Source organism: Streptomyces sp. NPDC001443, assembly GCF_053597355.1.
The window spans coordinates 1-42,525 of record NZ_JBSFIA010000056.1; the positions used below are offsets into that span (position 1 = coordinate 1).

Below are 42,525 nucleotides of genomic sequence, written 5' to 3' on the forward strand. Positions count from 1 at the left end.
ACCTCTACACCCCCCCTGTTTGTAAACCTAACCCCCCCCCTTCCTCTGCGGCGCGCGGCCGGGCGTCCGCGCGGACGCCCGGCCGGTGTGCGGGGAGTGGCACCCGTGGAAGCCGCCGAGCCGGGGCGGGAGCCCCGCGCCCGCCCCGGCTCGGCGGGTGGATGAGCCGCTGCCCAGGGCTTAGCGTCGAAGGAGGGGAGTCCTCGGATCCGCCCACAGGGAGGACGATCATGGACATCAAGGGTTCGGTGGCCCTGGTGACGGGTGCCAATCGTGGAATCGGGCAGGCCTTCACACAGGCGCTGCGCGAGCACGGCGCCGCCAAGGTGTACGCCGGGGTCCGGGATCCGGAGACCGTCGGAGACTCGGAGCTGGTCCCGCTGCGTCTGGACGTCACCGACGAGGAACAGGTCGCCGCGGCCGCGGTGACCGCAGGGGACGTCGACATCGTCATCAACAACGCCGGGGTCGCCGGTGGCCCGTCCCTGCTGGAGGGAGCGTTCGACGGGGCGAGGCGCGAGATGGAGGTCAACTACTTCGGCACCTGGGCGGTCTCGCGTGCGTTCGCACCCGTACTGGCCGCCAACGGAGGCGGAGCGCTGGTCACCATGCTGTCCGTGGCCTCGTGGGTGGCCAACCGCAGGCTGCCGAGCTACGCGGCTTCCAAGTCCGCCCAGTGGTCACTGACGAACGCCTTCCGGCTGGCGCTGCGGGAGCAGGGCACGCTGGTGGTCGGCGTGCACGCCGGCTACGTCGACACCGATCTGGCGGCCTCCATCGACGCGCCGAAGATCAGCGCGGCCGACGTGGCCGAGCAGACCATGGCCGCGCTGCTCGACGACGAGGTCGAAGTACTGGTCGACGAGCGCACCCGCCGGGTACGCGCCGCGCTCTCGGGTGATCTGGCGACCCTGTACGCCGATCGGTGACGAGCCGGGACATCATCGTCCGCCGGTTCGAAGTCCTGGGAACCGGAGAAAAGTCGAGGTCAGGCGTTCGGGCATGGTGACGACCCCCCGGGGCGGTGGGGGGACAGCCCCCCAGGAAGTCTGCAACTGACCGGCTTCTGCCGGGGGGACGCCCCTCCCCAGACTCACTGCATGACAACTCTTCCCGATCTCACGGTCGCGACCACGACGTCCACGGTCCGCCGACGCGGGTCCGCCCCGGACGCGGGCAGCGACTTCGCCCGGCTGACGCAGCGCATCACCGAGGCGGGCCTGCTGCGAAGGCGCCCCGGCTACTACACGGTGCGGCTGGGCCTGGTGACCGGGCTGCTGGCGGCGGGCTGGACGACCTTCGTGGTGCTGGGCGACACCTGGTGGCAGTTGGCGGTCGCGGCCGTCATGGCCCTGCTCTTCGGGCAGGTCGCGCTCGTGGCCCACGACCTCGCACACCGGCAGGTGTTCCGACGGCGGCGGCCGAGCGAGATCTGGGGCCGGCTCTACGGCAACCTCGGTATCGGCATGAGTTACGGCTGGTGGATGAACAAGCACACCCGCCACCATGCCAACCCCAACCACGAGGAACTCGACCCCGATGTCGCCCCGGACATCCTGGTGTGGTCCACCGGGCAGGCCCGCAACAGCCGCGGTCTGGCCCGACTCGTCGGCGGTCACCAGGCGCTCCTGTTCTTTCCGCTGCTGACGCTCGAGGGCTTCAACCTGCATGTGTCGAGCATCCGGGCGCTGCGCTCGCCGTCCATGAAGAGCCGTCCGCTGGAGGGGAGTCTGCTGTTCCTGCACCTGGCGGCCTACCTGTCCGCGCTGTTCCTGGTGCTCCCGCCCGGCAAGGCGGTGGCGTTCCTCGCCCTGCACCAGTGCCTCTTCGGTGTGTACCTCGGCTGCACCTTCGCCCCGAACCACAAGGGCATGCCGACCTTCACCGGGGACGAGCGACCCGATTTCCTGCGCCGTCAGGTGCTCACCTCCCGCAACGTCCACGGCGGCCGGCTCACCGATGTGCTGCTCGGCGGGCTCAACTACCAGATCGAGCACCATCTGTTCCCCGCCATGCCTACCCCCCACCTGCGGCGCGCCCAGGTCGTCGTGCGCGCGTACTGCGCGGAGATCGGGGTCCCGTACCACGAGACCGGGCTGATCCAGTCCTACCGCGAGGCACTCACCCATCTGCACCGGGTGGGAGAGCCGATCAGGCGGCAGCGCAAGGCGGCCTGACGGCCGGACGCCCGCGCGGACTTCGCGGTCACCGACGGACGGCCGTGACCAGCCACGCCGCTGTCCGCATACGGACACCGGTCGCGTCTTCGTACGGAGCGAGGGCGGCGCGGAGCGCGGCCCGCACACGCTCGGCCCCGTCACCGTCGCCCGTGGGGCCGAGCAGTTCCACCAGATGCCGACCGGGCCCGGACCCCAGAAGGTGTCCGGCGGCGTCGCGGCCGAAGTCTCCGAGCGCGGTGACGGCTTCGGTGCGTACGTCGTCGAAGCCGGCCTGCCCGAGAACCTGTCGTACGACGTCCGGGTCGGCGAGCGAGAACATGCCCGGGCCGGAGAAGTCACCGAAGGGCCGCGGTGCGGAAGGCAGCGCCGCGCTCACGGCGCCGTACACCTGCGCCCACTCGCAGCGGGCCGGGTCCGCCATGCACACGAAGGCGAGCCGTCCACCGGGGCGCAGGGCGCGGGCGACGTTCCCGAACGCGGCGGCCGGATCCGCGAAGAACATCACCCCGAAGCGACTCACGGCGACATCGAACTCGGCCTCGGGCAAGGGGTGGACCTGGGCGTCGCCCTGCTCGAAGCCGATGTTGCCCAGGCCCTCCCGCGCGGCCAGCAGACGCGCCCGGTCGAGCATGGGCCCGGACAGGTCAAGGCCCAGGACCGATCCCCGGACAGCGGCGCGGGCGGCGAGCCGCGTGGTCTGGCCGGCCCCGCAGCCGACATCGAGCACGCGGTCCCCGGGGCCGATCCCGGCCGCGGTGAGCAGGGGTGCGTCGAACCCTTCGTTGACGGCGTTCCAGCGGTCGTGGTGGTCGCTCCAGTGCCGGCCCTCGTCGCCGTTCCAGGCCCTGGACTGCGCGGTGTTGACGAGCTCGTACATGGGATCGCTCCTGCCGGAGAGCTAGTATGGGCGAACGCTCATACCAAGGTATGAGCGTTCGCCCATACTGGCAAGTGCCGTCCCGGAGGAACCGATGTCACCACGCGGAGTAGCGATCCCCGACGTCCGGGAGCGGCTCTTCGCCGCGGCGGAGCGGGTACTGGCCAGGGAAGGCACGGCGGGCCTGACCAACCGGTCCGTCACGGAGGAGGCGGGCTGCGCGAAGGGGCTGCTCTACAACCACTTCGCGGACCTGGACGACTTCGTGACGCAGCTCGTCCTGGACCGGTTCGCGCGGGTCGCCGCGGAGGTGGGACCGCTGCCCGACCGGGCGGGCAGCGGCAGCGTGCACGACAACCTCACCGCCGCCGCACTTGCGATGCTCGGCACGAGCGGCCCCGCGATCGCCGCGGCCGCGCTCTCCCGCAACCAGGTCGCCCGGCGCGTGGCCCGGTCCTGGGCGGAGGGCACACCGGGACCCGGCGCGGTCGAGGACGCGATGACCCGCTACCTGGAGGCCGAACAGCGGCTGGGCCGAGTGGCCCCGGACGCCGACTGCCCCATGCTGGCCCTCGCCCTGACCGGCACGGTCCACCACCTGCTGATGCACCCGGGCCCGCAGTCGCAGGCCCCCGAACCACTGATCCGGCGGCTGGTCAAGGCCCTGGTGGCCAGTCAGGAGCAGGCGTAGCTGAAGGACGCCTCCGCCTCGATCGGCTCGGGCCGGTGCGCGATCCGCAGCTGTGCGGACCCCCGGAAGCTGCCGGGGCCGCGGACCGTCCAGCGGAGGTGCACGGTGACCCTGCGGTCGCCCCGGCGGGCCATGTGGACCAGCTCGCCGGAGTCCTGGCCGTCGCTGCGCAGCCAGTGGTACGTCACCGGACCGCCGCTGCCGTCCGTGGTCACGACGCCGACCAGATCGGCGGTCTGGCCGCAGTGCAACTGCCCGGCGGGCGCCCGGACTTCGACGGCGGTGACCGTCGGGGCCGGAGCCGGGCGCAGCAACAGCCAGAGCAGGACGGCCGCGGCGGTCAGGAAGGCCGTCGTGGCGATCCAGGCCCGCCGCCTTCGACGGTGGGGGCCGCTGCCCGGCGGTACGGGTGCGGTGTGCCACTGGGCGCGCAGGACGTCCTGGGCCTCCAGGGGGACGCCGGGGCCGAAGCGCAGCAGGATCTCGTCGTCGTCCTCGCCGGTCGAGGACGGAGCCGTCGCCTCGGCGGGCGTCGCCGTCGCCGTCGGGGATCCGGCGGGGGTGCGATTGCGTCTGCCGAGGAGGGTGGCCTGATCGTCCGCGGCGGGGGAGTGGGGCTGGTGCGGGGCGGAACGGGCGCGGCCGGGCATGGTGAGCTGCTCGTCCGCCACGACGTGCCTGGGCCTGACCACTTCCGGGACCACTTCATTGATACCGGCGTCTTCGGGACCTGAGTCTTCGGGACCTGAGTCTTCGGGACCTGAGTCTTCGGGACCTGAGTCTTCGGGACCTGAGACTTCGGGACCTGAGACTTCGGGACCTGAGACTTTGGGACCGGCGTCTTGGGGACCTGCGTCTTCGGTACCGGCCGCTGCGGCGCCGAGGGCTTCGCCTTCCGCTTCCTGAGGGTGTACACGCCGGATGTCCGCCTCCGCCGCGTCCCCCGTCGGAGCCGTGGTGATCTCCGGGGTCGCCGCGGCCACCGCCGCGCGGAGTTCCGTGCGCCGCAGGAAATCCGCCGGGAGCGCGGCGCGCCCGGCGACCAGTGCCGCACGGGCCGCCGCGAGCCCCTGGGAACCGGCGGTGGCGGAACACCGCGCGAACAGGGCGGACGCGGGGGTGCCAGGGGTCACCCAGGCCTCGTCGAGGGTGCGGCACAGGCCGGCCCAGGCCGCGATGTCCGCCTCGCGGCGCGCGGGGCCGGGCGCGTCGCCCAGCACCGTGCCCAGCGCGGCCTCGGCGAGCAGGGCGACCCCGTCCGGGGCGAGGACGACGGTGTCCGCGTCGAGGGCCCCGTGGGCGAGGCCGGCCGCGTGCAGGGCGAGCAGGCTCTGCGCGGTCTCGTTCAGGACACTGGCCGCGCTGCCCGCGTCGAGGCCCGTACCTCCGCGGGCCAGCAGGCCCGCGAGCGTCGGAGTCGGTGGTCGGGAGGTGATCAGCCACACCTCCCCGGCCTCCACGACCAGGTCGACCGTGCCGAGCACTCCGGGCAGCCGGAGCCTGGCGACGGCGAGCACGGCCGCCACGAGCCGTTCGCGCGTGCCCTCCGGCGCGAGCAGGGCACGGTCGATGCGCAGCGCGCCGAGCACCGGCTCGCCGGACCCGGCCGGGAGCAGCGCGTGCCAGGTGCCGTGGCGGGCGTCGCGCGACCGGCCCGACAGGGTTCGCCCGGCGACCGTGGTGGCTGTCGTCATGCCGATCCGTTCTCGCTCTCGTTCTCGCTCCGTACGGTGCTCAGCACGGCGGCGCGTCCAGGGAGGCCGTCTGCGGTCCGTTCGCGGCCGCCGGAGTGCTGGTGAGCGTGACCGTCCAGGTGCCCCGGCACGGGTGGTTGGCGAAGTCGGCCACGAAAGTCACGGGGTAGTGCGTGCCGCCGGACAGTTGCTGTGTCCGGTGGCCGTAGGGATCGGCGGGCGTGTCCACGTAGTAGTCGGCCGTGACGGTCACCGGCCCGGTGCCGGTCGTGTCGACGGTGACGTCGGCGACCAGCGTGCCGGGGGTCTGTCCCCGCTGCCAGGAGCCGATGGAGATGGTGATCGTGCCCGGCGTGGGAACGCGCGTGGGCGTGGCGGGGCCCGCGGTCGTCGGTGTGGGGGAATCCGTCGGCGCGGCGGTGCTCAGCGTGGGGGTGGGCGAGTCCGTCGGGCCGTCCGAGGGGGTCGCGGTCGGGGTGGTGTCGGCCGTGGGGGAGGCGTCGGACGCGGACGAGGAGGGCGAAGAGGGCGAAGAGGGCGACGGCGGCGGCGAGTCGAGCGCCGAGGGTACCGAACTGGCCACCGTCGTCGCCGTGTCGTGCGGGCGGGCCGCCACCGCCGTCGCCCCGCCCGCGACGACCACGAGCGCGGCCGCCCCGGCGGCGGCCTTCCAGCCGCCCCGCCTCAGCCGGTCGAGCAGGGTCAGCGCCCGGGCCGGGGCTTCGAGGGTCGCCGTCACGGTGAAGGGGAACAACAGGGCGAGCAGCGCCGTGAGTTCGGTGAGTCTGCGCCGTCCGCGCTCCTCCCAGCCGGCGCCGTACCCCTCGGTGGCGGATCGCTCCAGGTCGGCGAGGAACGCCTCGATGCCGGGCCGGTCCGCCGGGTCCTTGGCCAGCCCCCGGCGCAGCAGCCCGCGTACGGGGGCGGGTACGTCGTCCAGGGGGACGGGGGCCCGCAGGTGCTGGAGGCGCAGCGCGGTCACGTCGTCGCCGGTGAACGGGCGGCGCCCGGTCAGGCACTCGTGGAACACGGCCGCCGCGGCGTACACGTCGCCTGCCGGTCCCGCCGGTTCGCCCTGCCACTGCTCGGGCGCCATGTAGGCGGGCGTGCCGGCGGCCTCGGCCTCGCGCCCGGTGCGCACGGCGATGCCGAAGTCGGCCAGCGCGCTGGTGCCGTCGGCGCGGACCAGCACGTTCTCGGGCTTGTAGTCGCGGTGGACCACTCCGGCCGTGTGGGCCGCGCCGAGGCCCAGCAGCGAGCCCTTGAGCAGGACCAGGGCGGCCTCGGGACCCGTCGCCCCGTGCCGGCGCAGCAGTCGGCGGAGACTGACGCCGTCCACCGCCTCCATCACGATGGCGGCACCGCCGCGCGCCTCGACGTACTCGTACAGCCGGACCACGCACGGGTGTCGCAACTCGCCGAGCAGCCGGGCCTCCGCGCGGAAGCGGGCCAGGAACTCCCGGTCGGTGCGCAGGTGTTCGCCGAGGTACTTGATCGCCACGGGTATCCCGGTCGCGGTGTGCCGGGCCAGTACGACCCGCCCGCCGCCGCCCTCGCCGAGCGTACGCACCTCCGCGTAACCGGGGACGGCCCAGGGGCCGGGTCTGCGGGTGGCCTCGTTCATGCCGTCCCCTCCACGGCCGCGCCCGTCGCCTGAGCCGGTGCCGTACCCCGCGCGTCACGTCGGCGCCGTACCCGGCGGGCCAGCCACCGCACCGGCGCCGACCACACCGGGAAGGCCACCAGGGCGACCACGACGACCTCGATCGCCGTGGTCCACGCCGGGGACAGCCACCCGTCCAGCAGGTCGCCGATCCGGGAGCGCCAGGCCAGCAGGGCGAGGACGAGGAAGCCGTACGTGCCGACGACGACCGCGAGTCCGTACGCGGCCATGCCCGCCTGCCGCGGCCCGGGCCGGACGCCCGCGCGCAGGTCCTGCCAGAGCCCCTTGCGGAAGTACGCGCTCGCCTCCTCGCGCAGCCGCGGCACCCGCAGCGCGTCGGTGAGGGCCTGGTAACCGTCCAGCGGCATCAGCGGGTTGAAGTTGTAGAGCGTGTTCAGGTACAGCCCGAAGGCCAGTTGGAAGAGGACGGCCGAGGCCGCGCCAGAGGGCAGGAAGGCCGCCCCGGCCGCACACCAGCCGGCCAGCGCCGCCGTCGACAGCGGCCCGGACAGCGCGACGACGACGCGTGACCGGCGGGTGCCGAACCACATGTCGCTGGTGTCCACGAACGCGAACGGCATGCCCATCATGAGCAGGAAGCCGCCGCGCCTGACCTTGCGGCCGTACGACTTCACGGCCAGGGCGTGCGTCAACTCGTGGACGACGAGGGCGGATATGTAGCCGGCGGCGAGCAGCACCGGGCCCCGGACGCCCGCGCCGCCGAAGTCCAGCAGGCGCTGGCGCCCCTGCGCGGCGAAGAACGCGGCAAGCCCGCCGATCACCGACAGCCAGACCAGCGTCACGCCGGTCCGGGTGAAGAACCGCCAGCCGAAGGCCTGGTAGAGGCGGGCGACGGCGCGGTCGAGGCCGGGGACCGAGACCTCCAGCTTCAGCAGCGCCCGGTACACGGCGTGTCCCACGCGCCGCCAGCCGGTCCGCTCCACCTGCTCGGGGCGGCCGGGCAGACCTCGCAGCAGTCCCGCGTCCGCGAACGCGGCGAGCGCGGCCTCGATGCGCGGCAGGGCGAGTTCGCCGAAGCGGTCGGCATACGCGAACAGCAGGTCCCGTACGGTGTTCTCGCCGTCGACGGCGTGCCAGAGGAAGACCTCGCGCTCGTCCAGCTCCAGATACCTGCCGGTGCGGGTGCTGTTGAGCACCCAGCGGGCCTCGCCGCGGTCGGTGGGCAGCTGCTTGAGCGCCCAGCCGGAGCGGCGGCGGGGTCGCGCGGTGAGCGGGCCGTTCGCCTCGGCAGCCGCCTCTTCCTGTGCTGCGATGGGGAGTTGGGTGAGCTGGGTGCCGACGACCTGGGTGCGCTGACCGATGTGGGCGTCGCGGGGCTGCTCGAACACCAGGCGTACGTCGCCGACGGACAGCTCGGTGCCGTCGGCGAGTCGGGCGGTGCCGCCGTGCAGATCGACGCCCGCGACGGCCGTTCCGTTGAACGAGTCCAGGTCCTCGATCCGGAAGCCGGACTCGGTGCGCACGATCCGGGCGTGACGGCGCGAGACGCTGGCGTCGGACAGGACGACGTCGCTGTCCGAGCCCCGGCCCAGCGTGGTGACCGGGCCGGTGAGCGGGACGAGCAGGGCGGGGTCGTCGAGGCCGCGCAGCTGAGGCGCGGCGTACGACGCCGGTGCCGCGCCGCGGCGGAGTGTGCCGCAGTGCAGGCAGTACGGGAAGTCGCGCCGCACATGGACGCGGCAGACGTGGCAGAGCATGCGTCGGCTCAGCCCGCGCCGGATCCGCTGATGAACGTTCCGTCGGTGAAGCCGCCGTCGGTGTCGGGTGCGGAGGGGGAGAGGTGGGTGGAGATGTTGCCGAGACCGGGGGCGCTCACGCCGCCGCGCATGCGCTCGGTGCCGTCGGCCAGGCCCGCGCGGCCACCGCGACCGCCCTCGCCGTCGCCGCCGGGTTCTCCGCCGCTGCCGGGGCGCCGACCGGTGTTCTCCTGGCTGCCGCCGCCGTTGCCGTCGCCGCCGCCGGGTTCTCCGCCGCCGCCGGGGCGCCGACCGGTGTTCTCCTGGTCGCCGCCGCCACTGCCGCCTTCGCCGCCGGGTTCCCCGCCGCCGGAGCCGCCGTCGTGACCGTGACCGCCGCCCTCTTCGCCGCCCCCGCCTTCGCCGCCGGAACCCCCGCCGTCACCGCCACCGTCACCGCCGTGACCGGAGCCACCGTCACCGCTGCCGCCACCGCCCTCACCGCCACCGGAGCCGCCGCCTTCACCGCCGCCGCTGCCGCCGCCTTCACCGCCGCCGGGCCGGCGTCCGGTGTTCTCCTGGTCGCCGCCGCCACCGCCGCTGTCGCCGCCGCCCTCACCGCCGCCGCTGTCCCCACCACCATCGCCGCCGTCACCGCGGTCGTAGATACCGCCGTGTCCGAAGTGACCGACGTCGCCGCCGCCCTCGCCACCGCCGTGACCGCCGAGGCCACCGAACCCGCCGAGGCCGCCTCCGGATCCGGTACCCCCGTCACCGGAGCCACCGCCGAACCCGCCGCCGCCCTCGCCACCGAAGCCACCGCCGAAGCCACCGCCGAACCCGCCGTCGGCACCACCGGCACCGAAGCCACCGTCACCGGACCCGCCGTCGGCACCACCCGTACCGAAGCCCCCGTCACCGAACCCGCCGAAGTCGCCCAAGCCGCCGTCGGGACCCCCACCGGCATGACCTCCGAGCCCGCCGAGGTCCGACCCGGCCTCGTGCCCGAAGCTTCCGAACCCCCCGGCGGCGCCGAACTCACCGGATCCGCCGTTTACGTCGACCGGCGAATTCTGGGCCAGCGCACCGCCGAGCAGGCTCTGGGCGCCGGTGGCGGAGACGTCGAAGCCGTCCGTGCCCGCGTGGCCGTCGGCGGGAAGCGGCAGGTCGGTCGTGTGCTCGACGGAGGTCTGATCCGCCGACACATGGTCGACCGGGACATGCGGAACGTCATGGTGGGCCAGCGCGTGTGCGGCGCTCCCGAAGAACAGGGACGACTTGGACAACCGCGGGTCGAGTGCGGCCGGTCCCTCGACGGAGCCGGACTCGACGCGCAGGGCGCGGAGCTCGCCGACCTGCGCGGGGGTCAGACCGAGTCTTCGGGCCACCTCCTCGGTGTCACCGTCGAGTCCGGCCCTGAAGGCCGGGTCGACGGCAAGACGGGTCATGGCATCGCGAAAGGCGTTGTCGGTCATGTCCTCGGGTCTCCGTGGGTCTGCGTACGCTGCGGTCCGGTCCCGGCGGAGCTGAGGATCCCCCTGGCCGGCGGCAACTGCCTTTTCCAGCCATCCCCACCGATGTTGCAGGGACGGTTATAAGGGCCATGGCATGACCAGCGCAAGGCCAGGAGCAGGGAACTCCGGCGAATATGCCTCCGGAAGAGTCGGTCACCTCGACCGCGCACCGTTCGGATACGGCCATCGGTGAGGTCTACTCGCGGGCGGCGGCGACGCGTACGGGTGCCTCGCGCGTGGCCGACAGCGTCACCATCGCGCTCGTGAAGGCGATGACGAGCAGGGAGCCGAGGGCCACGACGGCGGTCAGCGCGGCCGGTACGGCGACGACGTGCGTGCCGAGGGTGCGGGCGGTGGCGGCGGCGATGCCCGTCACCGTGCCGGTCACGACCAGTCCGCCGAGGAGCAGGCCGACGGCCGTGATCGTGAGGGACTCCAGCAAGGTCATCCGTACCAGCTGCCCTCGGGTCAGACCGGTCAGGCGCAGCGCGGCGAACTCGCGCCGGCGCTCGCTCCCTGCCATGACCACCGCGTTGACGACGGCGATCACCGCGTAGAGGCCGGACAGACCCATCAGGATCGCCAGGAGTCCGACGTCGGTCTGCTGCTGCGCGGCCGACCGGGACGCGGCCCAGTCGGCGATCGTGGTGGCCGTCCCGATGCCGCGTCGCCGGACCGTCGCGGCCACCCGCGCCGGGTCGGTGCCCGGGGTCAGCTTGACGACGACCTGGGCGGGCGCCGAGGCCAGCAGGGAGGCGGGCAGCGCGTCACGGGGCACCAGGAACTGCTCGCTGGTGGAGAGCAGTTCGGGCAGGACGGCGACCAGTCGGAGCCGGATCGTGCGGTTTCCCAGGTCGGCTGTCGCGAAGCGGCCCGGTGCGAAGCGGTGCTGTCCGTCCTCGCTCGCCGCGAAGGTCGCACCCCTGAGCGAGGACAGGCTGCCGTGCACCGGCCGGTAGCGGTGGGTGCGCAGGAACTTCTCCGGGTCCACCGCGACGATGCCCGCGCTCCAGGTGGCCGTCACCGTCTTGCGGCTGCCGGTGTTGGTGGTCACCACCCGCATGGACAGCACGGTCGGCACCGTGATCTCCGGGGACGCCACGGCAACTCCCGGGACCGAGGCGACCTCGTCCGCGTTCGCCCCGGTGGTCTCGACGACCAGGTCGCCGTCGGTGAGCTGCTCCTGCTGGATGCCGGTGGCCCGCGCGACGGCGGACATGGTGCAGGACAGACCGAGCAGCAGGGCGACGAGTACGACGAGCGGTGCGGCGGTGGTGGCGCTGCTCCGGACCGACCGCCGCACGTTGGCCTCGGCGACGGTGCCGAGGGTGCCGCGACGCAATGCCGTCCCGATCAGCAGGCCGACCAGCGGAACCAGCAGCGGGCTCAGCAGGCTCAGCGCCACGCCCCCCACGATCGCGAGTCCCAGCGACAGCGCGAGGGCCGGCCCGAGCCCCGCGAACGGGGTGGCGGCCAGCAGAGCGATCGCACCGGCCAGCAGGACAAGCCCGTAGAACCAGCGGGAGAGGGTCATGACCCGGGTCGCGGAGTCGTCCTCCCGCAGCGCCTCCAGCGGACGCACCCGTGCCGCGCGCCGGGACGCCGAGAGCACCCCCGTCAGCGCGACCAGCAGTCCTGCGCCGACGGCCACGACGACGGTCCAGGGCACCAGCCGGGCGGAGAACCCCGCGGGCAGGAAGTCCACCTCGGCGAGCAGCCCGGTCTGAAGGTCCACCGCGGGCAGACCGAGCGGCACCCCGGCCGCGGAGCCGGCGACCCCGAGCAGTACGGCCTCACCGAGAAGCAGCCGGTACACCTGACCGCGCCGTGCGCCCACCAGTCGGAGCAGGGCCAGTTCACGTCGCCGCTGTGCCACGGTGAAGGCGAACGTGGCACCGACGATGAAGATCGCGAGGAACGCCGAGAGGACGGCGGACATCGCCATCACCGTCGCGGCGGCGTCGTAGCGGTCGCGCAACCGAGCGGTGGCCAGGGCCGACAGGCCGTGGGGCACCGGACCCTCGGCCGCGGCCACCGTGATGGTCAGGGAGGACTCCATCAGCGCCACGCCCATCGCCACACTCACCATGGCGCCGAGGAAGAGCGGCCACCGGTCGCGGAAGGTACGGAGCGACAGGCCGAACAGGACTCAGCCCTCCAGCCGTGCGAGCCGGTCGGCGACGGCACGCGCCGAGGGCCGTACGGCGTGGTCCACGACCTGTCCGTCGGACAGGAAGACGACCCGGTCGGCACGGGCCGCGGCGACCGGGTCGTGGGTGACCATCACGATGCTCTGCCCGGAGTCCGTCATGCCGCGCATGAGGTCGAGGACGGCGCGCGCGGTCCTGGAGTCCAGGGCTCCGGTCGGCTCGTCGGCGAACAGGACCGCCGGGCGGGTCACCATCGCCCGGGCCACGGCGACGCGTTGCTGCTGGCCGCCGGAGAGCTCGGAGGGCCGGTGCCTCGCTCGGTCGCCCAGTCCCACCCCGGTCAGAACACGCCGTACGTCGGGTCGGGAGACCCGCGCGCCGGAGAGCTTCGACGGCAGGGCGACGTTCTGCTCCGCGGTCAGTGACGCGACCATGTTGAAGTTCTGGAAGACGAACCCGATCCGGCCCCGCCGCAGGTCGGTCAGGGCTCTTTCCGACGCGTGGGTGATGTCCTCGCCCTCGAGGAACACCTGCCCCTCGTCCACGCTCTCCAGGCCGGCCGCGCAGTGCAGCAGCGTCGACTTGCCCGATCCCGAGGGGCCCATCACCGCGGTCCAGGATCCGTCGGGGAAACCGAGAGTCACCGAGTCCAAGGCGCGCACCCTGGCGCGCTTTCCGTAGGTCTTCACGACGTTCCTCAACTCGACCGCCGCCGGCCCGGACACAGCCGTGGGCAGGTCGTTCCGCTTCGCCATGTCCGGCAGTGCAGCACGGGGCCGAGGACAGCCTCAAGGGCGCTGGAGCCGGGAGCGGGAAAGACACCAGCCAGGTACCCGAGGCGGGGTGGAGGTAGCTCTACCCGCGGGTGTCCGCCCAGCCCCGTCCGGGTGGCGGCAGCGCCGCGGGGTGCGGCCGCGGCCGCTTGTCGGGCGGGTCGGCTCCCGACGGTTCTCAGGCGGGTCGGCCCCGGTCCAGATACGCCAGCACGGCGAGCACCCGGCGGTTGACGTCGGCCGTCGGTGGCAGGTCGAGCTTGGCGAAGATGCTCCGTACGTGCTTGCTCACGGCTCCCTCCGTCACCACGATGGCCTCGGCGACGGACGCGTTGGAGCGGCCCTCGGCGATCAGCCCCAGGACCTCCAGCTCGCGTGGCGACAGCCGGTCCAGCGGGTCGCCGCGCTGCCGCATCAGCTCGCGCACCACGTCGGGATCGATCACGGTGCCCCCGTCGACCACCCGGCGCAGGACACCGGCGAACTCCGCGACGTCGACGATCCGGTCCTTCAGCAGATAGCCCACCCGGCTGCCGTCACCGGAGCCGAGCAACTGGGCCGCGTACTCCTGGCGCACGTACTGACTGAGCGCGACGACGGGCAGTTCCGGGTGTCGTCGGCGCGCCCTGACGACGGTCCGCAGGCCGTCGTCGGTGAAGTCCGGCGGCATCCGGATGTCGGTCACCACCAGGCCGGGCCGGTGCTCGGACACCGCCCGCGCAAGCGCCGTGGCGTCCCCGACCGCGTCGACGACCTCGAACCGGAACCGGGTGAGGAGATCCCGCAGCCCCTCCCGCAGCAGGACACCGTCCTCGGCCAGGACTACGCGGACGACGGGCGGTAATGCCACGGCAACTCCACTCGTACGACGGTGGGCCCGCCCTCGGGACTGGACAGCCACATTCTGCCGTCCACCGCGGCGATCCGGTCGGCGAGACCGGCAAGACCGCTCCCCGCGGCGGGATCGGCTCCGCCGGTGCCGTCGTCGCGTATCTCCAGACGCAGGGTGTCGCCCTGCCGCTGCACGGTCACGAAGGCCCTGGTGGCCCCACTGTGCCTGTCGACGTTGGTCAGCGCCTCGGACACCGAGAAGTAGGCCGCCGACTCCACCTGGGTCGCGGGCCGGCCGCTCAGCGCACACTCAAGGGCGACGGGCACGCTGCAACGCTGTGCGAGCTCCCGCAGCGCGGCGCGCAGCCCGAGGTCGGTGAGGACGCGCGGGTAGATGCCGCGCACCAGTTCACGCAACTCGGCCATCAGCTGCTTGGCCTGCTCGTGCGCGTCGGCGACGGCGGCGGCGGCCGGCGAGTCGGGCGGCAGGTCGAGGCGGGCGATGCCGAGCCGCAGGGTCAGACCGACCAGGCGCTGCTGCGTCCCGTCGTGCAGGTCGCGTTCGATGCGGCGCCGCTCCGCCTCGAACCCGTCGACCAGCCGGGCACGCGAACGCGTCACCTCGACCAGCTCGGTCCGCCAGCGGTGCTCGGGCCGCTTCGACAGCAGTGCGCGGGCCAGCGATCCCTGGGCCGCCGCCAGGGCGCACAGCAGCCGGGGTGTCCAGGGCACCAGTGCCAGGCCCACCAGGGAGAACGGGATGGCCGGACCGGCGGAGGTGAGGGTGACGACGCCGAGCGAGACGGAGCCGTCGGCGGACCACAGCAGGACCGGACCGACGATCGCGGTCCCGACGAGCAGCATCAGGGTGAACACCGTGCCCAGCACCGCCGGGACCACGGTGAGCAGCAGCAGGCCGTACGACACCTCGAGCCAGGTGGCCGACTCGCCGCAGCGGTCGCGCAACCAGGACAGTGGCCCGCGGCCGGAGAGCGGGCGGTGCCCGGACAACGCGGGACGGGCGTCCACCAGCCGCAGCCGGTGACGTTCCAGGCGTCCCAGCGGTACGGCCACCAGCGGCCCGACGACCACCGTCAGCGCCGCCGTGGCGAGTGCGGTCACGGCCACCGCGGGCAGCCAGGCCGTGACTTCCCCGGACGACCGGTTCTGGAGCCACCCCACCAGGAGCACGGTCGGCACGCCCAGCGCGCCCAGCGGCACCGCGAGCGCCGTCGGTACCACCGTGCCTGCCAGATAGCCCACCGACCGCCCCAGCCGGCGCGACAGCGGAAGGCGCCGGCCCGCCAGGGCCTGCCCCACCGGCCGTGCCGCGCCACGACCACGATCCTCCGGTGCGCTCACGCCGACACCCCCTCAGGGGCGGGTGGCAGTGCCGGGGCGACCCGCGTTCGGGGCCCTGCCGGGCATGACGTCCGACGGGCCGGCACCTGGCACCGGGCCGGGGCGCATGACGCGTCGCCTTCGCGTCTCGACCGAGACGCCGTGTGCGTCGCCTTCCGGCCCGTGGCCGGAGCAGGGGTGAACTCCCGCGCGAGCGAAGCGCGTTCCCGCCGGAAGGGCGCATGGCACGGTGGCCGACGGGTGCGGCTGCCGTCATGAACGGCCGGCGGCACGTGGTCAGCCGGTCGCATCGGTCTCACCCAGCCTGCGCTCGATCTGCCTGCGCGATGTGATGCCGAGCTTGCGGAACACTCTGCTCATATGGAACTCGACGGTCGAGGTGGTGACGAACAGCTGACCGGCGATCTCCGCGTTGGTCAGCCCCGACGCGGCCAGTAACGCCACATGACGTTCCTGCGGGGTGAGGTCGAACCGGGTGTCGGCCGTTCGTCTGCGTGCCGTCTCCCCGGTGGCCAGCAGTTCCGCCTTGGCCCGCTCGGCGAACGGCACGGCTCCCCAGGACTCGAAGGACTCGAACGCCGACCGGAGTTGGACCCTGGCGTCGGCACGACGCCTGCGACGGCGCAGCCACTCGCCGAACAGCAGGCGCGACCACGCCAGGTCCACCGCCACCGGGACCTTCTCCAGCCGCGCGATCGACTCCTGGTACAGCCGCTCGGCCTCGTCGCCCTCGGCCATCAGTGCTCGGCAGCGGGCGAGCAGTCCCAGCGCCCACGGGGTCGCGGCCAACGAAGCGCGCTCCTCCATGCGTTCCATGGCCATGACGGCGGCCTCGGGAGCACCGGCCCGCAGTGCGGCCTCGACCATTCCGGCGAGATTGATGTCGCCCAGGGTCACGGGGTGGTCGGCGAACATGGCGAGCTGGACGTCGAGTGCTTCCCGGTAGTGCCGGCGACCGATCTCGAAGATGCTCAGGGCCTGGCCGGCCCACCGGTACGTCACCCCCGTCCCGTGACTGTCGGACATCGCGCGCATCGCTGCGACCGCTGCCCGCAGTTCCGCTTCCCGGCCGGTCCAGGCGTACAGCAGGGCCTTGTGGAAGTCTCCCGACCCGAAGTACCCCGTCGCGTTCATGTAGTCGTCCGACTCGATGAAGCAGCTTTCGGCGGCGGCGAACCGGCCGTTCCAGATCTCCACCTTGGCGAGGGCGAGCAGGGCCAGACTGAGCCCGTACAGCGCCCCGCGGGCGCGGCCCGCCGCCACCAGCTTCTCCAGGATCTCCCGCTTGGCCTCGATGTCCCACACCTCGTCGCCCGCGATGCTGACCATGACGCTGAACGCGTCCTGTTCGTGCAACTCGTCGGCGGCGCGCAAGCGCGCAAGGGCCTCGACCAGGGCCGGGGCTCCCGCCGCGTAGCCATGGGCGATCGAGCGCGCCAGCGCCGCCATCAGCGGATCGGGGCTCCCGGCCGGCAGCTCCGCTTCGTGCCAGGCGTCGGCAGCGGCCTTCGCCACTTCGTGGGGCGTCGTCCCGGTGATCATCCGACCGCCGATGATCGCGGCCTGCATCGCCTCGCGCAGCAGGTCCCAGCGGGCCGCCGGATCGGTGGTGGTGAGTTCGGCCACCGCGTCCAGCAGCATCGCGGGCACATCGCGCGGGCGCGCGCGGAGCATCTCGACGGACGCCCGCAGCCGAGTGGCCCGAACCCGGGCCGCCGGTCCGCTCAGGCGCGGAGTGGCGAGTTCGAGCAGCGCCTGGACCGCCGCCAGATTGCCGGACGTCAGGTGTGCCGCTGCCGCGTCGAGATACCGCTCGGCCCGCTTGCCGGGGTGCGCGGTCAGCTCCGCCGCCCGCGTGAGGACCAGGGCCTGTTCGGAGTATCCGCCACGGGCCTGGGCCAGTTCCGAGGCGGCTTCGAGCTCCTCGGCCACGCTGTCGTCAGGGCCGTCGGACGCTTCCGCCAGATGCCAGGCCCGGCGCTCGGGGGCGCTCGTGGCGGCGAGTGCCGCCTGGACCCTGCGCAGTTCGTCGGCGGCCGCGGCCGAGTGGACCGCGGAACGGATCAGCGGATGGCGGAATTCGGCGGTGGTGCCGCGGTGGAGTATCCCCGCGGCGACGGCGGGTGCGGCGGACCGGATCGACAGCCCCAGAGCGCCCGCGGCGCGCCACAGCGCCGCCAGGTCGTCCGTCGGCGTCATGGCCATGAGCAGCAGCAGGGTCTGGGTGTCGGCGGGCAGCAGCGCCGCCGTGCGCCGGAAGTGTTCCTCCAGCTGCCGGTTGACCGGCAGCGGCTCCGGCAGCGGGGCGACCCCGGCCAGCTGTTCCGCGCCCAGGTTCACCGCCAGTTCCAGGAGCGCGAGCGGGTTGCCTCCGGTGCCGGCGACGAGCTGCTCGGCGACCGCCCGGTTCAGGTGCCCGGTCACCCCGGCGCTCAGCAGGGCCCTGGCCTCGTGGCCGGCGAGCCCCTCCAGCCGGAGCGTGGGCAGGTCGCCGAAGACATCGGGGTCGCCGGTGCCCTCACGCCCGGCGAACAGCAGCCCGAGGCAGTCCGCGTACAGGCGCCGGCCCACGAACGCCAGGGTCTCCGCCGACTCGCGGTCCAGCCACTGCACATCGTCGACCAGGCAGAGCATCGGCGCCGCCGTGGCCGCGTCCGAGAGCAGCGTCAGCGCGGCCAGCCCGACCAGATGGCGGTCGGACGGGGGAGCGTCGGTGAGCCCGAACGCCGCGTTCAGGGCGTCGCATTGGCGCTGCGGCAGGGTCGGCAGCCGGCCCAGGTAGGGGCGCAGGAGCCGGTGCAGGGCTCCGTGGCTCAGCCGGGTCTCGGTCTCCACACCGACCAGCCTGACGACCGTCAGGTCCTGGGCGGACTCGGCCGCGTAGCGCAGCAGCCGGGATTTGCCGACGCCCGCGTCGCCGTTGAGCACCAGGACGGCGCTGAAGCCGTCACGGACCGATGCGAGCAGCCTTCCGATCGCCTCACGCTCCGCGAGCCGGCCGACCATCGGCGGCCCGGGCGCAGGGGGAACGTCGGACCACACCATGGGAAACCCTTTCGTGGCGTTGTGACCGGCTCAGGCGCGGGCGCGCCCGAGGACCGGGCGGGCGTCACGTGGGGGTCGTGGCGGCAGGGTCGGGGCGGTCGGTGGCGAACGGCCGGGTCGCGACGGTCGGTTCTGCCGCTCGCACGCGGTGCGTCGCGGGCTGTTCCGCCTTGCGGGACCGCTCGGGACCGCTCCCATGGGGCCTTGCCGTGCGATGCGGCGTACGACGACACGGGCGACCCTCCCGGATCGGGGCCTGTTTGTCGGCCTGTGACAGCTTGCACCCTGGGCAGTCGGGCGGCGGCTGTCTTTCCCCAATGCGCACCGGCGTCGTCCTGATCGTGCACTCGCCCTGGACCTCGGGCCGGAGTCCTCGTGCCCGCACGTCACGTGCGCCGATACCTCAGGACAGCGCGTGGCATCTTCGGATCTACCTCTTGGCTTCAATCCAAGGATCGACACCTTGGGTTCATGCCAAGCAATGAGAAGCCTCGCCTCATCCCGACCGGCAAGTGCTGGTGCGGCTGCGGGAAGGACGTCGGCCTGGGCAAGTTCTTCGCCGCCGGCCACGACAAGATCGCCGAAGCGGCGCTCATGGCCCTCAAGTACGACGGGTCTGTCGCTCAGCTGCTCCACGCCCACGGCTTCGGCTCGCACCATTCCGTCCGCCACGCCGCCGTCACCGATCCGGACTGCTCGTGGGAGAAGTGCGCCGACTGCAACTACAGCGGCGCCCCTGCCGGCATCGCCAACCACCGCAAGAAGGATCACCTCGACCGGCATGTCCTCGCCCAGGCGATTCGCGCCCTCGGCGGCACCTGGGATCCGCGGCGTGCCATCAAGGCTCTGGGGGACCACGGCCACACGTGGGAGGACCGACGGGCAGCGGAGAAACGGGTCCGGGAGATCCTGCGCGACCTGTGCGCGGACGGGCTCATCGTCAAGACCGACCCTCAACGGGCCGTCTACGCCCTCGTCCAGGAGTAGAGCCGGGGACGCGACGGCACCCGACAGGCACAGATCGCCCGGCAGGGAGGCATGGCCCGCGGCTCTGGGGCGTCGACGGGCCATGCCTCGATCAGCGGTCGTACGGCTGGTCAGCCGGGGTTCGGGAGGGCGTGGAGCCGGTCCAGGGCGGTGCGGACGCGGGCCTCGGCCCGGGCCCGCCGGCGGCGGCGCAGTCCGAGGGCGGCCATCGCCTCGCCCGCCGTCGTTCCGACGGCCCGGGGCGGCCGGGAGCTCAGCGACCGGGCTCCAGATTCTGCTGCCGCAGCCAGGTGAGTACGGTGTCGGCGACCTCGCGCCAGCCTCCGTCGATCGTCAGGGAGTGCCCCCGGTCGGGGAAGCCGATGATGTCGGTGACGGCCTCGGAGTGCCGGTACTGCTTGAGGGTGGCCCGGGTGACCGTCTCGGGCACCGTGTGGTCCTTGCCGCCGGAGACGAGCAGCAGCGGACCCCGTCCACTGTTGTCCGTGGCGACCTTCGCCGGCGAGTGAGGGTCGAAGTTGGCGGAGGCGGCCTCGTACAGCGGCTTGCCCGGCGCCGGGATGGTCCAGCGCTCGTACAGCGCCGTCGATTCCTCCTCCTCGACGGCATTGCCGAACGCGAACCGGAACTGCTCCGCGGTCAGGGAGACCGACCGGTGCTTGTTGGCCGGGTTCCTGAAGACCGGGAACGTCGCCCGCAGCGCGGACAGCGGCAGCGGCAGTACGCCCTTGATCTGCGCGGCGTCGATCGCGACCGCCGCGGCGGCGCGGTCCTGGCCGAGCAGCTTCTGCGCGATCATCCCGCCGAACGAGTGGCCGATCAGGACGGGTCGCTCGGGCAGGTCCGCGATCAGGGCCGCGTAGTGCTCGACCACGTCGTCGATGCCGTGGCCGGCGATGCTCTCGGGGTTCTGGCGAGCCTCCTCGACGGTGTCGGGGTCGCCGGGCCATCCGGGGGCGGACGGGCTGTAGCCCTGCTCGGCGAACAGGTCGATCCACGGCTGCCAGGAGCTGCTGTGCAGCCAGAGTCCGTGGATGAAGACCACGGGACGCGTGACGGTCATGACGGTGCCCTCTCGCTTGGACGTACCGAGCCGGTGGTGCACACGAAACCGGGAACCCCGGTGCACTCGCACCGGGGTCACACCCCAGTCGTTCGGGTCCGGGCGGCTACGACTGGTCCGGGTCCAGGGTGCCGTCGAACTCGAACACCGGGTTGGGCACGTCCTTCTGGGTCTTCTTGTCGGTGATGGTCGCCAACCCGATGATCTTGGACGGGCCGCCGGCGACGTACGTGGAGTCGGCCCTGATCTGCACTTCGAACTTGCCGATCTGCACCTGATGGTCGTCGTCGTTGAAGGAGACCATGCAGATCCAGTCGGTGCCGGGGCCGACGTCGGCGACCTTGGGGCCGCCGCGGTCGCAGGACGCCGAGGCGTCCACTCCGGAGGCGGTGATACCGGGGATCCCGAGTATGGCCGCCTGCTGGACGTACAGGTTCGCGAACCTGGGGGCCGGCGCCTGCTCCACGCGGGCTCTGGTGATGTCGGGTGTACCGGCTGCGGTGGACACGGCCACGGCGGCGATCGCCGCCGCGAGAACCGGGCCGCGTACGAGAAGTCGGGTGCGGATCACGGTTCAGCCTCCGGTGATGTCGCTGCGGCGCAGCGAGAAGTAGGCCAATGCCAGGCATACGGCGGTCCAGCCGACGCTGACCGCCAGGCCGGAGGTGAGCGGGCCGTAGAAGGGGTCTGCGCATCCGGCGCGGGCTCGGTGAGCATGAAGAACAGCGCTTCCGAGGGGGTCTCGTCGAGACTCAGGGCGCGCAGGGCGATCCCGGCCTTGACGATGTCGACGATCAGGGCGTCGATGTCCTCCTGCGGTCCCCGTACGGCGAGGCCGTCGTCGGTGCGGGCGACCTCGAGACCGCAGGCCCGGACGAGCGCCTCGGCGGCGGTGTCGTCGGTGGTGGAGATGCGGTGGGCCTGGACGGGTGCCTGTTCGCGCAGCGCGGCGATCGAGCCGTGGTAGGCGACCGTTCCGCGGCGCATGACGGTGACGTCGTCGCAGATCTGCTCGACCTCGCCCATGTCGTGACTGCTCAGCAGTACGGTCAGACCGCTGTCGGCGAGGCGCTTGACCAGGGCTCGCATGTCGCGGATACCGGCCGGGTCGAGTCCGTTGGCGGGCTCGTCCAGGACGAGGAGCTTCGGGTCGCGGACGAGGGACGCGGCGACGCCGAGACGCTGGCGCATATCGAAGGAGTAGCCGCTCACCTTGTCCCGCATGCGGTCGGTGAGGTCCACGATGTCGAGGACCTCGTCGATCCGGCCGGGTGCCGCACCGCCGTCGAGTCCGGCGAGGAGTTCCAGGTTCCGTCGACCGCTGAGACCGGGATGGAACTTCGGGCTCTCGATGAACCCGGCCACGCCGTCGAGCACGGCGACACCGTACTTGTCCCACGAGCGCCCGAAGACCTCCAGGGTGCCGCTGTCGGGGCGGATCAGTCCGAGCAGCATCCGGAGAAACGTCGTCTTGCCCGCGCCGTTCGGGCCGGGAAGACCATGGACCTCGCCCTCGGCGACCTTGATGGAGATCTGGTCCACCGCGGTCAACGAGCCGAAATTCTTTGTTGGTTCGGCGGCATCGACCGCCAGCACTTCGCTCATGGAGTCGGACCTTGGAGACGGCGCATGAAGCAACCATGAAGCCCGTCGGCGGCGTCCCCGCGCTCGGCCGGACGAGCGGGGCGCCGACTCGGCGCGGAAGCCGTCCCCGGCGGCGCGACCGGCCGGTGCTGCCGCCCGTTCACCCGGGTTCAGCGGCGTGACCTGCTGTCTTGCGGACAGCGGGGATCAGGTCCGCGAGCCGTTCGAGTTGGTCGCGCTGGGAGCGCAGGTCCAGGGCGGCGAGCCGGACGACGATGTGCCGGGCGCCCGCGGCGGCGTACCGGTTCAGGCCCTTGAGTACGTGGTCGGCGGAGCCGGTGACCACGGCCTGGATCCGTTCCAGCTCCGCCGGCGGCATGCCGTACGTGGCCCGCGCGTAGGCGTCCAGCGCCCGCCGTCCGCTCTCGGCGTCGTCGTCGATCCGTACCGAGACGAACAGCGCGGGGGTGATGTCCTCGGCCGCCCGCCCGGCGTCGACGGCCGTCCGACGGACCTGACGAAGGCCGGACGCGTAGTCGGCGGGGTCGGGCGGGTAGGGCAGCCATCCGTCGTACGACCGGCCGGTGCGGGCCAGCGCCGCGGGGGTCGCGCCGCCGAGCCAGACGGGCGGGCCGCCGGCCCGGTACGGCCTGGTCGTGGGCGGGATGTCGTCGAAGCGGAGGATCTCGCCGTGGAAGGACCCGGCACCGTCCCACAGCGCCCGCCACAGTGCGACGGTCTCGTCCAGGCGGGCGAAGCGCCCTTGCCACGGCAGTTCGGACAGCGCGTAGAGGGGCCGCCCGAAACGGCCGGGGAACCCCGCGCCGACGGTCACGGTGAGCCGGCCACCGGACAGCAGGTCGATCGACGCCAGTGACTGCGCGGCCTGGACCGGCCGCCGCAGGAACGGCATCAGCGCGGCCGTACCCAGCGTCACGGCCTCGGTCGCCGGAGCGAGCGCGGCCAGCATCGTGAGTGCCTCGATGCGCGGGCTGATCAGGGAGTCGTTGACGAAGAGCGAGGAGAGGCCCAGGCGTTCGGCCTGTCGGCCGAAGGCGACCAGCTCGCGCGGGTCGTCGGCCGTGCCCCACTGGGCGGTTGAGGTCGGAAGAAGTACACCGATGTCCATGGAGGCGATGTTCACGTCGGGTGCGACCGGCGACAATTCCCTGCGGGGAATGGCCCGGAGCCCTCCGCCGCCGGTACAACGGGCCGGTGAACTTCCCCCGTGCGCTTCGCGAACGCCGCACCCGCCGTCATCTCAGCCAGCTCGACCTGGCGCTGCGGGCGGGCACCACCCAGCGCCATCTCAGCTTCATCGAGTCCGGCAGGTCCGTCCCCGGCCGCAGCATGGTCGTGCGCCTGGCCGAGTCGCTGGAACTGCCGCTGCGGGAGCGCAACGAACTGCTGCTGGCAGCGGGGTACGCACCCGCCTACCCCGAGAGCTCACTCGACGACCCCGCGCTGGCGCCCGTGCGCACGGCGATCGACCACATCCTGCGCGGGCACCTGCCGTATCCGGCGCTGGTGGTGGACCACGGCGGCGGTCTGATCGCCGCGAACACCGCGTTCGACCTGATCACCGAGGGAGCGGCGCCCGAGCTGGTCGGCCCGGGCACGAACATCTACCGGCTCGCCCTGCATCCCGAGGGGCTGGCTCCCCGCATCCGCAATCTCGACGAATGGGCCCGCCACATCCTGGTCCGCCTCGGCCACCTGGAGGAGTTGCGTGCCGAACTCAGCTCGTACGTCCCCGAGTCGGACCCGTCCGCCGGGCTGCTCGGTTTCGCCGTCCCGCTCCGCCTGATGTCCTCGTACGGTGAGCTGCGCCTGATGACGACCGTGACCACCTTCGCCACCGCCGTCGACGTGACACTCGCCGAGCTGAAGCTGGAGGCGTTCCTGCCGGCCGACGCGGCGACAGCCGAGGCACTCGCGGCTGCCGCCGGGTCGAGGCTTGCGGCCCCCGGACCGGAGGGCGTCGCGGCCGGGCCGGCGGGCGTCGCTGCCGTCGCGGATCAGCCGCCCGGGAACATGTAGTCGGTCTTGATCCGTCCGTGGTCGTCGAGTACGAGCATGACCAGGCCGCCCCCGAGGACGTCGCCGGTCTCGGTGGAGACCGTCTGCCAGCCGAACTTGACCACGTCGTCGAGGCGTACCGCGTCGGCGCGGGATCGGAAGGTGAACCCCTCCTTCTCGACGAACTGTTCGTAGCTTCGCGTCACCCGGGCCTCGATGGCGTCGTACCCCTGAGCCTCCAACGTGCTGTGCGCGAAGCCGAGTTCCGAGGCAAGCTGCCTGATCCCCGCCGGTGGGTGAAGGACGTGTCTGCCGTCCTCGGCCCACAACCGCTCGATGGCCGCACGTCGTTCGGCGGCGTCGGCCAGTGTCCATCGGGTCATGTAGCGGTCGGCCAGGTGCTGCGGGTCGATCTCGATCACGTGAATCTCCTTGCCGGGCAGGTCACTTGGGACCAGATCGTGCGACGCGCGGGGGAGACCGGCAATTCCCGGAAGGGAATGGGGCCGCTGACCTGGCCGTCGGTGTCCCGCAGGCTTTTCCCTCGCCCTCCCTCCGCCGGCCTTGCCCTCCTTCCACCACCGTGTTTATAGTCGAGATGACTATTAAGGAGTCGCTCGTGAACTGGAACCTCAGCTGGACCGAAGCGCTCGGCTTCGCCACCGGCGCCCTCTGCGTCTGGCTGGTGGCACGGCAGCACATCGCCAACTGGCCCGTCGGCATAGCCAACAACGTCTTCTTCGTCGTGCTCTTCCTCCAGACCGGCCTGTACGCCGACGCCGGTCTCCAGGTCGTCTTCATCGCACTGGCCGCCTACGGCTGGTGGACCTGGGCCCGCGGCGCCGGACCGGCCACCGGCGACACCCTGCCGGTGTGCCGCACCACGGGGGCCGAATGGGCCTGGCTCGCCGCCGCCGGAGTGCTGGGCACCGCCGCCCTCACCCTCCTGCTGGACCGGGCCACCGACTCCACCGTTCCCTTCTGGGACGCGCTGACCACCGCACTCTCCCTGACCGCCACCTATGGCCAGTGCCGCAAGCTGCTGGAGTCCTGGTGGCTGTGGATCGCCGCCGACCTGGTGTACATCCCGCTCTACGCCTACAAGGGCCTGTACCTGACCTCGCTGCTGTACGTCGGTTTCCTCGCCCTGTGTGTGGCCGGCCTCCTCGGCTGGCGGCGCACCCTCGCCGCCGACCCCCGCACCGCCACGGCGGTGACCGCGTGAGCGCCGCCGCCCGCCCGTACCGGCACGGCCTGGTGCTCGGCAAGTTCTATCCGCCGCACGCCGGTCACCACCACCTCGTCCGCACCGCCCTCGCGCAGTGCGACCGGCTGACCGTCCTGGTCTGCGCGGCCTCCGTGGAGTCGGTGCCGCTCGCCGACCGGGTGACCTGGATGCGCGAGGCCCACCCGGAGGCCGAGGTCGTCGGCGCCGTCGACGACCACCCGGTCGACCTGCACGACCCCGCGGTGTGGGACGCCCACATGGCGGTCTTCCGCACAGCAGTCCCGGACCCGGTGGACGCCGTGTTCACCTCCGAGTCGTACGGCACCGAGCTGGCCAGGCGGTTCGGCGCGGCCGAGGTCCTCGTGGACCTCGACCGCACCACGTACCCCGTCTCGGGCACGGCCGTGCGCAAGGACCCGGTGGGCTGCTGGACGTACCTCGGCCCCGGCGTGCGCGCCGCCCTCGCCCGGCGCGTGGTCGTCCTCGGCGCCGAGTCCACCGGCACCACCACCCTCTCCCGGGCCCTGGCCACCCACTACCGCGCACGCGGCGGCATCTGGACGGACACCGGGTGGGTGCCCGAGTACGGACGCACGTACAGCGAGGAGAGGCTCACCGCCCTGCGCGCCGCCGACCCCGGAGCCGACTGGACGGAAGTCGAGTTCACCTCCGAGGAGTTCCCCCTCATCGCCCGCCGCCAGGACGCCGACGAACAGCGGGCGGCCCGCGCCGGCTCCCCGGTGCTCGTCTGCGACACCGACTCCTTCGCCACCACGATCTGGCACGAGCGCTACCTCGGCGCGCCCAGCCCCGAGGTGGCGGCCGTCGCCGCCCGCACCCCGCGCCACCTGTACCTGCTCACCGACCACGAGGGCGTGCCCTTCGAGGACGACGGACTGCGCGACGGCCCGCACCTGCGCCCGTGGATGACCGGACGGTTCCGAGCGGAACTGGAGCGCACGGGCCGCCGGTACCTGCTGGTCACCGGCAGCCCCGAGCAGCGGCTGCGCACCGCCGTGGCGGCGGTGGACAACTTGCTCGCCGAGGGCTGGCACTTCGCCGACCCGCTACCGGAGCACCGCTGACGGCAGCGGCACCTGCCTTGCCGAGGGGCACGGAGTGATTGGCGCGCCCCCGTGCCCCCGCGCGCCGTACGGAGGGGCGGTTCTCCCGTTCCGGTCGGGGGAAGACATGCCCACGATCCGGAGGGGGGGCCTGGCATGGGCAAGGATCTCGACACCGTTCCGCCGGCTCCTCGGCACCTGCCGCTGCTCGGGCACACGGTGGCGCTGCTGCGCGACCGGCCGGGGTTCATCGCCTCGCTGCCCCGCCACGGTGATCTCGTGCGGCTGCGGCTCGGACCGCACACCATGGTCCTGGTCTGCGAACCCGGCCTCGTCCAAGAGGTACTGCGGGACGACCGCACCTTCGACAAGGGCGGCCCGTTCTTCGACCGGGCCAGGGAAGCGGTCGGGAACGGACTGGCGACCTGCCCGCACGGTCGACACCGCAGACAGCGCCGGCTGTGCCAGCCGGCCTTCCGGCCCGCGCGGCTGCCCGACTACGCGGCAGCGGTCACGTCCGCCGCGTACGAGACGACCGCGGCCTGGACCGACGGGGAGGCCGTCGACGTCAACCGGACCATGCTCGCCATCACCAACCGGGCCTTGGCCACCACGATGTTCAGCAGCCGCCTGCCGGAACCCATGACCCGTCAGATCGGTGAGGACGCCGAGACGATCATGTCCGGCGCGATGCGCCGCATGCTCGTCCCAGCTCCTTTCGACCGTACGCCGACCCCGGGCAACCGCCGCTTCCAGCGCGCCCGGGCCCGCCTGCGACAGGCGGTCGCCGATGTCATCGCCGCCCACCGCGCAGACGGCACCGACCACCAGGACCTGCTCTCCGCCCTCCTCCTGGCCGGGGAGCCCGACGATCGGGAGGACGGGCCGGGGGCGCTGTCCGACGGGGAAGTCGCCGACCAGGTCGTCACGTTCTTCATCGCCGGCACGGAGACCACGGCCGGACTGCTGTCATGGGTCCTGTACGAGCTGGCCCGCCACCCCGACATCCAGGACCGGCTCCACGCCCACGTCGTCCAGGTCCTGGCCGGCAGGCCGCCGCGCGCGGCCGACCTGTCCGAGCTGACCTACCTCACCCAGGTCGTCACCGAGGCGCTTCGGCTGCACTCGATCACCTGGCTCGTCACCCGTACCGTCACCGAGGACACCACGCTCGGCGAAACGCGTCTGCCGGCCGGTACCACGATCGCGCTGAGCCAGTACGCGGTCCACTGGAACCCTCGCATCCACCCCAGGCCCCGTGACTTCGACCCCGACCGGTGGACCGAACAGCTCCCGGACCGCGACTCCTTCATCCCTTTCGGATCCGGTCCGCGCCGCTGCATCGGCGACCGCTTCGCCCTCCAGGAAGCCACGATCATCCTCGCCCTGCTGATCGGCTCGTGGAAGTTCACGGCCCTCACCGACCGCCCCGCGAAGACCGTCCTGTCCGCGGCCTGCATCCCCCGCGACCTCCGCCTGCGCCTCGAAGCCCGCCCGGCCCCCGGCGACGGCGACGGCCGCACCGCGGGCCGCCCGGCCTGACCCCCAGGGAGGCTGTCCGCCATGGCAGGCCCGCCGAGCAACCGCATCGCCACCACCGCCGCACCACCTTCCCCGGCCCCGGCGCCCCGCCCGCTGCCCGCAGTCCGGGCCGTCGTCCGGGTCGTGGTGCGTGAGCCGTGGCTGAGCTGGCAGTTCATCAAGAACGACCCCTGGGCCGGCCTCTACCCCGGTGTGGTCTTCGCCCTCGCCATCGCCGTCAAGCACCACCAGCCACCGGGCCGCCTCGCCGTGACCGCGCTGGTATCGGCCCTGTACTTCTGGCTCTACCTCTACACCTTCTGCCTGACCAACCAGCTTGCCGGTCTGCGCGAGGACCGCCTCAACAAGCCCTTCCGTCCCCTGGCGAAGCGGTCGGTCACCACCCGCGGCGCACTGGTGCGCACCGCCGTCACCTTCGCCGCGTTCCCGCTCCTCGGCTGGGCGCTGGGGGTGTGGCGGTGGGCGCTGCTCTGGCAGGCCATGACCCTGCTGCACAACCTCGGCGGCTCCCGGCACTGGCTCGTCAAGAACGCCGTCATCGGCTTCGGCGTCCTGCCCATGCTCGGCGCCGCCTGGCAAATGACCGCCCCCCTCACCGCCGACGCCTGGCGGTGGATGCTCGTCCTCGCCGTCGTGGTCTTCCTGCTCATCCCCGCCCAGGACCTGCGCGACCTCCACGGCGACGCCGCCGCACTCCGAGCCACCTTCCCCCTCGCCTTCGGCGAAACCCTCACCCGCCGCTGCCTCTCGGCCGGCTTCGCCCTCCTCCCGCTCGTCGACCACTTCCTCCTCGTCCGCGCCGCCACCCCGGCCACGTGGTGTGCCGAAGCAGCCACCGCGGCCCTGTGCTGGACGATCGCCCGGCGCGTCCTCAACCACCGCACCCCCGCCTACGACCACCGCACCTACCGCTGCTTCGAGTACTGGTACGCGGCCGTCCTCACCACCGCCTTCCTCACCCTCTGACCACCCCCGACCGGACCGCACCGACACCGGCCGAACCCAGTCGCCGGGCCTTCGGGGACAACTTCGCCGGGGCGTCGAAGGGCGGCGCCGGTCCGGTCGGCACGTCCGTGGAAATGGCGTACTCGGCCGAAGGACTTCGCAAGCGGTCCGTCGCGACGACCCTTGCTCAGTCGCCGGGGTGACGGTTGGCGAAGCTGCTCGGACGGGCGTCATTCCAAGGGCGCGGTATTCGGGGCTGAACATGGGTCGCCGCCCCACCCGCCCTTGCTCCTGGATGCAGCCATCTCCTTCTCCTCCTCCTCGCGTTGGGCGGCCACGTCGGGGATCACGGCGACGGCTTCGGCGAAGCGGTTCTGCCGGATCAGCAGTTCGGCCAGATCGGTTGCGGCCCGTGTGCCGGGCAGTTGGCGCAGGAGCGCGATCGCCTCCTCGACGCGGCCGTCCTGCGCGAGGAGCCCGGTGATGGTCAGCTCGCGGTCGTCGACCTCGTCGGCCGGCAGCGCCTCGACCTGTGCGATCGCTTCCCCGGCGCGTCCCGCCTCGCCCATCAGCCACCACCGATTGGACCGCAGCCAGTACGCCTCGTTGTCCGCGAGGTACTCGGGGCTGCGTCCTTCAGTGATTTCGATCGCCTTGTCGTGTCGGCCCTGTTCGGCGAGCAGGATGATGGCCGTCTGGAGAAGGTTTCCGTCGTAGTCCTTGTCGAACGTGTGCTCCACTGCCTCGATGGCGTCGTCGAAGCGACCCTGGCGGATGAGCAGAGCCATCAGGATGCTCTCGGACCGGCCCGGATGCCCGCCTGCCATGCAGTCGCGCAGGTACGCCTCCGCCTCTCCGGCTCGGCCCAGGCTCTCCAGTACCTTCACGTACGGACTCGCGGCGGCGTACTGGCGGCTGCCGGTGGCGAGGTCGCGCAGGTCCTCGACCCGACCGTGCCGGGCCAGCAGCTCGACGTAGAACTCGACGGTGTTCTCCGGTCCGTACCGGCGCGCGGCCACGTCCGCGCCGAGCAGCCGGATCGCCTCGTCGACGCGGCCGGACCGTTCCAGGACCCGGGCCTGTGCGGGTAGGACCGCCCACAGGTCAAGATCGCCACGCTGCGTCGAGTCACGCCGGAACTCCTCGGCGAGCGGGTCGAGCACCTCAAGCACCCGCTCGTCGCACCCCTGCCCCTCGGTCATCTCCACCAGCCCCCGCAGCGCCCGCCTCTTCCGCAGGTACGGGCTCAGCACCTCGATCGCCTCGTCCGGCCGCCCGGCCCGGACCAGCGCCTCGGCGTAGTCACGCCACGCCTCGGCGCTCTCCTGCCTCCGCCCGCCGGGGCGCGCGAGCTTCAGCGCCTCTTCGACACGGTTGCACCGTACGAGGACATCGGTTCCTGTCCGCACGGCCGGCTGCCAGCCCGATGCCGCGAACGGCTCGACGACCGACCAGGCCCGCTCGAACTCCCCTTCTGCGCACAGTCCCCGTACCGCACCCACGGCGCAGAACCAGTCCTCGCGCTCACGCGCCGCCTCCACCAGAGTTTCGAGGCCGCCGCGTTCCAGGATCTCGTCCACGAGCCGCGGCAGTACACCGCCGAGGTGGGTCGACTGCCACTGAAGATCATCAATATTCACGGGGGCACCCTAAGAGCTCCGGAGGACGCGCCCAGCGTCGCAGGCGGCGAAAGCGAAAGCGAAGGCGAAAGCGGAGGCGAAAGCGGAGGCGGAGGCGGAGGCGGCCCGGATCTACGTGATCCGGGCCGACTCCGCCACCGTTGTACGAGGTCGTCGGGCCCTGCCGTCAGACGGACTCCTCGACCGGGTGCTCCTCGACGCTGTGGGAGTCGGTCAGGCTCAGCGCGCCGCCGGCCGCGATCAGGCCGACGACGACCGCGAGCAGGGCGTAGGTGATCCGTTCCCCGTGGAAGAACGACGCGACGAGGTCGCCGCTCCAGGTGCCGGCGGGGAGCTGGGTGGTGACCAGCGCGGCGATCAGGGTGCCGACGACCGCGGTGCCGACGCTGGAGCCGACCTCCTGCGCGGTGTCGTTGAGGGCGGCGGCGATGGAGGTGCGGTTGCTCGGCATCGCGTCGACGAGTGCGACCGCGCAGATCGTCATCACGGTGCGCAGTCCCACGGTCATGAACACCATGCAGACGGCGATGGCGGCGTACCCGTGGTCCACGCCCCAGGCGAGACCCGCCAGCGAGCCGGCCAGGCAGGCCGCGCCCACCAGGCAGGCGATGCGGTGGCCGAACCGGCGCGCGAGCCACTCGGACAGGGGGGTCGCGGCGAGCATTGTCACGATGATCGGCAGGTTCGCCAGGCCGGCCCGCACGGGGCTCCATCCGTAGGCGTACTGGAAGTGGAGGATCAGCCCGAACATCACGCTGGCCATCGCGATGGACGTGCCGATCTGGGCGAGGGCGGCGCCACGGACGGTGCCGTTCGAGAAGAGGCGCAGATCCAGCATGGGTGCCGCGCTGCGGCGCTCGTGCCAGATGAACCCGATCGCGGCCACGACGGCGCCGGCGATCGACGCGAGGGTGGCCGTGGAGAGCCAGCCGTGCTCGACACCGCTGGTCAGCGAGTAGCAGGCGAGCCCGATGGCGCTGACGCTCAGCACGGCGCCCGGGATGTCGAGCGCGTCCTTGGTCAGGTCCTCCGGCCGGTCGGCCGGCACGCCGAGCCGGACACCGATGCACGCGATCAGCGCGATCGGGGCGTTGACGACCAGCAGCCACTCCCATCCCACATGGGCCAGCGCGGTGCCACCCAGCAGCGGTCCGAGGACGAAGCCGGACATGCCCACGACGATCATCACCGTCATGGCGCGCATCCGCAGGGCCGCGTCGTCGAACAGGCGGAAGACCAGTGAGTTCGTGATCGGGGCCATCGCCGCGGCGGCGATGCCGAGCACTGCCCGCAGGGCTATGAGCTCGCCCGTCGTGGAGACGAGGACGACACACAGGCTCACCGAGCCGAACATGGCGAGTCCGGCCAGCAGCACCCGACGGCGGCCGAGCCGGTCGGCCATCGACCCGGCGGTGAGCAGCAGCCCGCCGAAGGTCAGCGAATAAGCCCCGGTGACCCATTGCAGCGCGGTCGTCCCGCCGCCGAGGTCACGGCCGATCGTGGGCAGCGCGATCGACAGCAGCGTGTTGTCGACCATCTCGACGAAGAAGGCCAGGCAGAGGGCAGCCATGGGAATCCATGCCGCGCGTAGGGAGGGATAGGTGCGTGATGCGGTGGTTTGGAGCGTGGCGGCGGTCATGGCGATCAGTCCTCTTCATCGAACGACGTACGGTTATCGAACAACGTACGATGCGATACGATAGAACAGCGTTCGGTTCGATGCAAGAACGGTGGAAAGGGAGCCATGACACGCCTGCAAAGCCGCTCGGGCGGAGGTCGTCGACGGGCTTCGCACTCGATGGAGTCCGTGCTCACCGAGGCGGTGGCCCTGCTCGACGAGGCCGGGGCGCCGGCACTGACCTTCCGGGCGCTCGCTCAGCGCCTCGGTGGTGGCGTCGCCAGCATCTACTGGTACGTGGCGAGCAAGGAGGAGCTGCTCGACCGCGCGACCGACCATGTGGTGGGCGCGATCCTGGCCGACATCGAAGACCTTCCGGGCAGCGACGACCCGATCGACGACCTGCGCGCGATGGCCGTGACGCTGTTCGACGCGATCGTGCACCGGCCCTGGCTGGGCGCCTACTTCATGCGCAACACCGATGTCCAGGGCAACTCCCTGCGCCTGTACGAGAAGCTCGGCCGGCAGACCCTTCGCCTGGATCTCACCGCGCAGCAGCGCTTCCACGCCGTGTCCGCGATCGTGGGCGTCGTCGTAGGTACCGCCGTCGACATGGGGCAGGAGCCGCCCGAGGAGATCCTCGACGGCGCCGTGAGTCGCGAGGAGTACCTTGGCCGCTTCGCCCGGAACTGGCGGGAGCTCGACCCCGCGGAGTTCCCGTTCGTGCACGAGATCGTCGACGAGTTCGACGGCCACGACGACGTCGACCAGTTCCGCTCCGCCCTGGAACTGACGCTGGCGGGCCTCCGACTGCAGGCCGGAGCCTGAACGTCAGGTCGAGGTGTCGGGGCGGGTACGTTCAGCCGTGGCGGTGAGGCCGGTCGATGCCTCGCCACGCTGTGGGCGCACCCGCCCCCGCACGGCTCAGCGGCCGGTGAGCGCCTTCAGCGTGGCCTCGGCCGTGGTGACGCTGGACTGGGGGTTCTGGCCGGTGACGAGGTTGCCGTCCACGACGACGGTGTCGCTCCACGGCGCCCCGGTCTCGACCACGGCGCCGCGCTCGCGCAGCAGGCTCTCCAGGAAGTAGGGGGTGTTCTCGCCCAGGCCTCCCTGGTTCTCCTCCGTGTCGGAGAACGCGGTGAGGGTGCGGCCGGCGAACACGAAGCCACCGTCCGGCGCCGTGGCACTGAGCAGGGCGGCGACACCGTGGCACAGTGCGGCGATGACGGTGCCCCGGGCATCGGCCTCCTTGAGGAGCCGCCCGAGATCCGCGTCCTGGGCGAGGTCGGCCATGGGCGCGTGACCGCCGGGGATGTAGAGCGCGTCGTAGTCCGCCACCTCCACCTCCGACAGCGCGAGCGGGTGGGAGAGCCGCTCGGAGATGCCGTCGAGGTAGGCGCGGAACTCCTGGGCGTCGGTCTCGGACACTCCGCCGCGGGCGTCGAGGCTGAGCGCGTCGACCGTGGGGCGCGCGGCCCCGGGGGTGGCGATGTCCACCTGCGCACCGGCGGCGAGCAGCGCCCGGTGGGAGGCCGCGACCTCTTCCGCCCAGAAGCCGGTGGGGTGGATGGATCCGTCGGCGAGCTCCAAGCTGTCGGCGGCCGAGACGATCATCAGGATCTTCGACATGGAATGCCTGCTCTTCTCTGTCGACCACGTGGTGAACGTGGTGAACGTGGTGAATGGACCACGTGGTGAATGGACCACGTGGTGAACGTGGTGACCGTGCGCCGTGGCCCGGAGTGCCCCGGCGATCAGGACAACGGCAGGATTCATCACGGGCATGCCCGGATGCCGCACTTCATCCATAAGGGATGTGATGGACCAGGGTTGCGCTCCTCGTGCGACTGTGCGCGACCAGTACTGGGCGACACGGGCGCGGTCGGCAAGCCGCACCCGCCGATAGAATGCGGAAGAACGGTGCTCTCCATAAGTTCTGTGATGGGAGGAGACGCCTTGCCCGGGCTGGACCTGCTGGCGACGTTTCTCGAGATCTACCGCACCGGCTCCCTGTCCGCGGCGGCCTCGCGGCTGGGGGTCAGCCAGCCGGCGGTCACCGGTCAGCTGGCACGCCTCGAGGAGCAACTGGGGGAGCCGCTGTTCGTACGGTCGAGCAAGGGAGCGCGGCCGACGCCCCGCGCCGCGGCGCTGGCCGCCCGCGTCGGCGCGCATGTCGACGGGCTGCGCACCGCCCTCGAGCCCTCGCGGGAGCCGGGTGCCCTGCACGGAACGGTACGGCTCGGTGGCGCGGCCGAGTTGATGTCGCTTCAGGTGCTTCCCGCCCTGGCGCCGCTGTCCGCCCGGGGGCTGCGGATCCGGGTGACGTTGGGGCTTGCCGGGGAACTGCTGTCGGAGCTGGCCGCCGCGAGGCTCGACCTGGTGGTCTCCGCGATCCGCCCACAGCGCGAGGATCTGCTGGTGACGACGCTGGTGGACGAGGAGTTCCTGCTCGTGGGGCCGCCCGTGCTGGCGCATGCCGTCGACCGGGAGCGACTGTCCGCCGACCCGGTCGCCGCGCTCTCCCATCTGCCGCTGGTGGCCTACTCGGAAGACCTTCCCATCGTCCGGCGGTACTGGCGCACCGAGTTCGGGCGGCGGCCACCCAATCAGGTCGCGGTCGTCGTCCCGGACCTGCGCGCCGTGCTGGCCGCGGTCGCCTCCGGCGTGGGGATCTCCGTCCTGCCCCGCTACCTCGTCGCCCCCGCGCTGTCCGCGGGTGAGGTGGTGCTGATGCACCGGCCCGTGGTTGAACCGTTGAACACCCTGTACCTGGCGTCCCGGCGGGACGGTCCGGCGGGTCCGGTTCTCACGGCCGTGTGGGAGCAGTTGGCCCGGGCGGGGCAGGAGTGGGGAAGCCTGTGATGCTTTTGCCATGTTTGTCTGGTATTGGGCTGGTGAACTAAACTACCTGGCATGGGTTCTCGCGCGATCCATGGCTTCGGGCTCACAAGCGGCTGAGGGGCCGCCATGAGCGAAGAGATCGCAGAGATGGCGGGAGACGTCGTCCGACGCGGCGACGCCGCCTACCACGACGTCCGGTCGGCCATGCTCTGGAACGGCCTCAAGCCGCAGCGCTTTCCCGACCTGATCGTTCGTGTCGCCTCCGAACGCGACGTCCCGGCCGCCGTCCGGCTGGCCCGCTCCGAGGGACACCGGATCGCTCTGCGCTCCCACGGACACAGCTGGTGCGGCTCACCGCTGCGCGACGACGGCATGCTCATCGACCTCTCCGCACTCAACTCATGTGAGATCGACCCGACTTCGCGCACCGCCGCCGTCCAACCCGCGCTGAGCGGAGGTGAGTTCGTCGCCGCGCTCAGCCCGTACGGCCTCGCCTTCCCGGCCGGCCACTGCGGCCCCGTCGCCCTCGGCGGCTATCTGCTCGGCGGCGGCCTCGGCTGGAACTCGGGCGCGCTCGGCCCGGCGGCCGCGAGTGTGCACGCCGTCGAGGTGGTCACGGCCGACGGCGCCACCCTCACCTGCGACAAGACTGAGAACCCCGACCTGTTCTGGGCCGCACGCGGCGCCGGACCCGGCTTCTTCGGCGTCGCCACCCGCTTCCAGGTGTCGCTGTACGACGCCCCGGCAGCGATCGCCGAGACCTCGTACGTCTTTCCGCTGACCGACGTCGAGCCCGTGACCCGCTGGGCCACCACGGCCGCCGAGCGGCTCCCGGCGAACGTCGAGGCGTCCTTCATGCTCGCGACCGCCTCCCCGGAGGTGACGACGGCGACGCCGAGGCCCAAGACGATCACCTTCACGGGCACCGCCTTCGCCTGCACGCCACAGGAGGCCGCCCGCTGCCTGGACCCGCTGCGGGACTGCCCCCTGGCCGACCGCGCCCTGTACCGGAAGGCCGACCGGCCCACGACCTTCGAGGACCTGTACGAAACGGCGTCCCGTTCCTGGCAACCGGGCCACCGCAACGCCGTGGACACCCTGTGGTCGGACACCGGGTACACGACCCTGCTGCCCGCCCTCGCCGCCCAGGTCGCCTCGGCCCCGTCCGAGCAGTCACTGGTCCTCGCGCCCCTGTGGCCCGCCTCGCGCGACCGCACCCGCGCCGAGGGCATGGCCTTCTCGATCCTGGGCGAGACCTATCTCGCCCCCTTCGCGATCTGGGACGACCCCGCCGCGGACGCCGAGAACACCCGCTGGCTGCGGGACACCATGCACATCGTCGAGCCGTACGGAACCGGCCACTACATCGCCGAGACCGACCTCACCGCCGCTCCCTCCCGGGCGCGACGCTCGTACACCCCGGCCGGCTGGGAGCGACTGCGGCGACTGAAGGCCGCGTACGACCCGGAGCACGTCTTCCACTCCTACCTCACGCCCTGACCCCGGCCCGGACGTCCGCATCGAGCCGTACGTGACGACCTCACCCGCCTCGGCAGTCTCAGCGGAGCCGACGTGCGCGCAGCACCACGTCGTCGGTGTGATGCGCGCCGGCACCGCCGTCGGGGGCGACGCGTGGCCTCTGCTCGTCGACCTCGATCTGCCAGTCGTCGGTGAGCAGATCGGCGACCATCGAGGGCCAGACGTAGTCGGCCGGGTCGAAGCCGCTCTCGTTGGCCTGCTGGTTCTCCATCCCCGCGTGATGGACGAGCAGCAGGACGCCGCCGGGCGCGACGGCCGCGAGCAGCGCCCGCTCGGCCGCGGCGTCGGGGGTGCGCAGCAGGGCCGGGTACTGCGCGGAGACCAGATCGAAGGAGGCCGGCGGAAGCGCCGAACGGGTGAGTTCGGCGTGTACCCAGCGAACGGTGACGCCGGCGTCCCGCGCGTGCCCCTCCGCCCGAGCCAGCGCCACGCCCGAGACTTCCAGTGCGGTCACGTCCCAGCCGTCCCGCGCGAGCCAGACGGCGTCCGCGCCCTCGCCGCAGCCGACGTCGAGCACGCGCCCCGGTGCGAGCCAGGCGACCTCGGCCACGAGCGCACCGTTGGGCTGCCCGCTCCACAGTTGGTGTCGGTCGGAGTAGCGACTGTCCCACTCCGCCCGTACGGCCGGGTCCCCGAGGTATCCGTCGGCAGGGGAGGGGATGTCGGCCAGGGGTGATTCTGTTGCGATGTTGTCGGTCACCGGCCCACCGTCGCCCATGGGACCGCGACTCGGCCAGTACTGTTGCCGGTCCGGCAAAACGACGTTGCCAGGGTGCCGTGGACGTCCGATCGGACGGCACCTGCACCGCCCGGCCTTCGGGGTGCGGCGCCCACAGGCCCGGCCCCGCGGGGTGCGAGGCCGGGCCGGAGGGGCTGTCGGCGCCATGCGGTGGTCACCGTCGCGCGCTCACCTCACGGTGCGAGCCGGCAGGCGTCCATGACGGTCTCTCGTACGGTGTTGCCGCCCGTGTCCTTCGGATCTACCCGGAAGGACACGGCCTCGGCCGTCGCCGGGTGCTTCACGGTCACCGAACGCGCCCCCTTCGCGTCGGTCTTCACCGTGAGCGGCTTCCAGGTCACGCCCCCGTCGTAGGAGACCTCGACGGTCGGTGCAGCGACCTGCCCGGCAGCGGCTGCCGCGCCGCCCGGCCGACGCGTCGTACGTGGCGCCTTCGGCCGTCCTCTGCCGAAGGCTAAGCGGCGAGTGTTCGGCGTCCGCACGTGCCTACGTTGTCCGTATGGAGATTGTCGAGTTGTTGCCGCGACTGCATCTGCTCCGCTTCGAGGTCGGGCAGGCGTACCTGTGGCGTGACGCGGACGGGCTGACGCTGATCGACTCTGGCCTTGCCGGGGCTGGTGGCGCAGTGGCCGATGCCATCCTGAGTCTCGGTGCAACGCCCGCGGATATGCGGCGAGTTGTGCTCACCCACTTTCACGAGGACCATGCCGGCGGTGCCGCCGAGATCGCCGCTTGGGGTGGGGTCGAGGTGTTCGCGCACCGCCTGGACGCCGGGGTGATCCGTGGGGAGTCGCCGCCCCCTCCACCGGACTTCGCCGATGCTCCGCACTGGGAGCGTGCCTTGTTCGAGAGCAAGCCGAAGCTGCCACCGGCACCGCCGGTGCCGGTGGACCACGAGGTCGCCGATCAAGATGTGATTCCCTTCGGTGGCGGGGCCCGCGTGGTGGCTGCGCCGGGTCATACCCCGGGCAGCATCGCGTTCCATCTCCCTGCCTTCGGGGTGCTCTTCCTGGGCGACGCCGCGGCGAACGTGGAAGGCAAGACCATGGTCGGTGTGTTCAACACGGACCGGGCTCGTGCGGTGGAGTCCTTCCGGGCCTTGAGCCGACTGGACGCGGAAGTCGCCTGCTTCGGTCACGGCGACGCGATCGTGGGGTCCGCTTCGGCCGCTCTGCGTGCCGCGGCAGGTTCCTAGGCGAATCACGCCGCAGCGTCCCGCCAGTTCGCATCGCCGTCCCGCGAGTTCAGGTGCTGGGCATGTCCTCGGCGGTCATGGCCAGCAGTACCAGGGCGTCATGTTCGGCCGTCCCGCGCGGGGCCTGGTAGATCAGCAGGCGTTGACCGTCTCCGGCCGGTGTGAGCACCTCGTTGGCGAGGGTGATCCGACCGATCGTCGGGTGGCGGAAGGCGGTCTCGCCCGCGCGCTTGACCCACACTTCGTGCCGACGCCACAGAGCGGCGAACTCGCTGCTGGCCGAGGACAGTTCGTCGACAAGGGCGGCGGTGCGCCCGGGTGCGCTCAGTTCGGCGGTGTGCAGGTGCGCGACGCTGTTGCGGGCCACCCGGTCCCAGTCGGCGAACAGGGTCCGCGCGGCCGCGTGCAAGAAGGTGTACCGGATCGTGTTGCGCTGCGCTGGCGGCCAGTCGCCGAGCCCGGGCATCAGGGCAAAACCTTCAGGATTGGCGGCCAGTACGTCGTTGACGTCGTCGAGTACGTAGGCCGGGCTGGGCCGGACCGACTCCAGCAGCAGCCGCAGGCCGGGGCCGGCCGGCCGCGGGTCGGCGGCCCGACGGCGCGGTGTCCGCCCGGCCACCTGGTCGGCAAGGCCGAGCAGATGGGTGTGCTCGTCGTCGCTGAGGCGTAGCGCCCGGGCCAGTGCGCTCAGTACCGCGTCGCTCGGCGCGGTCTCCCGGCCCTGCTCGATCCGGATGTAGTAGTCCACGCTCACGCCGGCCAGCGCGGCCAGTTCCTCGCGGCGCAGCCCGGGTGTGCGCCGGGCGCCCGGCCCGGTGGGCAGTCCGACATCGGCCGGGCCGATCTGACCGCGGCGGATTCGAAGGAAGTTGGCCATCGCGTTCACGGCGTCGAGTTTCCCACGGTCGGCCCGCTCCTGGGTGGCCGTGCTGCACCTAGGAAGCACGCGGCCTGCCGCGGAACCGGTCCGGCGGTGCAGCCTCGGACCATGACTGACGCGATCATCATCGGTGGCGGCTCCGGCATGGGTCTTGCCCTGGCCCGGACCCTGCTTGCCGAAGGCATGGATGTGACGATCGTCGGCCGGACCGCGGACCGGCTGACGACGGCCCGGGCGCAACTGGAGCGCTCCGGGCACGGCAAGATCGGCAAGATCGGCACTGTCGTGGCCGACATGGGACGGGAGGAGGACGTGGCCGCGTTGTTCGCCCAGGTGGAGCGGGTGGATCACGTCGTGGTCACCGCGGCCGACGCGACCGGCGTGTACGGTCGGACCGCCGACATCGCCACCGCGACCGCCCGGTCCGTGGTCGACACCAAGCTGCTGGGGGCCTGGCTGGTCGGCAAGTACGCGAGCGGGCGGGTCACCGGCTCGATCACGTACACCTCGGGCATCAACGCGTACCGGCCGAACGGGTCCAACACGATCATGGCCGCGGCCAACGGCGCCCTCGCTTCGCTGGCTTACGGGCTGGCGATCGAGCTGGCCCCGGTGCGCGTCAACGTGGTCTCTCCCGGCTGGGTGGACACCGCCATCTGGAACCAGCTCGGCATGGACAAGGAGGCGGCCTTCGCCGAGCTGGCCGGGCGGTTGCCGGCCCGCCGTGTCGGCACACCCGACGACATCGCCCAGGCCTTCTCGTCGGTGATGCACAACGGCTTCATCACCGGAACCGTGCTGCACGTCGACGGAGGACACCGCATCACCTGACCCGATACCCGCCGTGCTCGCCGACCGAAGGGACCGGCGAGCACGGCGGGTGACGTACGGGCTCAGCCCCGGCGGCCGGGTTCATCTGCCGAGCCGGGATGCCGTGGTGCAGGCCTTGGATCCCACACACTTCTGAAGGGCCGTCAGTGTCGCGTGCAGACCGTCGCGTTGGCCCGGGGAGAGGGCCGACGCGCGATTGTGCAGTTGGTCGGGATCCGATCTGACGTCGTAGTACTCGCGTTCGCCGTCCGCGTACTCCACCCACAGCGCGTCCGGAGTGCGGATCGCCTCGTAGGTGGGCGGGTTGCCGCCGTTGTCGGGGGCCGCGTCCGGGTCGCCGTCCTTGGAGCCGGGGCGGTGGTGTTCGATCAGAGCGGCCTGGCGCCAGTCGTCCACCTGCTCGCCGTGGAGGATCGGGGCGAGGCTGAGGCCGTCCACCGCGGCGGCCGGGGTGACTCCGGCGAGGTCCTGGAACGTCGGACCGAGGTCGATGTTCTCCGCCGGCCGTGACGTCTCCTCGCCTGCCGCTACGCCGGGACCGGCGACCACGAGGGGCACCCGGACGTCGGTGTCGTACGCGGTCTGCTTGCCCGGCCGCAGCCGGTGCTCGCCCATGTGGAAGCCGTTGTCGGAGCTGAAGACGAGGTAGGTGTCGTCGGCGATGCCCTTGGCCTTCAGCTCACCGCGCAGGCGCCCGATCATGTCGTCCACCGCCTGCACCGAGCGCACCCGCTTGGCGAACTGCCGGTCGATCGACCGCTTCTCCTGGTCGGACAGCGGCTTCAGTGCCTCCTGCCACTTCGGCTTCGGGGAGGGCGGTGTGTCGTAGGCGGCGGTGCGCGGCGCCTTCAGGTCCGGGAAGGAGCCGGCGTCGCGCGGGGCGGGTGTGGCGGGGCCGTGCGGCGCGAAGGTCGCCACCTCCAGCATGAACGGCTGTCTCGCCGCGGCCGAGGCGTCGATGAACGACGTCGCCTTCCGCGACATCACGTCGGTGAGGTAGTTCTCGGGATCGTGCCCGTAGGAGACGACCTTGCCGTTCTCGTTCAGGTCGTAGTCGAACTCGGGATACCCGTTGCCTGCGGTGTCCCACTCGTCCCAACCCGGGGGCACGTACGGCCGGTCGGTGCCGTTGGTGTCGGCGGGCTGGTAGCCGTTGAGGTATTTGCCCATGAAGCCGGTGCGGTAGCCGGCCTTCTGCATAGCCGGTCCGTAGCACTTGCGCTCGTCACCCTTGCGGTTGAACGCCTGGTAGCCGCCGTCGGCGCCGTTGTTGGTGAACACCCCGGTGTTGCGCGGGAACCGACCGGTCAGGATGGACGAGCGCGAGGGGCAGCACAAGGAGTCGGTCACGTAGTAGTTGCTGAACGACATCCCGTCCTTCTGGAGTTGCCTGACGTGCGGCATGTACGGGATGAGGTTCGTCGCCAGATCGTCGGTGAGGACGAAGACGATGTTGGGCTTGCCCCGGGTGGCTCCGCTGTCGGCGCTCGTCGCGGGCCCGTTGTCCTGAGCCGGCGCTCCGGGGGACGTCGTGCACGCCCCGAGCAGCAGAGCGGCCAGTCCCGCGCCCACGGCGGCGCGTACCGGGCGGCGGTGTCGTTGACCTTGCATGAATACGTGTCCTCCTGGGATCGGGCATCCACCGGCGGACCGTAGGGAGCGAAATTGTGGAATCTCTGTGGTGGGAGGGGACCGATGAATCCACCGCCCTCGCACGGTCCACCCGGCGACACGACCGTTCTCGACAGGAGTGCCATGTCCACCGTCCAGCCAGTGATCCTGACCGCCGACCTCGACGTCCTGCTCGGCTTCTACACGAAACTGTTCGGTGCCGAGCAGATCTTCCGGGTGCCGGAGGAAGGACCGGTCTTCTACGTCGGCCTGCGCGTCGGCGACTCCGACCTCGGGCTGGTGGCCAGGACGGACCTGGATACCGGGGCGGCGCCACGGATTGTGCTGAGCATCGGTGTCGACGACGTCGACGAGACGCTCGGCCGGGTGGAGGCGCTGGGCGGCTCGGTCGGCGGCGGCCCCAACGACATGCCGTGGGGACAGCGCGTCGCCCACATCCAGGACCCCGACGGCAACCCGGTGAACCTTACTCAGCCGATCCCGGGGGACGAGGTCCGGTCGGGGTGAGTGCTCGGGCTCGATTTCGGCCCCTGGATACGACAAGGCCGCCGCTTCGTGTGAGGCGGCGGTCGGTGTCGTGTGGTGCCTGCTGTGGGCGGGGTGTGCCCGGCGCTGGTGGGTTTAGTACCAGTGGTGGGTCTGCCAGAAGTCCCAGGCCTGGGCGGGGCTGCCGTAGCGGGAGTTCATGTAGTCGAGGCCCC

Annotated in this window: 37 protein-coding genes and 1 pseudogene; 16 read left to right on the plus strand and 22 right to left on the minus strand. The window is 72.1% G+C overall.

Annotation, left to right across the window (positions count from 1 at the left end; genetic code table 11):
- The first annotated feature begins 230 nt into the window (after window positions 1-230).
- Both ACWC24_RS37705 and ACWC24_RS37710 read left to right on the plus strand, forming a co-directional pair.
- Window positions 231-929 carry an SDR family oxidoreductase gene (locus tag ACWC24_RS37705; RefSeq protein ID WP_450667425.1) on the plus strand — a complete coding sequence of 233 codons (699 nt, stop codon included), beginning with the start codon at window positions 231-233 and terminating at the stop codon, window positions 927-929.
- 171 nt (window positions 930-1,100) lie between these two features.
- Window positions 1,101-2,177, plus strand: a complete 1,077-nt coding sequence (locus ACWC24_RS37710; protein ID WP_450667426.1) for a fatty acid desaturase family protein — start codon at window positions 1,101-1,103, stop codon at window positions 2,175-2,177.
- Window positions 2,178-2,205: 28 nt separating this feature from the next.
- On the opposite strand, the gene ACWC24_RS37715 is transcribed toward ACWC24_RS37710, so the two are convergent.
- Window positions 2,206-3,057: a class I SAM-dependent methyltransferase gene (locus tag ACWC24_RS37715; protein ID WP_450667427.1), complete on the minus strand. Its 852-nt coding sequence runs from the start codon at window positions 3,055-3,057 to the stop codon at window positions 2,206-2,208.
- 94 nt (window positions 3,058-3,151) lie between these two features.
- Between ACWC24_RS37715 and ACWC24_RS37720 the strand changes: the two genes are divergently transcribed.
- Entirely contained in the window at window positions 3,152-3,748 is a 597-nt protein-coding gene (locus tag ACWC24_RS37720) for a TetR/AcrR family transcriptional regulator (protein WP_450667428.1), read from the plus strand.
- Here ACWC24_RS37720 and ACWC24_RS37725 read toward each other — a convergent pair.
- From ACWC24_RS37725 to ACWC24_RS37735, 3 genes are read right to left on the minus strand one after another with little or no spacing between them, the layout of a single operon-like run.
- Window positions 3,733-5,442 carry a hypothetical protein gene (locus ACWC24_RS37725; protein ID WP_450667429.1) on the minus strand — a complete coding sequence of 570 codons (1,710 nt, stop codon included), beginning with the start codon at window positions 5,440-5,442 and terminating at the stop codon, window positions 3,733-3,735. The genes ACWC24_RS37720 and ACWC24_RS37725 overlap by 16 nt on opposite strands.
- Before the next feature lie 40 nt (window positions 5,443-5,482).
- Entirely contained in the window at window positions 5,483-7,066 is a 1,584-nt protein-coding gene (locus tag ACWC24_RS37730; RefSeq protein WP_450667430.1) for a serine/threonine-protein kinase, read from the minus strand.
- The gene (locus ACWC24_RS37735) at window positions 7,063-8,823 is read right to left on the minus strand and encodes an FHA domain-containing protein (RefSeq protein WP_450667431.1); all 1,761 of its coding nucleotides are present in this window, start codon (window positions 8,821-8,823) and stop codon (window positions 7,063-7,065) included. The genes ACWC24_RS37730 and ACWC24_RS37735 overlap by 4 nt, the downstream gene beginning before the upstream one ends.
- A gap of 83 nt (window positions 8,824-8,906) precedes the next feature.
- On the opposite strand from ACWC24_RS37735, the gene ACWC24_RS37740 reads away from it, so the two are divergent.
- Window positions 8,907-10,400 (plus strand): hypothetical protein, encoded by a 1,494-nt coding sequence (locus tag ACWC24_RS37740; RefSeq protein ID WP_450667432.1) that lies wholly within the window; start codon window positions 8,907-8,909, stop codon window positions 10,398-10,400.
- A 112-nt stretch (window positions 10,401-10,512) separates the two neighbouring features.
- Here ACWC24_RS37740 and ACWC24_RS37745 read toward each other — a convergent pair whose 3' ends face one another.
- The 5 genes from ACWC24_RS37745 to ACWC24_RS37765 all read right to left on the minus strand — a co-directional run bounded on the left by ACWC24_RS37745 (window position 10,513) and on the right by ACWC24_RS37765 (window position 18,477).
- Window positions 10,513-12,405, minus strand: a complete 1,893-nt coding sequence (locus ACWC24_RS37745; RefSeq protein ID WP_450667433.1) for an FtsX-like permease family protein — start codon at window positions 12,403-12,405, stop codon at window positions 10,513-10,515.
- A gap of 60 nt (window positions 12,406-12,465) precedes the next feature.
- Window positions 12,466-13,221, minus strand: coding sequence for an ABC transporter ATP-binding protein (locus ACWC24_RS37750; protein ID WP_450667434.1), 756 nt, complete (start codon window positions 13,219-13,221; stop codon window positions 12,466-12,468).
- A 196-nt stretch (window positions 13,222-13,417) separates the two neighbouring features.
- On the minus strand, window positions 13,418-14,089 hold the full coding sequence (locus ACWC24_RS37755; RefSeq protein ID WP_450667435.1) for a response regulator: 672 nt from the start codon (window positions 14,087-14,089) through the stop codon (window positions 13,418-13,420).
- A complete protein-coding gene (locus ACWC24_RS37760; RefSeq protein WP_450667436.1) occupies window positions 14,062-15,432 on the minus strand; it encodes a sensor histidine kinase in 1,371 nt (456 codons plus the stop codon). Before ACWC24_RS37760 ends, ACWC24_RS37755 begins: the two co-directional genes overlap by 28 nt.
- A 276-nt stretch (window positions 15,433-15,708) precedes the next feature.
- Complete coding sequence (locus ACWC24_RS37765; protein ID WP_450667437.1) at window positions 15,709-18,477, minus strand: LuxR C-terminal-related transcriptional regulator; 2,769 nt, start codon at window positions 18,475-18,477, stop codon at window positions 15,709-15,711.
- Between the two features lie 471 nt (window positions 18,478-18,948).
- Between ACWC24_RS37765 and ACWC24_RS37770 the strand changes: the two genes are divergently transcribed.
- Complete coding sequence (locus ACWC24_RS37770; protein WP_450667438.1) at window positions 18,949-19,464, plus strand: hypothetical protein; 516 nt, start codon at window positions 18,949-18,951, stop codon at window positions 19,462-19,464.
- Between the two features lie 253 nt (window positions 19,465-19,717).
- Here ACWC24_RS37770 and ACWC24_RS37775 read toward each other — a convergent pair whose 3' ends face one another.
- The 4 genes from ACWC24_RS37775 to ACWC24_RS37790 form a co-directional block, all read right to left on the minus strand.
- The gene (locus tag ACWC24_RS37775) at window positions 19,718-20,527 is read right to left on the minus strand and encodes an alpha/beta hydrolase (protein ID WP_450667439.1); all 810 of its coding nucleotides are present in this window, start codon (window positions 20,525-20,527) and stop codon (window positions 19,718-19,720) included.
- A gap of 106 nt (window positions 20,528-20,633) precedes the next feature.
- The gene (locus tag ACWC24_RS37780) at window positions 20,634-21,098 is read right to left on the minus strand and encodes a hypothetical protein (RefSeq protein ID WP_450667440.1); all 465 of its coding nucleotides are present in this window, start codon (window positions 21,096-21,098) and stop codon (window positions 20,634-20,636) included.
- The gene (locus tag ACWC24_RS37785) at window positions 21,095-22,132 is read right to left on the minus strand and encodes an ABC transporter ATP-binding protein (protein WP_450667441.1); all 1,038 of its coding nucleotides are present in this window, start codon (window positions 22,130-22,132) and stop codon (window positions 21,095-21,097) included. Before ACWC24_RS37785 ends, ACWC24_RS37780 begins: the two co-directional genes overlap by 4 nt.
- Before the next feature lie 139 nt (window positions 22,133-22,271).
- Window positions 22,272-23,240 (minus strand): LLM class flavin-dependent oxidoreductase, encoded by a 969-nt coding sequence (locus tag ACWC24_RS37790; protein ID WP_450667442.1) that lies wholly within the window; start codon window positions 23,238-23,240, stop codon window positions 22,272-22,274.
- A gap of 86 nt (window positions 23,241-23,326) precedes the next feature.
- Here ACWC24_RS37790 and ACWC24_RS37795 point away from each other — a divergent pair, with 86 nt between their 5' ends.
- Window positions 23,327-24,151: a helix-turn-helix domain-containing protein gene (locus ACWC24_RS37795; RefSeq protein WP_450667443.1), complete on the plus strand. Its 825-nt coding sequence runs from the start codon at window positions 23,327-23,329 to the stop codon at window positions 24,149-24,151.
- Here ACWC24_RS37795 and ACWC24_RS37800 read toward each other — a convergent pair.
- On the minus strand, window positions 24,130-24,552 hold the full coding sequence (locus ACWC24_RS37800) for a hypothetical protein (RefSeq protein ID WP_450667444.1): 423 nt from the start codon (window positions 24,550-24,552) through the stop codon (window positions 24,130-24,132). The genes ACWC24_RS37795 and ACWC24_RS37800 overlap by 22 nt on opposite strands.
- Window positions 24,553-24,728: 176 nt before the next feature.
- Between ACWC24_RS37800 and pnuC the strand changes: the two genes are divergently transcribed.
- From pnuC to ACWC24_RS37820, 4 genes are all read left to right on the plus strand, one after another.
- Window positions 24,729-25,355: a nicotinamide riboside transporter PnuC gene (gene pnuC, locus ACWC24_RS37805; RefSeq protein ID WP_450667445.1), complete on the plus strand. Its 627-nt coding sequence runs from the start codon at window positions 24,729-24,731 to the stop codon at window positions 25,353-25,355.
- A complete protein-coding gene (locus tag ACWC24_RS37810) occupies window positions 25,352-26,443 on the plus strand; it encodes an AAA family ATPase (protein ID WP_450667446.1) in 1,092 nt (363 codons plus the stop codon). The genes pnuC and ACWC24_RS37810 overlap by 4 nt, the downstream gene beginning before the upstream one ends.
- Window positions 26,444-26,578: 135 nt before the next feature.
- On the plus strand, window positions 26,579-27,964 hold the full coding sequence (locus ACWC24_RS37815) for a cytochrome P450 (protein WP_450667447.1): 1,386 nt from the start codon (window positions 26,579-26,581) through the stop codon (window positions 27,962-27,964).
- A gap of 21 nt (window positions 27,965-27,985) precedes the next feature.
- Window positions 27,986-28,930, plus strand: coding sequence for a UbiA family prenyltransferase (locus tag ACWC24_RS37820; RefSeq protein WP_450667448.1), 945 nt, complete (start codon window positions 27,986-27,988; stop codon window positions 28,928-28,930).
- A gap of 209 nt (window positions 28,931-29,139) precedes the next feature.
- On the opposite strand, the gene ACWC24_RS37825 is transcribed toward ACWC24_RS37820, so the two are convergent.
- On the minus strand, window positions 29,140-30,549 hold the full coding sequence (locus tag ACWC24_RS37825) for a tetratricopeptide repeat protein (RefSeq protein ID WP_450667449.1): 1,410 nt from the start codon (window positions 30,547-30,549) through the stop codon (window positions 29,140-29,142).
- Between the two features lie 166 nt (window positions 30,550-30,715).
- On the minus strand, window positions 30,716-32,188 hold the full coding sequence (locus tag ACWC24_RS37830; RefSeq protein ID WP_450667450.1) for an MFS transporter: 1,473 nt from the start codon (window positions 32,186-32,188) through the stop codon (window positions 30,716-30,718).
- A gap of 159 nt (window positions 32,189-32,347) precedes the next feature.
- On the opposite strand from ACWC24_RS37830, the gene ACWC24_RS37835 reads away from it, so the two are divergent.
- On the plus strand, window positions 32,348-32,995 hold the full coding sequence (locus tag ACWC24_RS37835; RefSeq protein WP_450667460.1) for a TetR/AcrR family transcriptional regulator: 648 nt from the start codon (window positions 32,348-32,350) through the stop codon (window positions 32,993-32,995).
- A 96-nt stretch (window positions 32,996-33,091) separates the two neighbouring features.
- Here the strand turns inward: ACWC24_RS37835 and ACWC24_RS37840 are convergent, their stop codons facing one another.
- On the minus strand, window positions 33,092-33,796 hold the full coding sequence (locus tag ACWC24_RS37840) for a type 1 glutamine amidotransferase domain-containing protein (RefSeq protein ID WP_450667451.1): 705 nt from the start codon (window positions 33,794-33,796) through the stop codon (window positions 33,092-33,094).
- 327 nt (window positions 33,797-34,123) lie between these two features.
- On the opposite strand from ACWC24_RS37840, the gene ACWC24_RS37845 reads away from it, so the two are divergent.
- Together ACWC24_RS37845 and ACWC24_RS37850 are read left to right on the plus strand one after the other, a co-directional pair.
- A complete protein-coding gene (locus tag ACWC24_RS37845; protein ID WP_450667452.1) occupies window positions 34,124-35,029 on the plus strand; it encodes a LysR family transcriptional regulator in 906 nt (301 codons plus the stop codon).
- A 105-nt stretch (window positions 35,030-35,134) separates the two neighbouring features.
- Window positions 35,135-36,508: an FAD-binding oxidoreductase gene (locus ACWC24_RS37850; protein ID WP_450667453.1), complete on the plus strand. Its 1,374-nt coding sequence runs from the start codon at window positions 35,135-35,137 to the stop codon at window positions 36,506-36,508.
- Window positions 36,509-36,566: 58 nt separating this feature from the next.
- Here the strand turns inward: ACWC24_RS37850 and ACWC24_RS37855 are convergent, their stop codons facing one another.
- Complete coding sequence (locus ACWC24_RS37855; protein ID WP_450667454.1) at window positions 36,567-37,247, minus strand: class I SAM-dependent methyltransferase; 681 nt, start codon at window positions 37,245-37,247, stop codon at window positions 36,567-36,569.
- Window positions 37,248-37,459: 212 nt separating this feature from the next.
- Window positions 37,460-37,627, minus strand: a complete 168-nt coding sequence (locus tag ACWC24_RS37860; protein WP_450667455.1) for a hypothetical protein — start codon at window positions 37,625-37,627, stop codon at window positions 37,460-37,462.
- 158 nt (window positions 37,628-37,785) lie between these two features.
- Here ACWC24_RS37860 and ACWC24_RS37865 point away from each other — a divergent pair, with 158 nt between their 5' ends.
- Window positions 37,786-38,481: an MBL fold metallo-hydrolase gene (locus ACWC24_RS37865; protein WP_450667456.1), complete on the plus strand. Its 696-nt coding sequence runs from the start codon at window positions 37,786-37,788 to the stop codon at window positions 38,479-38,481.
- Window positions 38,482-38,530: 49 nt separating this feature from the next.
- Here ACWC24_RS37865 and ACWC24_RS37870 read toward each other — a convergent pair whose 3' ends face one another.
- On the minus strand, window positions 38,531-39,358 hold the full coding sequence (locus ACWC24_RS37870) for a helix-turn-helix domain-containing protein (protein WP_450667461.1): 828 nt from the start codon (window positions 39,356-39,358) through the stop codon (window positions 38,531-38,533).
- Between the two features lie 111 nt (window positions 39,359-39,469).
- Here ACWC24_RS37870 and ACWC24_RS37875 point away from each other — a divergent pair, with 111 nt between their 5' ends.
- On the plus strand, window positions 39,470-40,192 hold the full coding sequence (locus ACWC24_RS37875; RefSeq protein ID WP_450667457.1) for an SDR family oxidoreductase: 723 nt from the start codon (window positions 39,470-39,472) through the stop codon (window positions 40,190-40,192).
- 81 nt (window positions 40,193-40,273) lie between these two features.
- On the opposite strand, the gene ACWC24_RS37880 is transcribed toward ACWC24_RS37875, so the two are convergent.
- Window positions 40,274-41,803 carry a sulfatase family protein gene (locus ACWC24_RS37880; RefSeq protein WP_450667458.1) on the minus strand — a complete coding sequence of 510 codons (1,530 nt, stop codon included), beginning with the start codon at window positions 41,801-41,803 and terminating at the stop codon, window positions 40,274-40,276.
- Window positions 41,804-41,947: 144 nt separating this feature from the next.
- Between ACWC24_RS37880 and ACWC24_RS37885 the strand changes: the two genes are divergently transcribed.
- Window positions 41,948-42,331, plus strand: a complete 384-nt coding sequence (locus ACWC24_RS37885) for a VOC family protein (RefSeq protein WP_450667459.1) — start codon at window positions 41,948-41,950, stop codon at window positions 42,329-42,331.
- 114 nt (window positions 42,332-42,445) lie between these two features.
- Here ACWC24_RS37885 and ACWC24_RS37890 read toward each other — a convergent pair.
- Window positions 42,446-42,525: pseudogene (locus ACWC24_RS37890) on the minus strand (lytic transglycosylase domain-containing protein); the annotation flags it as partial.

Excerpts from the sequence above, each read along its gene's own strand:
- ACWC24_RS37705 (WP_450667425.1), top strand. The coding sequence starts at position 231 with ATGGACATCAAGGGTTCGGTGGCCCTGGTGACGGGTGCCAATCGTGGA.
- ACWC24_RS37710 (WP_450667426.1), top strand. The coding sequence starts at position 1,101 with ATGACAACTCTTCCCGATCTCACGGTCGCGACCACGACGTCCACGGTC.
- ACWC24_RS37715 (WP_450667427.1), bottom strand. The coding sequence starts at position 3,057 with ATGTACGAGCTCGTCAACACCGCGCAGTCCAGGGCCTGGAACGGCGAC.
- ACWC24_RS37720 (WP_450667428.1), top strand. The coding sequence starts at position 3,152 with ATGTCACCACGCGGAGTAGCGATCCCCGACGTCCGGGAGCGGCTCTTC.
- ACWC24_RS37725 (WP_450667429.1), bottom strand. The coding sequence starts at position 5,442 with ATGACGACAGCCACCACGGTCGCCGGGCGAACCCTGTCGGGCCGGTCG.
- ACWC24_RS37730 (WP_450667430.1), bottom strand. The coding sequence starts at position 7,066 with ATGAACGAGGCCACCCGCAGACCCGGCCCCTGGGCCGTCCCCGGTTAC.
- ACWC24_RS37735 (WP_450667431.1), bottom strand. The coding sequence starts at position 8,823 with ATGCTCTGCCACGTCTGCCGCGTCCATGTGCGGCGCGACTTCCCGTAC.
- ACWC24_RS37745 (WP_450667433.1), bottom strand. The coding sequence starts at position 12,405 with ATGGTGAGTGTGGCGATGGGCGTGGCGCTGATGGAGTCCTCCCTGACC.
- ACWC24_RS37750 (WP_450667434.1), bottom strand. The coding sequence starts at position 13,221 with ATGGCGAAGCGGAACGACCTGCCCACGGCTGTGTCCGGGCCGGCGGCG.
- ACWC24_RS37765 (WP_450667437.1), bottom strand. The coding sequence starts at position 18,477 with ATGGTGTGGTCCGACGTTCCCCCTGCGCCCGGGCCGCCGATGGTCGGC.
- ACWC24_RS37770 (WP_450667438.1), top strand. The coding sequence starts at position 18,949 with ATGCCAAGCAATGAGAAGCCTCGCCTCATCCCGACCGGCAAGTGCTGG.
- ACWC24_RS37775 (WP_450667439.1), bottom strand. The coding sequence starts at position 20,527 with ATGACCGTCACGCGTCCCGTGGTCTTCATCCACGGACTCTGGCTGCAC.
- ACWC24_RS37785 (WP_450667441.1), bottom strand. The coding sequence starts at position 22,132 with ATGAGCGAAGTGCTGGCGGTCGATGCCGCCGAACCAACAAAGAATTTC.
- ACWC24_RS37790 (WP_450667442.1), bottom strand. The coding sequence starts at position 23,240 with ATGGACATCGGTGTACTTCTTCCGACCTCAACCGCCCAGTGGGGCACG.
- pnuC (WP_450667445.1), top strand. The coding sequence starts at position 24,729 with ATGACTATTAAGGAGTCGCTCGTGAACTGGAACCTCAGCTGGACCGAA.
- ACWC24_RS37815 (WP_450667447.1), top strand. The coding sequence starts at position 26,579 with ATGGGCAAGGATCTCGACACCGTTCCGCCGGCTCCTCGGCACCTGCCG.
- ACWC24_RS37820 (WP_450667448.1), top strand. The coding sequence starts at position 27,986 with ATGGCAGGCCCGCCGAGCAACCGCATCGCCACCACCGCCGCACCACCT.
- ACWC24_RS37830 (WP_450667450.1), bottom strand. The coding sequence starts at position 32,188 with ATGACCGCCGCCACGCTCCAAACCACCGCATCACGCACCTATCCCTCC.
- ACWC24_RS37835 (WP_450667460.1), top strand. The coding sequence starts at position 32,348 with ATGGAGTCCGTGCTCACCGAGGCGGTGGCCCTGCTCGACGAGGCCGGG.
- ACWC24_RS37840 (WP_450667451.1), bottom strand. The coding sequence starts at position 33,796 with ATGTCGAAGATCCTGATGATCGTCTCGGCCGCCGACAGCTTGGAGCTC.
- ACWC24_RS37850 (WP_450667453.1), top strand. The coding sequence starts at position 35,135 with ATGAGCGAAGAGATCGCAGAGATGGCGGGAGACGTCGTCCGACGCGGC.
- ACWC24_RS37865 (WP_450667456.1), top strand. The coding sequence starts at position 37,786 with ATGGAGATTGTCGAGTTGTTGCCGCGACTGCATCTGCTCCGCTTCGAG.
- ACWC24_RS37870 (WP_450667461.1), bottom strand. The coding sequence starts at position 39,358 with ATGGCCAACTTCCTTCGAATCCGCCGCGGTCAGATCGGCCCGGCCGAT.
- ACWC24_RS37875 (WP_450667457.1), top strand. The coding sequence starts at position 39,470 with ATGACTGACGCGATCATCATCGGTGGCGGCTCCGGCATGGGTCTTGCC.
- ACWC24_RS37880 (WP_450667458.1), bottom strand. The coding sequence starts at position 41,803 with ATGCAAGGTCAACGACACCGCCGCCCGGTACGCGCCGCCGTGGGCGCG.
- ACWC24_RS37885 (WP_450667459.1), top strand. The coding sequence starts at position 41,948 with ATGTCCACCGTCCAGCCAGTGATCCTGACCGCCGACCTCGACGTCCTG.